This window comes from Bradyrhizobium sp., assembly GCF_004799405.1.
GTDB lineage: Bacteria > Pseudomonadota > Alphaproteobacteria > Rhizobiales > Xanthobacteraceae > Bradyrhizobium.
This window is the reverse complement of the sequence record NZ_SSMW01000033.1, coordinates 1-56,887: the sequence shown is the minus strand read 5'-3', so window position 1 is coordinate 56,887 and position 56,887 is coordinate 1. Positions and strand designations below refer to the sequence as shown.

The 56,887-nt window shown below is 63.8% G+C and carries 52 protein-coding genes (1 of these 52 cut by a window edge); 27 read left to right on the top strand and 25 right to left on the bottom strand.

Going from position 1 to position 56,887, the window contains the following annotated elements:
* Positions 1-737 carry the 5' portion of a small ribosomal subunit Rsm22 family protein gene (locus tag E7813_RS06105; RefSeq protein ID WP_291571881.1) on the bottom strand. 241 nt of this gene lie to the left of the window's left edge, so the window shows 737 of its 978 coding nt (coding positions 1-737); its start codon is at positions 735-737; its stop codon lies beyond the left edge, outside the window.
* Positions 738-1,496: 759 nt separating this feature from the next.
* Here E7813_RS06105 and E7813_RS06100 point away from each other — a divergent pair.
* From E7813_RS06100 to E7813_RS06090, 3 genes are all read left to right on the top strand, one after another.
* Positions 1,497-2,240: a hypothetical protein gene (locus tag E7813_RS06100; RefSeq protein WP_291571879.1), complete on the top strand. Its 744-nt coding sequence runs from the start codon at positions 1,497-1,499 to the stop codon at positions 2,238-2,240.
* A gap of 160 nt (positions 2,241-2,400) precedes the next feature.
* A complete protein-coding gene (locus E7813_RS06095) occupies positions 2,401-2,739 on the top strand; it encodes a hypothetical protein (protein WP_291571878.1) in 339 nt (112 codons plus the stop codon).
* A gap of 469 nt (positions 2,740-3,208) precedes the next feature.
* Complete coding sequence (locus E7813_RS06090) at positions 3,209-4,444, top strand: transposase (RefSeq protein ID WP_291571876.1); 1,236 nt, start codon at positions 3,209-3,211, stop codon at positions 4,442-4,444.
* A 43-nt stretch (positions 4,445-4,487) separates the two neighbouring features.
* Here E7813_RS06090 and smc read toward each other — a convergent pair whose 3' ends face one another.
* The 6 genes from smc to E7813_RS06060 form a co-directional block, all read right to left on the bottom strand.
* Positions 4,488-7,952, bottom strand: coding sequence for a chromosome segregation protein SMC (gene smc, locus E7813_RS06085; RefSeq protein WP_291571874.1), 3,465 nt, complete (start codon positions 7,950-7,952; stop codon positions 4,488-4,490).
* 214 nt (positions 7,953-8,166) lie between these two features.
* A complete protein-coding gene (locus E7813_RS06080; protein ID WP_291571872.1) occupies positions 8,167-8,820 on the bottom strand; it encodes a DsbA family protein in 654 nt (217 codons plus the stop codon).
* Positions 8,821-8,846: 26 nt separating this feature from the next.
* Positions 8,847-9,503, bottom strand: a complete 657-nt coding sequence (locus tag E7813_RS06075; protein WP_291571870.1) for a DsbA family protein — start codon at positions 9,501-9,503, stop codon at positions 8,847-8,849.
* Positions 9,504-9,618: 115 nt separating this feature from the next.
* A complete protein-coding gene (locus E7813_RS06070; protein ID WP_291571868.1) occupies positions 9,619-10,098 on the bottom strand; it encodes a DciA family protein in 480 nt (159 codons plus the stop codon).
* Between the two features lie 37 nt (positions 10,099-10,135).
* Positions 10,136-10,456 carry a HigA family addiction module antitoxin gene (locus E7813_RS06065; RefSeq protein WP_291571865.1) on the bottom strand — a complete coding sequence of 107 codons (321 nt, stop codon included), beginning with the start codon at positions 10,454-10,456 and terminating at the stop codon, positions 10,136-10,138.
* A complete protein-coding gene (locus E7813_RS06060; RefSeq protein ID WP_291571900.1) occupies positions 10,428-10,712 on the bottom strand; it encodes a type II toxin-antitoxin system RelE/ParE family toxin in 285 nt (94 codons plus the stop codon). The genes E7813_RS06065 and E7813_RS06060 overlap by 29 nt, the downstream gene beginning before the upstream one ends.
* Positions 10,713-10,795: 83 nt before the next feature.
* Between E7813_RS06060 and mutY the strand changes: the two genes are divergently transcribed.
* Entirely contained in the window at positions 10,796-11,911 is a 1,116-nt protein-coding gene (mutY, locus tag E7813_RS06055; protein ID WP_291571863.1) for an A/G-specific adenine glycosylase, read from the top strand.
* 2 nt (positions 11,912-11,913) lie between these two features.
* Here mutY and E7813_RS06050 read toward each other — a convergent pair whose 3' ends face one another.
* Positions 11,914-13,203, bottom strand: coding sequence for a flavin-dependent oxidoreductase (locus tag E7813_RS06050; RefSeq protein WP_291571861.1), 1,290 nt, complete (start codon positions 13,201-13,203; stop codon positions 11,914-11,916).
* A gap of 80 nt (positions 13,204-13,283) precedes the next feature.
* On the opposite strand from E7813_RS06050, the gene E7813_RS06045 reads away from it, so the two are divergent.
* Positions 13,284-13,703, top strand: coding sequence for a RidA family protein (locus E7813_RS06045; protein WP_291571860.1), 420 nt, complete (start codon positions 13,284-13,286; stop codon positions 13,701-13,703).
* A gap of 48 nt (positions 13,704-13,751) precedes the next feature.
* Here the strand turns inward: E7813_RS06045 and E7813_RS06040 are convergent, their stop codons facing one another.
* Together E7813_RS06040 and E7813_RS06035 are read right to left on the bottom strand one after the other, a co-directional pair.
* The gene (locus E7813_RS06040) at positions 13,752-14,438 is read right to left on the bottom strand and encodes a glutathione S-transferase N-terminal domain-containing protein (RefSeq protein WP_291571859.1); all 687 of its coding nucleotides are present in this window, start codon (positions 14,436-14,438) and stop codon (positions 13,752-13,754) included.
* A 253-nt stretch (positions 14,439-14,691) separates the two neighbouring features.
* Positions 14,692-15,825, bottom strand: a complete 1,134-nt coding sequence (locus E7813_RS06035; RefSeq protein WP_291571857.1) for a site-specific DNA-methyltransferase — start codon at positions 15,823-15,825, stop codon at positions 14,692-14,694.
* A gap of 248 nt (positions 15,826-16,073) precedes the next feature.
* On the opposite strand from E7813_RS06035, the gene E7813_RS06030 reads away from it, so the two are divergent.
* Together E7813_RS06030 and moaB are read left to right on the top strand one after the other, a co-directional pair.
* The gene (locus E7813_RS06030; RefSeq protein ID WP_291571855.1) at positions 16,074-17,006 is read left to right on the top strand and encodes a neutral zinc metallopeptidase; all 933 of its coding nucleotides are present in this window, start codon (positions 16,074-16,076) and stop codon (positions 17,004-17,006) included.
* Positions 17,007-17,177: 171 nt separating this feature from the next.
* A complete protein-coding gene (gene moaB, locus E7813_RS06025; RefSeq protein ID WP_291571853.1) occupies positions 17,178-17,741 on the top strand; it encodes a molybdenum cofactor biosynthesis protein B in 564 nt (187 codons plus the stop codon).
* Here moaB and E7813_RS06020 read toward each other — a convergent pair.
* On the bottom strand, positions 17,738-18,679 hold the full coding sequence (locus E7813_RS06020) for a helix-turn-helix domain-containing GNAT family N-acetyltransferase (RefSeq protein ID WP_291571851.1): 942 nt from the start codon (positions 18,677-18,679) through the stop codon (positions 17,738-17,740). The two genes, moaB and E7813_RS06020, sit on opposite strands and share 4 nt — an antisense overlap.
* Before the next feature lie 35 nt (positions 18,680-18,714).
* Positions 18,715-19,284: a glycosyltransferase gene (locus E7813_RS06015; RefSeq protein ID WP_291571849.1), complete on the bottom strand. Its 570-nt coding sequence runs from the start codon at positions 19,282-19,284 to the stop codon at positions 18,715-18,717.
* Between the two features lie 190 nt (positions 19,285-19,474).
* Between E7813_RS06015 and E7813_RS06010 the strand changes: the two genes are divergently transcribed.
* From E7813_RS06010 to E7813_RS06000, 3 genes are all read left to right on the top strand, one after another.
* On the top strand, positions 19,475-20,638 hold the full coding sequence (locus E7813_RS06010) for a PA0069 family radical SAM protein (RefSeq protein WP_291571846.1): 1,164 nt from the start codon (positions 19,475-19,477) through the stop codon (positions 20,636-20,638).
* Between the two features lie 184 nt (positions 20,639-20,822).
* Positions 20,823-21,569: a ribonuclease HII gene (locus E7813_RS06005; RefSeq protein ID WP_291571845.1), complete on the top strand. Its 747-nt coding sequence runs from the start codon at positions 20,823-20,825 to the stop codon at positions 21,567-21,569.
* An 81-nt stretch (positions 21,570-21,650) separates the two neighbouring features.
* Entirely contained in the window at positions 21,651-23,159 is a 1,509-nt protein-coding gene (locus E7813_RS06000; protein ID WP_291571843.1) for a glycosyltransferase family 39 protein, read from the top strand.
* A 245-nt stretch (positions 23,160-23,404) separates the two neighbouring features.
* On the opposite strand, the gene E7813_RS05995 is transcribed toward E7813_RS06000, so the two are convergent.
* Positions 23,405-24,217: a uracil-DNA glycosylase gene (locus tag E7813_RS05995; RefSeq protein WP_291571842.1), complete on the bottom strand. Its 813-nt coding sequence runs from the start codon at positions 24,215-24,217 to the stop codon at positions 23,405-23,407.
* A gap of 147 nt (positions 24,218-24,364) precedes the next feature.
* On the opposite strand from E7813_RS05995, the gene E7813_RS05990 reads away from it, so the two are divergent.
* The 3 genes from E7813_RS05990 (at position 24,365) to E7813_RS05980 (ending at position 28,971) form a co-directional block, all read left to right on the top strand.
* Positions 24,365-26,023, top strand: a complete 1,659-nt coding sequence (locus E7813_RS05990; RefSeq protein ID WP_291571840.1) for an electron transfer flavoprotein-ubiquinone oxidoreductase — start codon at positions 24,365-24,367, stop codon at positions 26,021-26,023.
* 261 nt (positions 26,024-26,284) lie between these two features.
* The gene (locus E7813_RS05985; RefSeq protein ID WP_291571839.1) at positions 26,285-28,066 is read left to right on the top strand and encodes a tetratricopeptide repeat protein; all 1,782 of its coding nucleotides are present in this window, start codon (positions 26,285-26,287) and stop codon (positions 28,064-28,066) included.
* 20 nt (positions 28,067-28,086) lie between these two features.
* Positions 28,087-28,971 carry a 4-(cytidine 5'-diphospho)-2-C-methyl-D-erythritol kinase gene (locus tag E7813_RS05980; protein ID WP_291571898.1) on the top strand — a complete coding sequence of 295 codons (885 nt, stop codon included), beginning with the start codon at positions 28,087-28,089 and terminating at the stop codon, positions 28,969-28,971.
* On the opposite strand, the gene E7813_RS05975 is transcribed toward E7813_RS05980, so the two are convergent.
* A complete protein-coding gene (locus E7813_RS05975; protein WP_291571837.1) occupies positions 28,968-29,600 on the bottom strand; it encodes a LysE family translocator in 633 nt (210 codons plus the stop codon). The two genes, E7813_RS05980 and E7813_RS05975, sit on opposite strands and share 4 nt — an antisense overlap.
* A gap of 2 nt (positions 29,601-29,602) precedes the next feature.
* Positions 29,603-30,613: a polyprenyl synthetase family protein gene (locus tag E7813_RS05970; protein ID WP_291571835.1), complete on the bottom strand. Its 1,011-nt coding sequence runs from the start codon at positions 30,611-30,613 to the stop codon at positions 29,603-29,605.
* A 138-nt stretch (positions 30,614-30,751) separates the two neighbouring features.
* Here E7813_RS05970 and E7813_RS05965 point away from each other — a divergent pair, with 138 nt between their 5' ends.
* The 7 genes from E7813_RS05965 (at position 30,752) to E7813_RS05935 (ending at position 37,100) form a co-directional block, all read left to right on the top strand.
* Positions 30,752-30,979, top strand: coding sequence for a DUF2007 domain-containing protein (locus E7813_RS05965; protein ID WP_291571833.1), 228 nt, complete (start codon positions 30,752-30,754; stop codon positions 30,977-30,979).
* Entirely contained in the window at positions 30,972-31,739 is a 768-nt protein-coding gene (locus E7813_RS05960) for a methyltransferase (RefSeq protein WP_291571831.1), read from the top strand. The genes E7813_RS05965 and E7813_RS05960 overlap by 8 nt, the downstream gene beginning before the upstream one ends.
* A gap of 248 nt (positions 31,740-31,987) precedes the next feature.
* Positions 31,988-32,896: a S49 family peptidase gene (locus E7813_RS05955; RefSeq protein WP_291571829.1), complete on the top strand. Its 909-nt coding sequence runs from the start codon at positions 31,988-31,990 to the stop codon at positions 32,894-32,896.
* Between the two features lie 104 nt (positions 32,897-33,000).
* On the top strand, positions 33,001-33,192 hold the full coding sequence (locus E7813_RS05950; protein WP_291571896.1) for a hypothetical protein: 192 nt from the start codon (positions 33,001-33,003) through the stop codon (positions 33,190-33,192).
* An 81-nt stretch (positions 33,193-33,273) separates the two neighbouring features.
* Positions 33,274-34,239 carry a glycine--tRNA ligase subunit alpha gene (locus tag E7813_RS05945; RefSeq protein WP_291571827.1) on the top strand — a complete coding sequence of 322 codons (966 nt, stop codon included), beginning with the start codon at positions 33,274-33,276 and terminating at the stop codon, positions 34,237-34,239.
* A complete protein-coding gene (gene glyS / locus E7813_RS05940) occupies positions 34,239-36,503 on the top strand; it encodes a glycine--tRNA ligase subunit beta (protein ID WP_291571825.1) in 2,265 nt (754 codons plus the stop codon). The genes E7813_RS05945 and glyS overlap by 1 nt, the downstream gene beginning before the upstream one ends.
* Before the next feature lie 3 nt (positions 36,504-36,506).
* On the top strand, positions 36,507-37,100 hold the full coding sequence (locus E7813_RS05935; protein WP_291571823.1) for a class I SAM-dependent methyltransferase: 594 nt from the start codon (positions 36,507-36,509) through the stop codon (positions 37,098-37,100).
* Positions 37,101-37,221: 121 nt separating this feature from the next.
* On the opposite strand, the gene E7813_RS05930 is transcribed toward E7813_RS05935, so the two are convergent.
* The gene (locus E7813_RS05930; protein WP_291571822.1) at positions 37,222-37,587 is read right to left on the bottom strand and encodes a DUF1236 domain-containing protein; all 366 of its coding nucleotides are present in this window, start codon (positions 37,585-37,587) and stop codon (positions 37,222-37,224) included.
* Between the two features lie 238 nt (positions 37,588-37,825).
* On the opposite strand from E7813_RS05930, the gene E7813_RS05925 reads away from it, so the two are divergent.
* The 3 genes from E7813_RS05925 to E7813_RS05915 all read left to right on the top strand — a co-directional run bounded on the left by E7813_RS05925 (position 37,826) and on the right by E7813_RS05915 (position 42,683).
* Complete coding sequence (locus tag E7813_RS05925; RefSeq protein ID WP_291571820.1) at positions 37,826-37,987, top strand: DUF3096 domain-containing protein; 162 nt, start codon at positions 37,826-37,828, stop codon at positions 37,985-37,987.
* A 90-nt stretch (positions 37,988-38,077) separates the two neighbouring features.
* Entirely contained in the window at positions 38,078-40,939 is a 2,862-nt protein-coding gene (ppdK, locus tag E7813_RS05920) for a pyruvate, phosphate dikinase (RefSeq protein ID WP_291571818.1), read from the top strand.
* A gap of 277 nt (positions 40,940-41,216) precedes the next feature.
* Entirely contained in the window at positions 41,217-42,683 is a 1,467-nt protein-coding gene (locus E7813_RS05915; protein ID WP_291571816.1) for a cell wall hydrolase, read from the top strand.
* 99 nt (positions 42,684-42,782) lie between these two features.
* Here the strand turns inward: E7813_RS05915 and nadC are convergent, their stop codons facing one another.
* From nadC to nadA, 3 genes are read right to left on the bottom strand one after another with little or no spacing between them, the layout of a single operon-like run.
* The gene (gene nadC, locus E7813_RS05910) at positions 42,783-43,670 is read right to left on the bottom strand and encodes a carboxylating nicotinate-nucleotide diphosphorylase (protein ID WP_291571814.1); all 888 of its coding nucleotides are present in this window, start codon (positions 43,668-43,670) and stop codon (positions 42,783-42,785) included.
* 5 nt (positions 43,671-43,675) lie between these two features.
* Positions 43,676-45,283, bottom strand: a complete 1,608-nt coding sequence (locus tag E7813_RS05905) for an L-aspartate oxidase (protein WP_291571812.1) — start codon at positions 45,281-45,283, stop codon at positions 43,676-43,678.
* Positions 45,284-45,340: 57 nt separating this feature from the next.
* Positions 45,341-46,453: a quinolinate synthase NadA gene (gene nadA / locus E7813_RS05900; protein ID WP_291571810.1), complete on the bottom strand. Its 1,113-nt coding sequence runs from the start codon at positions 46,451-46,453 to the stop codon at positions 45,341-45,343.
* Between the two features lie 413 nt (positions 46,454-46,866).
* On the opposite strand from nadA, the gene E7813_RS05895 reads away from it, so the two are divergent.
* The 3 genes from E7813_RS05895 to E7813_RS05885 all read left to right on the top strand — a co-directional run bounded on the left by E7813_RS05895 (position 46,867) and on the right by E7813_RS05885 (position 49,832).
* Complete coding sequence (locus E7813_RS05895; protein WP_291571808.1) at positions 46,867-48,111, top strand: MFS transporter; 1,245 nt, start codon at positions 46,867-46,869, stop codon at positions 48,109-48,111.
* A gap of 45 nt (positions 48,112-48,156) precedes the next feature.
* Positions 48,157-49,143, top strand: coding sequence for an MDR family oxidoreductase (locus tag E7813_RS05890; protein WP_291571806.1), 987 nt, complete (start codon positions 48,157-48,159; stop codon positions 49,141-49,143).
* A gap of 113 nt (positions 49,144-49,256) precedes the next feature.
* Positions 49,257-49,832 carry a hypothetical protein gene (locus E7813_RS05885; RefSeq protein WP_291571804.1) on the top strand — a complete coding sequence of 192 codons (576 nt, stop codon included), beginning with the start codon at positions 49,257-49,259 and terminating at the stop codon, positions 49,830-49,832.
* An 8-nt stretch (positions 49,833-49,840) separates the two neighbouring features.
* On the opposite strand, the gene E7813_RS05880 is transcribed toward E7813_RS05885, so the two are convergent.
* From E7813_RS05880 to E7813_RS05855, 6 genes are all read right to left on the bottom strand, one after another.
* On the bottom strand, positions 49,841-52,501 hold the full coding sequence (locus E7813_RS05880; RefSeq protein ID WP_291571802.1) for a DUF2339 domain-containing protein: 2,661 nt from the start codon (positions 52,499-52,501) through the stop codon (positions 49,841-49,843).
* 14 nt (positions 52,502-52,515) lie between these two features.
* Positions 52,516-53,493, bottom strand: a complete 978-nt coding sequence (locus E7813_RS05875) for an NAD regulator (RefSeq protein ID WP_291571800.1) — start codon at positions 53,491-53,493, stop codon at positions 52,516-52,518.
* 19 nt (positions 53,494-53,512) lie between these two features.
* The gene (locus E7813_RS05870) at positions 53,513-54,019 is read right to left on the bottom strand and encodes a protein tyrosine phosphatase (protein WP_291571798.1); all 507 of its coding nucleotides are present in this window, start codon (positions 54,017-54,019) and stop codon (positions 53,513-53,515) included.
* A gap of 69 nt (positions 54,020-54,088) precedes the next feature.
* The gene (locus E7813_RS05865; RefSeq protein ID WP_291571797.1) at positions 54,089-54,706 is read right to left on the bottom strand and encodes an HD family hydrolase; all 618 of its coding nucleotides are present in this window, start codon (positions 54,704-54,706) and stop codon (positions 54,089-54,091) included.
* The gene (locus tag E7813_RS05860; protein WP_291571795.1) at positions 54,703-55,329 is read right to left on the bottom strand and encodes a DNA-3-methyladenine glycosylase I; all 627 of its coding nucleotides are present in this window, start codon (positions 55,327-55,329) and stop codon (positions 54,703-54,705) included. The genes E7813_RS05865 and E7813_RS05860 overlap by 4 nt, the downstream gene beginning before the upstream one ends.
* Positions 55,326-56,207, bottom strand: coding sequence for a folate-binding protein (locus E7813_RS05855; RefSeq protein WP_291571793.1), 882 nt, complete (start codon positions 56,205-56,207; stop codon positions 55,326-55,328). Before E7813_RS05855 ends, E7813_RS05860 begins: the two co-directional genes overlap by 4 nt.
* A gap of 119 nt (positions 56,208-56,326) precedes the next feature.
* Between E7813_RS05855 and E7813_RS05850 the strand changes: the two genes are divergently transcribed.
* Positions 56,327-56,887 (top strand): amidohydrolase family protein (locus E7813_RS05850; protein WP_291571791.1); only part of this gene is annotated, 561 nt, incomplete at its 3' end.

Genomic DNA, 56,887 nt, shown 5'->3' with positions numbered 1-56,887 from the left:
ATCTGCCGGTGCGCTTGCGAGCGGGGCAGCCGTTGGGTGAAATGACACCAGTCGGGCGGCGTAAGCGGACATCTGCCGTCGTGCGGGCAGGGCGCTGCGATATGCGCGCCCGCCGCGATCAATTGTGCCCGCGCCGCGATGATCCGCGCGTAGCCTGAGGGCGTACCGGGTTCGGCGATCAGGAGCGTGTCGCGGGTTTTTGCCCACAGCAGCCCGGCGAGCACGCTCCGTTCGGCGTCATCGATCTCGCCGATCATGTAGCTTGCGACCACAAGGTCGGCCGCCGCGGCGTCGGCCAGCGCGGCGCGGGCGTCGCGAAGCGAATACTGGACACCGGCGAGGCGCGGGCTGTCGCGAAACAAATCCAGCGCCAGCGTGCGCAAGGCGCTGTTGGCATCCAGCAAGGTGAATTCCGCGAGCGATGGAAACGCTTCGGCCGCGGCCCAGGCCGCTGTTCCCGGCCCGGCGCCGACATCGAGCAGGCTGGCCGGCGCGAAGCCAGGAGTAATTTCGCGCAGCGCATTGAGGCTCGCGGTCACCGCGGCATAGGTCGCGGGCATCCGCGCCAGCGCGTAGGCCAGCGCGTCGGGTGAGGTGCGGATGGCACGCGAATTGCCGCCTTCGCGGTAGGTCTGCGAGATCAGCGCCGAGCGTTCGGCGGCATCATGGCGCGACAGGCCGTGCAACCGGGCCTCGAGAGCTGCTTTCAACGCGGCGGGAAGGTCGGGAGCGGTCATTTTCTTCTTCACCCTCCCCTGGAGGGGGAGGGTCGCCTGCGTGAGCAGGCGGGGTGGGGTGATCTCTCAACTCGGCATCGTGCGAAACGAGAGACTGTCACCCCACCCCGCCGCTCCTTGCAGTCGCGTCGACCCTCCCCCTCCAGGGGCTTTGCACAATAACCGCGCCCTGCACAAATAATCAGGCGGCTGCACAAAAACTCTAGTTCTGATTATCGGCAGACCTATCTGCCACGTCGATTGATCGGAATCTTTTTTGGGTACTTACCCGGGAAAAGGGTTTCGAGCGGATCGAGCTTCAGGTTTTTCCTAAAGGCGCGCTCTCTTGCTGTGTCTCTCGCCAATTGCTCCTGCTCGGCTGCTATACGCGCCGGCGACGGCGGATCACGCCTAGAGCGCTTCGCATCATAGGTCGCCTTTGTGAATTGCGGCTCACCCTGCGATTTTCGACCCACGGCCAAATCCCCGTCCCTGTTAACCAATCATTAACCTATGAATTCCGCTAATAGGGGAACCTGCTTTGTTTTGTGCTTTGGAAACTGCATTGTTAGTGCCAAACATCGCAGAAGGTTAATCGAGGCCGTTTTTTGGACTCGCGCGGGACTCGCGATTGACTGTGGTTCCGCTTTATGCTTAACTGGACGCAATAAAGAACCGGCGGCCCCCTTATCAAAGTTGCCGCCGGCTCCGAAAATGGTTCCATAATATCAGGGCCGTCTAAGCGCTATGGGCGCGCCCTGAACCTCGAAAGGCTTGAGAATGATAGACAATTTCGAAGGAATCGTCAAGCGGCAACTTGATTATTGGAAGTACCAGGTCGAAACTTACGGCCCCGATCATCCCCGCCATCGACATCAGAAATACGCCAAATATCAGCATTTGATTCGCGAGTTTAGCGAGTTGGCGGACTTTCTAGCCGGCCTCCGCGAGGCTCATGGTGGCGCCGCAGCGACTCCCGCGCCTTCCGAGTTCCAGACCCAAGTAGCCGCACCCCGAAGGCCGCCCGCCGTTGTAGAGCCTCCCGCGCGGCGCCCGCCGCCGGATATGGGTAATGACCTGCCCGATGACCTCGCCGGCCTGCCGCCGGAACTCCTGAAAGAACTGAGCGAAAATATCAAAGGGGAAACCGATCCCCTCATTAAGATCATTAACGCTCGCGGCGGTACTGCCACCCTCGATGAAATTCTGATCGATCTGTACCGGAAATATAACGAGATCGGTAAGCGCAATATCATCAGCAACAGATTGTATCGCCTAGCCAAGAGAGGCCATGTTTCAGCACTTTCTGGCAAGAAGGGCCTCTACACGACGGCCCAAGTCGTGGACCCCGCTCAAATAACCAACGAAACTTCACCTGAGGAAAACGACAAAGGCTCAAACGCGGAAACGTCTGAGCCTTCATCAGGTAAGTCGGAGACGACGCCGTCGTCATCCAAGTCGTCCGTAGTACGTCGGGAGTTATTCGCCAGCACAGCGATCCCGCCGTATCGCAACCCCCGTTGAAAGGAGGGTCACATGTAGCCCGCAGTTCACAGAACTGAGGACTGACAAGGAACGTATGTGTTCCTGTCAGTCCAATAACACAATCATCTGAATCCGTCTAGGCGCTATGACCTGCACGCTGAGCGTTGCCGGCACGCGCCTTCTATTGAAAGCAACTAAAATGACTGACACCATCGATTGGACTGGAAAATCTGGAGCTACGTATCGGTATTGGTTCTCCGATATCAGAGCGCCATTTAAGGACGAAGGCGGCAACTACATGTTCGTTCGCGAGGTCTCGCGCGGACAGTGGTCGCCGATCTACATCGGGCAGGCGGATAGTTTAAAAGCCCGCGTTCCCCAACACGACCGGTGGGCCGACGCTGTACGCGCCGGCGCCACTCACGCCATGTCCCATACTAATCCGGCTGGCGAACAGGAGCGGCTCGATGAAGAACGCGATCTGATCGCGTACTGGAATCCGCCGTTGAATACGCATCATCGCACGGATGTAAAGTAACGTAGGGAATCCGCGGATCACAATTGGTATCGGCGGTGGCGGGCGAGACTTGCGCGCCCGCCACCCTCGCCAAGAGCATGTTTTGGGTGAACTGCGCGAGATACTTGCGCTCTCGAAATGCCGACAACTGCAAGACGTTGTACATGCGTATACCTCCTTGAGAGAACGATCACGATTTAGGTTTGTTCCGGGCGCGCGGCGCGCGCTTTGAACCGGCCGCTGCTTCCGACTGTCGCGGCCTGTCCCAATACGGGCTTTTGCAGGAAGGGCAGACACGGGGCGGCTGATCCTTGTCGCGCGGGAGCCATTCGTGCTCGCACCGTTCGCAACGGTAACCCCAAATCTGGACCAGTTTTGCCATTCTGATTTGTATATCCCTTTTGGGAATATACGTCAAATAATAGCAAAATAGGTGTTGCTCTATGTACTGATTAGGTATATACCTAAAGGGTACATAGGGAGTTGGGTCATGCTCGATATTTTCGGCCAGCCGCGCCAGCAAAAGGGGCTAGAAATTGCTGCTACGTCTAAGATCGAGCGGAAAGGTCGGGCATGGCTTGTGCCCTCACAATCCGGCAATGGCCGTTACACGGTCGTCCCCGATCCTGCCGCGCCCCATTGCACCTGCCCCGACCATCAGGACGGCGGCCATAAGTGCAAGCATCTGTTTGCCGTCGAATACGTGTTGCGCCGCGAGGAATATTCAGACGGCACCGTGACGGTCACCCAAGCGGTTCGGAAAACCTACGTGCAGGATTGGAGGGCTTACAACGCCGCGCAGACGAACGAGAAGGACAAATTTCAAGAACTACTCCGCGACCTCTGCATCGGCATCAGCGAGCCCGCACAACCAAAGTGCGGACGTCCGCGTTTGCCAATTCAGGACGCATTGTTCGCTGCGATCTTCAAGGTCTATTCAACCGTATCGGCTCGCCGCTTCATGTCCGATCTGCGTGACGCTCAAGCAAAGGGCTATCTCAAAAAGACGCCGCACTTCAATTCGATCTTCAACTATCTGGAAAACCCTGCGCTCACGCCCATTCTGTGCGCGCTAATTACCGAAAGCAGCCTGCCTTTGAAGGCTATCGAGGTGGATTTTGCCGCCGATAGCTCTGGCTTCACCACGTCCCGCTTTCATCGCTGGTACGATCATAAATACGGAATGCGCCAGCAGCATGAATGGGTCAAAGTCCATTTAATGTGCGGCGTTTCTACTCACATCGTGACCGCCGTTGAAATTCGAGACAAAGACGCCAGCGACACTAAATTGCTCCCCGCACTCGTTGACGCGACCGCCGCGAATTTCAAGCTACGCGAAGTGTCGGCAGACAAAGGCTATGGCAGCCTGAGCAACTATGATGCCATTGCCCGTCATGGTGCGGTGCCTTACATCGCGTTCAAGAGTATCCACACGGGACGCGGCGGCGGCCTGTGGCAGAAAATGTTTCATCTCTATAGCTTCCACCGCGACGAATTTGCCGCGCACTACCACAAGCGCAGCAACGTCGAGTCCGTCTTTTCGATGATCAAGGCCAAGTTCCGCGATCACGTCCGCAGCAAGACGGACGTGGCGATGGTGAACGAGGTTCTGTGCAAAATCCTCTGCCACAACATCTGCTGCCTGATCCAAGAGTCGCACGAACTGGGGATCGATACGGCTTTTTGGGCAGAAAGTTCACCTGCACAAGAACCCGTGCTAAGCTAGGGGTTCTTGTGCAAAGCCCCCTCCAGGGGAGGGTAAGAGAAAATCAAGCCACGTTCTGGTCGAGAATCTTCACGGCGTCTTCGAGATCGACCGAAACCAGTTGCGATACGCCGCGTTCGGCCATGGTGACGCCGAACAGCCGGTTCATCCGCGCCATGGTGATCGGATTGTGGGTGATGATGATGAAGCGGGTATCGGTCGAAGCCGTCATCTCGTGCAGCAGGTTGCAGAACCGCTCGACGTTATGATCGTCGAGCGGCGCGTCGACTTCGTCCAGCACGCAGATCGGCGACGGGTTGGTGAGGAACACCGCGAAGATCAGCGCCAGCGCGGTCAGCGCCTGCTCGCCGCCTGACAACAGCGACAGCGTCTGCGGCTTCTTGCCGGGCGGCTTGGCGATGATTTCAAGCCCGGCCTCCAGCGGATCGTCGCTTTCGATCAGGTGAAGGGCGGCCTCGCCACCGCCGAACAATTCGGTGAACAGCCGCTTGAAATGGCCGTTGACGATCTCGAACGAAGTCAACAGCCGCTCGCGCGCCTCGCGGTTGAGGCTCTGGATGCCCTGGCGCAGCCGCTTGATGGCTTCCACCAGATCGTCGCGCTCGGTGGTGAGCGAGGTATGCTGGGCCTCGACGTCGCGCAATTCTTCCTCGGCGCGCAAATTGACGGCGCCAAGCCGCTCGCGGTCGCGGCGCAGCTTTTCGAGGTTTTCCTCGATCTCGTTGAGCGGCGGCAATTCCGCGCCCGGCTTGATCTCGGCGAGACCGGCGACGCCCTGCGGCTCGACTTCGAGCATGTCGCGGATTTCGCGCTCGATGTCGGCGAGGCGGCGTTTGGCGCCGTCCATGCGCTCTTCGGCGCGCGCGCAGGCCTCGCGCGCGCTCGACAAGGCCTCGAGCGAAATCTTGGCGGCGCGGTCGGTCTCGGCCATGACGTTCTCGGCCGATGCCAGCGTGTCGGCGGCAACCTGGCGGGCGCGTTCGGCGGACTCGATTTCACCGATCAGCGCGCGGCGCTTTTCCGCGAACAATGCCGGCGCATTGTCGAGTTCGGCGCGTTCGTCCTTGACCTCGGTCACGCGCGCTTCGATGGTGGCGATCTGCGAGGCGGCGCCCTGCTGGCGGTTTTGCCATTCGCTGCGCTCGGCTAGAATCGCCTGCAACCGGCGGTCGGCGAGTTCGGCTTCGCGCGCCAGTGCCTGCGCCTCGGCCCGCACCTGTGCGGCGAGGCTGCGGTGGCCGTCGATGTCGGTGCGAACCGCGGCAAGCTTCGTTTCAGTCTCAAGGCTCGGCGGCAATTCGCCGAGCGCCGAGGTAGCGCTCTGATGCGCGCCGTGGGCCTCCTGGCGGTCGGCGGCCAGGCGGGTGTGAGCTTCGGTCAGCGCCGATTTCCGCGCGGCATGGCGATTGATCTCGCGCTCGGTATTGGCATGGCGTTCGCGCGCGGCGTCGGCCTCGCGCTGCGCGGCACGCCAGGCGTCGCGCCCGGAGGTCTCGGCGGCGGACGCGGCCTTCAGTTCGGTCTCGGCGGTTTCCAGGGCCTGGCGCTTGTTGCCCGCTTCGATGCGGGCCTGCTCGAGTTCGTTCTCGATGTCCACCAGACGCGCGCGCTCGGCCAGGCGTCGCGCCGCGCCCGTGGGAGCATGGGCTGCGGCGACGAAACCGTCCCAGCGCCAGACGTCGCCTTCCAGCGACACCAGCCGCTGGCCGGTCTTCAACTGCGATACCAGCGCCGTGCCGCGATCCTTGGCAACGACGCCGATCTGGGCAAGGCGCCGCGCCAGTTCGGTTGGCGCCTCGACATGCGCCGCAAGCCGCTCTACGCCTTCGGGCAAAGCGGGATCGCCCTCGGTCACGCCGGCGTCGGTCCAGCGCATCGGTGCCGACGGGTCGACCGGCGCATCGAGATCGTCGCCCAGGGCGGCGCCCAGCGCTTTCTCGTATCCCTTGGCGACAGTGACGCCGTCGATGATCGGCGGCCACAGGTTCTTGCTCTCGCCGTTGACGAGCTTCGCAATGGTGCGCGCCTCGGTTTCCAGCCGCTGCACGCGCTTGTCGGCTTCGTTGAGCGGCGCGCGGGCGGCTTCCAGCGTCTGCCGGGCGGCGACGTGGGCGGCTTCGGCGCCCTGCGCTGCGGCTTCGCAACGCGCGAGACCTTGTTGCGCGGCCTCCATCATGCCGGCCAGCGAGGCGAGGTCGCCGAGCCCGCTGGTTTCCTGCGCCAGCTGTTGTTCTTCATTCCCGACATTGACGATGTCTTGATTGAGCCGCGCCAGCCGGTCGCGATGGGTGCGCACGTTGGCTTCAAGCTGGTGCCGCTTGGCGGTGAGGTCGGCGAGCTCGGTGGTCAGTTCCGCGAACAGGCGTTCGGCGGCGGCCAGCGTCGTTTCAGCTTCGGACACGCGCTCATCGACACCGCTGCGTTTTTCGACGCGCGATTTGATCTCTTCCTTCAACTCGCTGTCTTCGGCATCGAGCCGCTGCAGCGCCACTTCCGCATCGGAAGCCTGCTGCTGCTCGCGGGCGACGTCGGCCGAAAATTGCATCAACCGGCGGTCGAGTTCGGCGGCGCGCTCGCGGGCGCGCTCTTCCTCACGGTCGAGCGCGTCGCGCGCATTGGTCAGCCGCTGCAGCCCGGCCGCGGCGCGGACTTCGGCCTCGCGCAACGCCGGCAGTTCGGCAGCCCGCACCGCCTGGATACGGGCCGCCTCGGCCTGCTCGCGGGTGCGTTCGGCCATGTCGCGGACACTGAGGTCGTGGGTATGCCCGGCTTCCGCCACGCCGGAATTGGCCTCCAGCCAGCGCAAATGGAACAGCATGGCCTCGGCCTTGCGTACCTTGGCCGCGACTTCACGGTAGCGGATCGCCTGCCGCGCCTGCTTCTTCAAGCCGTCGATCTGTCCGGCCAGTTGCCCGATCACATCCTCGACACGGGTCAGGTTGGTTTCGGCGGCTTTGAGGCGCAATTCGGCTTCGTGGCGGCGGGCGTGAAGGCCCGCCACCCCCGCGGCATCCTCCAGCACGCGGCGGCGCTGCTCGGGTTTGGCCTGAATGATCTCGCCGATCTTGCCCTGATGGACCAGCGCCGGCGACCGCGCGCCGGTGGCGGCGTCCGCGAACAGAATCTGCACGTCGCGGGCCCGCACATCGCGGCCGTTGATGCGATAGACCGAGCCCGCCTCGCGCTCGATCCGGCGCGAGATTTCCAGCGTCTCCCGGTCGTTCATGGCCGAAGGCGCGGTGCGATCGGAATTGTCGATCGTCATCACCACCTCGGCGTGGTTGCGCGACGGGCGGTTGCCGGAGCCCGCGAAGATCACCGCGTCCATGTCGGCGGCGCGCAGCGATTTGTGCGAGGTTTCGCCCATCGCCCAGCGCAATGCCTCGACCAGATTCGATTTGCCGCAGCCGTTCGGCCCGACCACGCCGGTCAGTCCGGGCTCGATCACGAAGTCGGTGGGTTCAACGAACGACTTGAAACCGTGAAGACGAAGGCGGGTCAGTTTCATGGGCACGAGTCTCTGTTGGCAGGGCGCGAATCTCCCTGCCGGGACAATACCATAGAAGGCAATGTCGGTGTGTGGGCGAGTCGCTTTTTGCGGCTCTTATGGGCTGACAATGGCGAGGCCGAGGCCGGAGGGCAACCGCCGCCCGGGGTTTTTCCCAAGGCTTTTGCTGGGGTTATTGGATGTCGGGGTATTTGGCCCCTGTGCGGTGAAAAAATCAGCTCTTGGTCAGCGATTTGATCTTCTGGTCGAAGGCATCGAACTCCGGGGCGCCCTTGAACATCTCGCCGTTGATGAAAAAGGTCGGCGTGCCGCCAACCGCCAGTTTCTCATTGGCGTATTGCAGACCGGCATTGATCTTCTGCTTGGTCGACGGATCGCCGTCGACGCAGGCCTTGATCGCCTGCTCGCTGGATCCGGCCTGTTTGCCGATCCGATTGATGGTCGCGACCGGAGCTTCCACCAGATCCTTCTGGCCCTTGAACAACAGATCGACCAGCGCGAAATATTTCGGCGCGTCATCCTTGGCGACGCATCGCGCCATCGCGGAGGCGGCCAGCGCGATCTCGTCCAGCGGAAATTCGCGAAATACGTAACGCACCTTGCCGGTGTCGATATATTCCGACTTGATCTTCGGAAACACGTCGCTGTTGAAGTGCGCGCAATGCGGACAGGTCATCGATGCATATTCGATGATCGTCACCGGCGCGTCCGTAGGACCGAGCGCGATGTCCGGCATTCCTGCTTGCCTGGCAACGTCGGCCGCGCTTTGCGCCCTCGCGTCCGCGATCAGGCGCAGCGGCGAGAGGCCGGCCAGCGTGACAAGCCCGGTCAGCAACAGGGCGGCGGTGAAGGCGCGGCGCGTGATCATCGATTTGAGTTCCTGGCGGGGATCGGTCAGCTCTTCAACTGCGCCTTGATCCGCTTGTCGAATTCCTCGAACGAGGTTTCGCCCCGGACCATCTCGCCGTTGATGAAAAAGGTCGGCGTCGAATTGACCTTCAGCACCTCGGCGGCGAACCGCTGATCGGCGGAAACCTTGTCGAGCAACGCCTGATCCGTCAGACAGGTCTCGACCGATTGCTGGCTGAGGCCGGCCTGCTTGCCGATCCGCGTCAGGGTTTCGGTGGTGTTCTTCATCACCCAGTCGCCTTGCTGCTTGAACAGCATGTCGACGACCGCAAAATATTTCCCGGCATCGTCCTTGGCGATGCAGCGCGCCAGTATCGATCCGGCCGCGGCCTTGACGTCGAGCGGAAACTCGCGGAACACGTAACGCACCTTGCCGGTGTCGATATATTCCGACTTGAGCTTCGGAAACACGGTTGCATTGAAGGCCGCGCAATGCGGACAGGTCATCGAGGCGAATTCGGTGATGGTGACGCTCGCATCCTTGGGACCGAGCGCCATGTCCGGCAGCGATACCGGCTTGGCGACGTCGGCAGCACTTTGCGCTATCGCCTCGGTGATCAGGCGCAGCGGCGAAAATCCGACGAGAGCGGCAAGCCCGGTCAGCGACAGGGCGGCAGTGAAGGCGCGGCGCGTGATGATCAAGGTGTGCTCCTGGATTGGCGCGTTCACGCCCAAAGAACCGAAGTAGGGGTGTTCGCTAGCTTGAAACCACAATTGTGGCAATGGCGGGCCCGGGCTCCCGGACGTGACGGCAGGCTCAATTTCGCTTGATCGATGCCCCGAGCCGCGCCAGCGCGGCCCGCAGTTCCTCGTCCTCGACCGAGGAGAGGGTTTCGGCGACTTTCGCCACCGACGCCGCATCCGGTGCGCGGGAGGCTTTGGGCCGATCCCGGCGCGACAGCGGCGCCTGCCGCAGCGCCAGCCGCCCGACCGCGCTCCAGCCGAAAAAGCGATTCACCCGTTCCAGGATGACGTCGGATTCGTGCTGGATCTCCAGCGCCATCGGACCCTCCACCCGCAGCACCAGCGTGGCCGGTTCCTGCGGCTGTCCCTCCACCGGCCGCGGCCACTGGATCTTCAGCGGCTCGGAATGTTCAGCTACTTTTGTTCCGGCGATTTCCGCCCAGCGCGTCACCAATTCGCGCGCGGCGAATCCCTGTTTGGCATAGGCGTCGGAAAACACGTCGCTGAGCAGGACGGAAAGCGGCTTGGCGCTGATGGGCCCGGGCTTGGACATGGTTCCTTATATCAATGCAGTTCGGCGAGCAGTGAGATCACGCCGCGCGTGGGCGAATGGTTTTCAGGTCACGGTCGATTTCGCGCCGCCGCTGCATCAGATCGTAATCCGTCTGCAGGCCGAGAAAGAACCCTTCCGACAGGCCGAAATAACGCGCGAGCCGAAGATCAGTGTCGGCCGTGACATCTCGCTTGCCCAGTACAATCTCGTTGACGCGGCGCGGCGCGACATGGACTGCGCGGGCCAGCGCGTTCTGGCTGAGCCCCATCGGTTTGAGGAACTCTTCAAGCAGGATTTCGCCGGGATGCGGATTCAGAAGCACCCCGCTCCTAGTCGTGATAGTCGACGATTTCGACATGCATCGGTCCTCCATCATCCCATACAAAACAAATGCGCCATTGGTCGTTGATTCGGATCGAGTGTTGCCCTTGCCGATCGGCCCTCAACGCCTCAAGCCGATTGCCGGGTGGCACGCGAAGATCGCCGAGTACCCGGGCTTGATTCAAAAGTCGGAGCTTTCTTAAAGCGACGTTTTGGATGTCTGCCGGCAATTTACGGCTCCGGCGTCCGGACCAAATCAATTCCGTCTCGGAATCAGCAAAGCCCTGAATCATGGTCAACTATAACGCGGCGCGTTATAGCGCGCAACCCGGTGGCTGTCTCTGGTCACGTTGAATTTCGCATTTTAAGATGCGGTGTGTCCTCATCATCAGCCATCGGCAGACGAAAGCGACCTGAAATTGCAAGCGCCCGCCCGGCGCTGCTGCTCGCCTGGTACGACCGGCATCGCCGCAAGTTGCCGTGGCGGCCGCTGTCGGGTGAGCGCGCCGATCCCTACCGGGTCTGGCTGTCGGAAATCATGCTGCAGCAGACCGGCGTCAAGACGGTGGGGCCGTATTTCGAGAAATTCGTTGCGCGATGGCCTGATGTCGACGCGCTCGGCCGCGCCTCGCTCGACGACGTGCTGCGGATGTGGGCCGGGCTCGGCTATTACTCGCGGGCGCGCAACCTGCACGCCTGCGCGGTCGCGGTGCGGCGCGACCATGGCGGTGCGTTTCCGGACACCGAGCAAGGCCTGCGCACGCTGCCGGGAATTGGGCGTTACACCGCGGCCGCGATCGCCGCGATAGCATTCGGCCGCCGCACCATGCCGGTAGACGGCAATATCGAGCGGGTGGTATCGCGGCTGTTCGCCGTCGAGGAGCCGCTGCCGCAGGCCAAGCCGCTGATACAACAGTTCGCGTCGACGCTGCTCGGCGCCTCACGCGCGGGCGACGTGGAGTCACGCGCCGGCGATAGCGCGCAGGCGTTGATGGATCTCGGCTCCTCGATCTGCACGCCCAAAAAGCCGGCTTGCGTGCTGTGTCCGCTGAACGAGGATTGTCTGGCCCGCGCGCGTGGCGATCAGGAGACGTTTCCGCGCAAGCTGGCGAAGAAAACCGGAGCGCTGCGTCGAGGCGCTGCGTTCGTCGTGACCCGCGGCGAGGAACTTTTGGTCCGCACCCGGTCAGAAAAAGGCCTGCTCGGCGGCATGACCGAAGTGCCGGGGTCGGATTGGCGCACAGCACTGCACGACAAGGCCGCGCTGAAGCAGGCGCCCGCGCTAAAAGGCGTTACGCGCTGGCATCGCAAGACGGGCGTCGTCACCCATGTCTTCACCCATTTTCCGCTCGAACTCGTAGTTTATACCGCCAGCATCGCCGCGCGCACCCGCGCGCCGGAGGGCATGCGCTGGGTGCCGATTGCGACGCTCGGCGGTGAAGCGCTGCCGAACCTGATGCGCAAGGTGATCGCGCATGGACTAGGGAAATAAAGTCAGCCCGCGCTGGAAAGCCGGCCCGGAGCCGGGACTTTCACGATCGGCGGCTTGGCGTTGAGGCCTTCGACCTGAAAGCCGGCGACGCGCTTGTAGTTGGTGGTGATGTCTTGCATTTCGGCGAGCGACAGCACGTCGGTGACGACATTGAATCCCTCCGGCGCGCGTTCCTCAACCAGTTGCATCACTTGTTCCGGTCCGTTGCGGCGGTTGAGCATTACAAGATCGGTGGTGGCGGGGCGACGCTCCGCCTCATAGGCGACCAGCGCCTCGTGGGTCGGACCGCGCGCCAGGATCTCGCGGGTGATGACGCGGGCGTCGAGGATCGCCTGCGACGCGCCGTTGGAGCCGATCGGATACATCGGATGCGCGGCGTCGCCCATCAGCGTGGTCAGCCCGAAGGTCCATTGCGGAATCGGATCGCGATCGACCAGCGGATATTCGTAGGCCCGCGGGCAGTTGCGGATCAGGCCGGGCACGTCGAGCCAGTCGAACTTCCAGTCCGCGAACCACGGCAGGAATTCTTCCGTGAGGGCGGTGCGGTTGTAATCCTCCCGCCGCCTCTGGTAGGTCGGCGGCATATGCCGCTCGGCGACCCAGTTGATCTGGAACTTGCCGTCCGCATCGGCCGCGTTGGAAATCGGATAGCAGACGAATTTCAAGATCTCGTGGCCGGCCATGATCATGGTGCGGCCGGACAGGAACGCGTCCGACAGGGTGATGCCGCGCCACAGGATGCGGCCGTTCCAGATCGGTGGGCCTTCCTGCGGATAGAGTTTCTCGCGGACCGCGGAGTGGATGCCGTCGGCCGCGATCAGCAGCGCGCCGTCATGGCTGCCGGCCGGTTTGCCGGTGGCCCGGTCGATGAAATCGGCGCGGACGCCGCCTGAAGTTTCCGACCAGCCGCTGAGATGATGACTGGTGAGAATATTCTCCGCTCCCAGCCGCTCGGTCGCGGCGTCGAGCAGGATCTGCTGCAGCGTGCCGCGATGGATCGAGAACTGCGGCCATTTGTAGCCGGCCTCGGTGCCGCGCGGCTCGCTCCAGATCGGCTTGCCGTGCTTGGAAAAATACGCAAGTTCCCTGGTCCGCACGCCCGCGGCTTCGAGCCGGTCGAGCAGGCCGAGTTCGATCAATTCGCGCACGGCGTGCGGCAGAACGTTGATGCCGACGCCGAGCGGCTTCAACTCCGGCACGCTCTCGAACACTCTGGCGGCGACGCCGATCTGATGCAAGCTGAGCGCCAGCGTCAGCCCGCCAATGCCGCCGCCGGCGATGAGAACCGTCATGATGTTACCCCCGGAATTCGCCGAGGGTCATGACATGGCGAGGAATTCCCGGCAAGCTCAGGACCGAACGGAGAAGCATTATGTCGAAGCCATCGAGAGAATCCATCAGCCCCAAAACCCTGATTGCTCCGGGCCCGGCCGGCTATTCGCACATCGCCAAGGTCAATAGCGGAACGATCGTCTATCTTTCCGGCCAGGTCCCGAGCGATGCGTCCGGCAAACTGATCGGCGAGGGCGATTTCGAGGCGCAGGTCGAACAGGTCTTCGCCAATCTCAAACTTGCGGTCGAAGCCGCCGGCGGCACCATGGCGGATATCGTCAAGCTGAACTATTACGTCGTCCCCGAGCTGGATCAGGCCAGCGTGCCGAAGCTGCGGCCGATTCGCGATCGCTATATCAATGTCGAGAAGCCGCCGGCGAGTACGTTTGTTGTGGTCAGCCGCCTGATGCGGCCGGGCTGGCTGATCGAGATCGAGGCCGTCGCGGCGATTGACGGCTGAAACGAAAACGGCGCCCGCGAGGGGCGCCGTTTTGCCATTCCGGCCTGGTCAGGCCGCCTTGGTCTTGAGATGGCGGAACATGATGTTGCGCGCCTCGTCGTCCATTTCGGCCTTGAACACGAACTTGTCTTTCAGCGCGACCGCGCGTGCCGCGGCCGGCCTTTCCGAGATTTCATCGACCAGCCGTTTCACATTGGTGAATTTTGCGAACGCTTCTTCGCCGAGCACGAACGGCGCCAGCCGCGCCCAGCCCCACAACGCCATGTCGACGATGGTGTAGGTGTCGCCGACCATATAACGGCGGTTGGCGAGATGATCGTTGAGAATGGTGTAGTGACGCTCGGCTTCGAACTGGTAGCGGTTGCGCGCATATTCCAGCTCCTTCGGCGCGAAGTGCTTGAAATGCACCGCCTGGCCTGAATAGGGGCCAACGCCGCTGGCGATGAACATCAGCCAGGACAACAGCTGGGCGCGGTTGGCCGGCGTATTCGGCGGCAGGAACTTGCCGGTCTTCTCGGCGAGGTAGAGCAGGATCGCGTTGCTGTCGAACACGAACACGCCGTTATCGTCGATCGCCGGCACCTTGCCGTTCGGGTTCACTTTAAGGAATTCCGGCTTGAACTGATCGCCTTTGCGGGTGTCGACCGGCACCAGCTCATAAGCCAGCCCGGACTCTTCCAGGAAAAGCGCGACCTTGTTGGGGTTCGGCGCGCCGTTGAAATAAAATTTGAGCATCAAATTCTCCCTTGCTGTTTTGTTGCCGAGAAAAATCGGGACGCGGCGACAATGCCGCGGACGGCATTCCTATGCGCAAATTTCTGGGGGATACGCAACCGACGAATTCGTGAGGCTGCGTCATTCCGGGGCGCGACGAAGTCGAGAGCCCGGAATCCATAACCCCGATCGAATATGGTTTCCCCGATGTGCAATTGCACATCTGAGGCCTGCGCTACGCGCATCTCGGAATGACGGGCAAAATGTGTTGTATTCAGCCCGCCGCCATCTCGGAGCGGATTTCGGCGCGCAGCTCGTCGATCAGCCGCAGGCCCTTCTTGGTCTCGATGTGCCAGAAGGTCCAGCCGTTGCAGGCGCCGGAGCCCTGCGCCACCGCGCCGATGCGGTGGATCGAGCCGACCTTGTCGCCGAGCATGATGGCGCCGTCGGCGCGAACCAGCGCGCCGTGGCGCTTCTTGGAATCGACCAGTTTCGTGCCGGGCGAAATCATGCCGCGCTCGATCAATTCGGAAAACGCCACTCGCGGCGCGTCGCGTGCGGTCATGAACGGCGCCAATGTCGCCTCCGGCAGCGGCTCGATGGCGGCGATGCGGGCTTGCGCGGCCGTCGCATAGGTCTGGTCGCGCTCGAAGCCGATATAGCGACGGCCGAGCCGCTTGGCGACGGCGCCGGTGGTGCCGGTGCCGTTGAACGGATCGATCACGAGATCGCCGGGCTTCGACGACGACAGCAGCACCCGCGCCAGCAGGCCTTCGGGTTTCTGGGTCGGATGGACCTTCTTGCCGTCGGCGCCCTTGAGGCGTTCGTCGCCGGTGCAGAGCGGAATCAGCCAGTCCGAGCGCGCCTGCACGTCCTCATTGGCGGCCTTCAGCGCTTCGTAGTTGAAGGTGTAACCCTTGGCTTTCTCGTCGCGCGCCGCCCAGATCATGGTCTCGTGGGCGTTAGTGAAGCGGCGGCCGCGGAAATTCGGCATCGGATTGGTCTTGCGCCACACGATGTCGTTGAGAACCCAGAAGCCGAGGTCCTGCATGATCGAGCCGACGCGGAAAATGTTGTGGTAGGAGCCGATCACCCACAGCGTTGCCGACGGTTTCATGACGCGGCGGCAGGCCAGGAGCCAGGCGCGGGTGAAATCGTCGTAGGCGGTGAAGGATGAAAACTTGTCCCAGTCGTTGTTGACGGCGTCGACGTGGGATTCGTCGGGACGCTTGAGGTCGCCCTTGAGCTGCAGGTTGTAGGGCGGATCTGCAAACACCAGATCGACCGAACCGGCCGGCAATTTCGACATCTCGGCGACGCAGTCGCCGACCACGATACGCGTACTCGGATGGGACTCAAATTGAGTGCGGGGCGCCTTTGCAGACGCCCCGCGACGCGACACAACCATGACTCAAATACTCTGACTCAGGCGACGCAGTCGGCGACGCGGGACCAAACAACCGACTGGCGATACATTGACGAGGCAAAGTAAAAATCGACTTAACCGGGCAATTCTTTCACGCTAGGCAATTTTTGCCGGGCGGGTTATTGATTAATGGAATGAGAATTTTAGCTTGTCGCCGAGACCGGGCGCCGGCAGCGTCCGTCGCGGTGGGTTTGCAGGCCGCGGCAGGTCGAAAATGAGGAAAAAGCGCCATGCGTTACGATGACTTCCGCCGCAGCGACGATATCGACGACCGTCGCGATGACGGTGGCGGCGGCGGCGGCGGGGGCGGCATCGGCCTTCCGATCGGCGGCGGTGGCGGGCTCGGCATCGGCACCATCATCGTGCTTGGCCTCGTCGGTTACGCGCTCGGCATCGATCCGCGCGTCCTGATCGGCGGCGCGGAAATTCTCACCGGTGGCCGTCAGGCGCCGACCTATCAATCCGATCGCACGTCAACGCCGGCCAAGTCGGGCGTGCCAACCGACGAGATGGGCAACATGATCGCGGGCATTCTCGGCGAGATCGACGATCGCTGGAGCGAAATCTTCCAGGCCAGCGGACAGCCCTACAAGGGACCGCGCATCGTGCTGTTCCGCAACGTCACCAATGGCGGGCGCTGCGGCATGGCGCAGTCGGCGATGGGACCGTTCTACTGCCCGCCGGACCGGCAGATTTTCCTCGACACCGGATTTTTCCGCGAGATCGAGACCCGGTTCCACGGGTGTTCGGGCAACGCCTGCAAGTTCACCGCGGCCTATATCATCGCCCATGAAGCCGGCCATCACATCCAGAACTTGCTCGGTATTCTCCCGAAGGTGACGGCGAAGCAGCAGGAGGTCAGCAAGGTCGATGCCAATGCCTTGCAGGTGAGGGTCGAGTTGCAGGCGGATTGCCTGTCCGGCGTCTGGGTCAACCGCGAGGAGAAGAAGCGCCCGGGCTTCCTTGAAGCGGGCGACATCGATGCTGCGCTGACCACGGCCTCCGCGATCGGCGACGATACCCTGCAGCGGCAAGCGACGGGGCGGGTGGTGCCGGACTCTTTCACCCACGGCTCCGCCGCGCAACGCAAGCAATGGTTCATGACCGGCTACCAGCAGGGCACGGTGCAGGCCTGCAATACCTTCGCCGGCGGAGCGCCGTGACGATCTGTCGTCATCCCCGCGCGAGCACGACTGCGCTCGTCGCTGGAGGTGCGAGCCTCTTCGGCGAGCCTCGAAGGATGACAAGCAAGGTGCCTGCGGTCCATCCTTCGAGGCGCGCAAGTGCGCGCACCTCCGGGTGACGTAGTGAACGCGGCGAAGAGGTTCAAATTGATGTCCGCAATCGACGAGTCCCGAACATTCGTGCCGCTCAACATCGCGGTGCTGACGATTTCCGATACCCGCTCGCTGGCGGACGACAAGTCGGGAACGACCTTGGCGGACCGGCTCACCGCCGCCGGTCACAAGCTCGCGGCGCGCGAGATCGTGCTCGACGATGTCGAGGCGATCCGCGCCGTCGTTAAAAGATGGATCGCCGATCCGGGCGTCGATGCCATCATCACGTCAGGCGGCACCGGCTTCACGGGGCGCGACGTGACGCCGGAGGCGGTCGAGCCGTTGTTCGAAAAGCGGATGGATGGCTTCTCCATCGCATTCCATATGCTCAGCCACGCCAAGATCGGAACCTCGACGATCCAGAGCCGCGCCACTGCCGGCGTCGCCGGCGCCACCTTTATCTTCTGCCTGCCGGGCTCGCCGGGCGCCTGCCGTGACGGCTGGGATGGCATTCTTGCCGCCCAGCTCGATTACCGGACGCGGCCGTGCAATTTCGTCGAGATCATGCCGCGGCTCGACGAGCATTTGCGGCGCCCGAAGGCCAAGGGAACATCTGCCTAAAGCTTCAGCTCCCAGGTCTCGCCAACGAGGTCGACGCCGAAGCTGTGATGCTTCTCTTCCTTGACCCGGGAGAATCCGGCGCGCTGGTAGATACCGCGCGCGGCGACGAGGATGCTCTGGGTCCACAGCGTCATCGAGGTGTAGCCGGCTTCGCGCGCGAAACGGATGCACTGCTCGGTCAGTGCGCGTCCCACTCCGAGCCCGCGCGCTTTTTTCTCCACCAGCAGCAACCGTAATTTCGCGACGTTGTCGGACGCCTTGACCAGGAAGATCGAACCCACCGGCTCGCCGCCGATCTCGGCGATCCAACAATGCTCGCGCGCGGGATCGTACGATTTGATGAACTGTGCGGCGATCTCGGCGGCGAGCGCCTCGAAGCTGATGTCCCAGCCATATTCCTGCGCATACACCGCGCCGTGCCGCGAAACGATCCAGCCGATGTCCCCGGGGCGATGGCTTCGCAACAGGAAGCCGGCGGGCTGCCGCGCCGGAGGCTCCAGCGTATGCTCGATGGTGGTCATGGCGTTGACGACGGCTGCGCGCTCCGCAGCCTCCAGCCCGCCCAGCAACGCGGCAACCGCGCTGCGCGACCGGCCATCGAGGTCAGCAAAGGCGGCGCGGCCTTTCGCGGTCAATGCAAGCTCGGTGACGCGGCGGTCGGTCTTCGACGGCTTTCGGGCGACGATCTGGCGCTGCTGCATCGCCTGCAAGGTCCGGCTGAGGAACCCGGCATCGAGACCGAGCGCGCGGACGAGGTCGGTCGCGGTGCAGTTCTTTCGATTGGCGATTTCGTAGATGATCCGCGCTTGCTGCAGCGTCCATGGGCTGTCCAGCAGCCTGGGCTCGATGATGCCCAGTTTGCGGGTATAGAAACGGCTGAAGCCGCGAACCGCGGCGACCTGGCTTTCCAGTTTGGAATCCGGAGTCTTTGATTTCATCAAGGGATTATTTGACAAAATCAAGTATTTTGCAACTAGGCCACCACGATCCGGCTCCGCAGCAGCGTGCGGGACGAGCGGCCGAGCTGCCGCAGCAGCCGGGCTTCCGAGCGGGGCGCGTCCGGCGCGTAGCCGCCGAGCCGGTCGTAATGATCCCGTGCGATCACCAGGCCCTGGTCCGCCGACGGCCCGGCAATCATCCGTGCGACAAATTTGAAACCGTCGCCCAGCCGGGTTTCGGCATAGGGCGAGCGGGCGTAGCGGAAGATGCCGGCGCGAGGTTTGCCGCTGCTTGAGACCCGTTCGATGAATTGCGCGGTCTCCTCGATCCAGCCGGAATCCAGCACCGCGCCGGCATGCAGGAACATCAGCCAGGGCGAGCGGGCCTGCCGGGCGCCGGCCGCCAGTGCCGCCGCATGCGATCCCCTGAACGGCAGGAAACGGCAACCGGCGACGTCGGCGACCCGCTCGATCACGCCGGTGCCGGCACGGTCGACCAGCAGCACCTCGCGCACCACGCCGGCGGCGGCGCCGGGCACCAGTGCCGCCAGCGTCGCGACGGTCGGCTGTTCGACGCCCTCGGTGGGGATAATGACGCTCAGCATCGGCGCTCTTCGGTGTCCCAGGCGGAAAAACGCCGCACTGTTATCACCTTGTCACACTCAAAGCAGCCTTCCGGCTGCAGCTTTTTTGCGGCAACCGACCGGCCGCCCGCCATCCCCGATAGGAGAATTTCTACTGGGATAGGCCCGCCCATGTTCTTGATTTGTTCTCATAGCGTGTTATGTTCTGGCCATGAGTCGAGCATCCTCTCATGCCCTCAAGCACCCGCCGGTCACGGCGCCCTCCGAACCGGCGGGTGCGCTTTCTCCTTTCCCGGAACTGGCGATTGCGATCGAGCGCGACCGCCGGCGCGGCCGCGGCGCGCAATCCAACGCCAGCGGCCGGTTTGAGGCCGAAGCGCGGGTCGCGTTCGACGACGGTTGGCAGAGCCTGGATGAATTGCCCCCCTTCAAGACCGTTGTCGCGGTGGATACCGCGCGCAAGGTCATCACCCGCAACGATTCTCCGGATATCGGCTTCGACCGTTCGATCAACCCGTACCGGGGCTGCGAGCATGGCTGCGTCTACTGCTTTGCGCGGCCGACCCATGCTTTTCTCGGCCTGTCGCCGGGGCTCGACTTCGAATCAAAACTGTTCGCCAAGCCGGATGCGCCGCAATTGCTGGAAAAGGAGCTGGCGGCGCAGGATTACGAACCGCGCATGATCGCGATCGGCACCAACACCGATCCCTATCAGCCGATCGAGCGCGAGCGGAAGATCATGCGCGGCATTCTCGAAGTGCTGGAACGGGCCGGCCATCCCGTCGGCATCGTCACCAAGTCGGCGCTGGTAACCCGCGACATCGACATTCTGTCCCGGATGGCGAAACGCAACCTCGCCAAGGTGGCGCTGTCGGTGACGACGCTCGATCCGAAACTGGCGCGAACCATGGAGCCGCGGGCCTCGACGCCATCGAGGCGGCTGGAAGCGTTGCGGCAATTGTCGCAAGCCGGCATTCCGACCACGGTGATGGTGGCGCCGGTGATCCCGGCGCTGAACGATTCCGAGATCGAGCGCATTCTCGATGCCGCGGCGCATGCCGGCGTCAAGGAAGCAAGCTACGTGCTGCTGCGGCTGCCACTCGAAGTGCGCGACCTGTTCCGCGAGTGGCTGATGGCGAATTATCCCGATCGCTACCGGCACGTCTTCACCCTGATCCGCGACATGCGCGGCGGCCGCGATTACGATTCGCAGTGGGGCACGCGGATGAAGGGCACCGGGCCGATGGCCTGGATGATCGGACGCCGGTTCGAGATCGCCTGCGAGAAACTCGGGCTCAACAAGCGGCGCTCGAAATTGACCACCGATCATTTCGCGCGGCCGAGACGCAGCGGACAGCAGCTGAGTTTGTTTTAGAAACCTGCCCGGCAATAGTTGATGGGTGGCCGCCACAAAACTGTCATCGCCCGGCATAGCCGTCCGAAGGACGGCATCGCTTCCGCTCGCCTATGACCGGGCGACAGTAACCAGGGTCTGAATATCGGGCATCGCTTCGAGTTCCCGGTTGCGCCGGGGGTCTTGCTTAATCACCATCCCCGGCATGATTCGCGACAAATCCGGGAAAGACACCACAGCGCTGCCCAAGGGCGTGATCGCGGTCGCGCCGCCGAGTTTTCGCCGCGAGCGTGCCTTGATCAAGCGCGGGGTCTGGCCGGTGGCCGGCTGCGACGAGGCCGGTCGCGGTCCGCTGGCGGGTCCGGTGGTGGCGGCGGCCGTGGTGCTGGATCCCAGGCGAATTCCGAAGGGCATCGACGATTCCAAGCGGCTGACGCCGGAGCGCCGCGAAGAGCTGTTCGAGGAAATTTGCGCAACCGCCTCGTTTGCGGTCGCCTTTGCCTCGCCGGCGCGGATCGACCGCGACAATATCCTGCGGGCCTCGTTATGGGCGCTGGCGCGCGCGGTGCGGGCGCTGCCGGAACCGCCCAAGCATGTGTTCGTCGACGGCCGCGACCGCCTCGATATACCGTGCGACTGCGACGCGGTGATTGGCGGCGACGGGCTGGTTCTGTCGATCGCGGCGGCCTCGATCATCGCCAAGGTCTCGCGCGACCGCCTGATGTGCAAACTGGCGCAGGATTGTCCGGGTTACGGTTTCGAGTCCCACAAGGGCTATAGCGTGCCCGAGCATCTCGAGGCGCTGAACCGGCTGGGCCCGACGGTGCATCACCGGCGCTTTTTCGCCCCCGTGTTGGCGGCCCGGGAAAAACAACTGGCCATCGAGTTCGGGGACGAAGCCGTCCGGATCGAAGTCAGCGAGACATCACAGGTTCCTGCCGCGGCCGTTTGACGTAGCGGCCCGAGCGGCCCGTTGCCTTGGCCGCGCTTGGGCTCTATCACGTCCGGGAGCGATTTTCCTGCCGGGCGGTATATGCGTTTCACATCCCTGATTATCGAACTGATCCGCGCCCGGCCGCGGCTGGTGGTCTGGATCGTGGTGCTGTTCCAGGCGGCGCTGTGGTTGATCCTGCCGATGCTGCTGTATCGGAGCCCGCCGGACGATCTGGCGACGGTGCTGGCCTATGGCCGGGAATACCAGGTGGGAACCGATCTCGGCCCGCCACTGGCGTTCTGGCTTGCCGACATCGCGTTTCGCGCCGCCGGCAATCATTTGTTCGGTGTCTATCTTTTGACCCAGCTTTGCGCGGTCGCGACGTTCTGGACGCTGTACCTCTTGGCGCGCAGCGTGGTCGGCGGACAACAGGCGGTGCTCGCGGTCCTGCTGACGCTGACGGTCGCGGCATTCGCCGCGCCGGGTGTCGAGTTCGGCCCGCTGGTGCTGGCGCGCCCGCTGTGGGCGCTGTTGCTGATGCATACATGGCAGTTGATCGGCCAGGACCGGCGCAATGCGTGGTTCGCCTGGTCCATCGAAGCCGGACTTTTGCTGCTGACGACCTCCGCCGCCATCGGCCTGTTGCTGCTGGTGGCCGCCTTTGCGCTCGCAACGCCGCGCGGGCGGCGGATGCTGATGTCGTTCGATCCGCTGTTCGCGCTGCTGGTGATTGTCGTGCTGGCGCTGCCCTATCTGGTCTGGTTTGCGCGCGCCGATACAGTGGCGCTGCCGCACTGGCCGGCGATAGCGGAGTTGAGCGCAAGGGCGCTGCACGGGGCTGCGCTGCTCGGCGGCTTGCTGGCGGCGATGTCCGGCGTCGTGCTGCTGGTGGCGTTGAACTCGGGCCGGTTCGATCGCAATGCGGAGGAGGCGCCGATCATCTACCGGCCGCCGGTCGATCCGCTGGCGCGCGATTTTGTTTATTTCTTCGCCATCGCGCCGGCGCTTGCGGGAAGCCTGATTGCCGGCCTGTTCGATCTTGGAGGCGTCGTGGGCGGGGCGGGCATCGCGCTGATGATGACGGGGCTGGCCGCGGTCGTCGCGACCGGAGATCTGGTCCGTCTGCGGCGTCAGCGGTTGTTGCGCTCGATCTGGGCGGCTGCGGTCGTCGCGCCCGCGTTCGTGGTGATTGCGATGACGCTTTTTCTTCCCTGGGCCAGCAGCGCCGAGGTGGCGACGTCGCTGCCGGCGAAAGACATCGCGCGATTTTTCGGCGACAGTTTCGAGCGGCGCACCAGTCAGCGGCTGCGGGCGGTGACGGGCGACGCGCAACTTGCAAGCCTGATCACGCTGAATTCCGGGCGTCCGCATCTGTTTCTCGACGCGACGCCGGAGCGGACGCCGTGGCTGACGCTTGCGAAATTCAACGAGACCGGCGGGGTCGTGGTTTGGCGCGCTTCGACTACCGAAAGCACGCCGCCTGTCGATATCGCGCAACGGTTTCCCGGCCTGGTGCCGGAAGTCCCGCAGGTGTTCGAGCGGCTGGTGAACGGCCGGCAACCGCTGCTGCGGATCGGCTGGGCCATCGTGCGCCCGAAGACGCCGTAAGAATTTTGCGGAAATTGCGCGCCATCAAACTGGCTTACTTCTCCCCCTGTGGGAGAGGCATAGGCCGCCTGCGGCGGCCGTACTTGAACAAGAACGCCGAAGCAAAGCTTCGGCTATGTCGCATCGCTAGATGCGATCCGGGTGAGGGGTTAAGGCCTATCGATAGACCGTAACCCCTCACCCCAACCCTCTCCCACAAGGGGAGAGGGAGCTCACCTCCGTTGCCGCAACACCGAGCCAATGCTTCAGCGACTTGAAGCGCTCTCAAGCGCCTTCGCAATCGAGCGCAAATCCTGCCACGCCATGCGCTTGTAGGACGGCGAGCGCAACAGATAGGCTGGATGGAACGTGGCCAGCGCGCGGATGGTGCGGGTGCCGGTGTCGTAGTCGAACCAGCGCCCACGGGTTTTCATGATGCCCTCGCGGGTCGACAACAGGGTTTGCGTCGAGGGATTGCCGAGCGTGACCAAAACGTCGGGATTCACCAGTTCGATTTGCCGCTGGATGAACGGCAGGCAGATTTGCGTCTCCTGCGGCGTCGGCGTGCGATTGCCGGGCGGCCGCCATGGAATGACGTTGGCGATATAGGCGTTGCCGCGGTTCAGCCCGATCGCCGCGATCATCCGGTCCAGCAACTTGCCCGAACGTCCGACGAACGGCAGGCCCTCGATGTCTTCCTCGCGGCCGGGGGCCTCGCCGACGAACATGATGCGCGCCTGCGGGTTGCCGTCGGCGAACACCAGGCGCGTGGCGGTGAACTTCAGCGCGCAGCCGTCGAATTTTTCCAGCAGCGCCCGCAACGCCTCGAGCGAGGGCGCGGTTCGCGCCGCTTCCCGCGCCGCCATGATCGCCACCTCCGGTGGAGGTGCCGCCTCGCCGCGCGGAGCCGGGATCGCCGCAGGCATGGTCTTGACCGGTTCGGGCAGCATGGTTGCCGCAGGTATGAGGCCGGGATCGGATAGCCGGTTGGCCGGCTCATCCGTCAGCGCGCAATCGACCCCGGCCTCCAGATAAAAGGCCAGCAATTGCCGGGCGGTGGGGGCGCTGTCAGGCGTCATGACGGGATGTCGGAGGCATCCGGTCAATCTAGGATGGATCGCGCCGCAGCGAAACGCCTCGATGGATATTTCAGCAGTTGTTCTTCCCCGAAAAATCGGAAACAAACGGTTCCAAGGAAACGTTCTCAACCGGGCTGAGATCAGATCATGAGCACCGAAGAACTGCCGCCACGCGAATCCATGGAATTTGACGTCGTCATTGTCGGCGCCGGACCTTCGGGTCTCGCCGCTGCGATCCGGCTGAAGCAACTCAATGCCGACCTTGGCGTGGTGGTGGTCGAAAAGGGATCCGAGGTCGGCGCGCATATTCTGTCCGGGGCGGTGATCGATCCGGTGTCGCTCGACAGGTTGATTCCGGATTGGCGCGACGACGCCGACTGTCCGCTGAAGACGCAAGTCAGGGACGACCGGTTCTACTGGATGACGAAAGGCGCCGCGATCCGGCTGCCGAATTTCATGATGCCGCCGCTGATGAACAATCATCATTGCTATATCGGCTCGCTCGGCAGCGTATGCCGCTGGCTGGGGCGAAAGGCCGAAGCGCTCGGCGTCGAGATTTATCCGGGCTTTGCCGCCGCCGAAGTGCTCTACGACGACAAGGGTGCCGTGCGCGGCATTGCGACCGGCGACATGGGCATTGCCAAGGACGGCACGCACAAGGCGTCATACACCCGCGGCATGGAATTGCTCGGCAAGTACACGCTGTTCGCCGAGGGCGCGCGCGGCAGTCTGACCAAGCAGCTGATCGCGAAATTCTCCCTCGATGCCGAAAGCGAGCCCGGCAAATTCGGCATCGGCCTCAAGGAAGTCTGGCAGATCGATCCGGCAAAACACCAGAAGGGCCTGATCCAGCATTCGTTCGGCTGGCCGCTCAACAATTCGACCGGCGGTGGCTCGTTCCTCTATCACTACGACGACAATCTGGCAGCGGTCGGCTTCGTCGTGCATCTCAACTACGACGATCCGTATTTGTCGCCGTTCGACGAGTTCCAGCGCTTCAAGACCCATCCGGCGATCAGTCCGCTGTTCGAAGGCGGCAAGCGCCTCGCTTACGGTGCGCGCGCCATCACCGAGGGCGGCTATCAATCGGTTCCGCGCCTGAGCTTTGCGGGCGGCGCGCTGATCGGATGCGCGGCGGGTTTCGTCAATGTGCCGCGCATCAAGGGCGTGCATAACGCGATCGGCAGCGGCATGCTCGCCGCCGAGCACGTCACCGCCGCGCTCGGCGCCGGCCGCGCCAACGATGAACTGGCCGACTACGAGAATGCCTGGCGGGATTCGCCGGTCGGCAAGGACCTGTACCGGGTCCGCAACGTCAAGCCGCTGTGGTCGAAGTTCGGCACCATTGTCGGCGTGGCGCTCGGCGGCATCGACATGTGGTGCAATACGCTCGGGTTTTCGCTGTTCGGAACCCGGTCGCATGCCAAGCCCGACCGCAAGACGCTCGATCCGGCGAAAACGCATGTGCCGATCGCCGCGCCAAAGCCCGACGGCAAGCTCACCTTCGACAGACTGTCGTCGGTATTTCTTTCCAATACCAATCACGAAGAAGACCAGCCGGTGCACCTCAAGGTCGCCGACATGAACCTGCAGAAGACGTCCGAGCACGACGTCTATGCCGGGCCGTCCAACCGCTATTGCCCGGCCGGGGTCTATGAATGGGTCGAGGAGGCGAGCGGCCCGCGCTTCCAGATCAACGCCCAGAATTGCGTCCATTGCAAAACCTGCGACGTCAAGGATCCCAACGGCAACATCACCTGGGTTCCCCCGGAGGGCGGTGGCGGCCCCAATTATGAGGCGATGTGACCACGATTGCGTGAGCCGGTACGGGTAGCTGCCGGGTGCGGCCACGATACGGCCACACTGCAAGCGTTTTGAGGCCGTGCCGGCGAAATCGGCGGCCATCCGGGTCTTCATGCCGACCAATTCGCCGCCCCGTATCCTTGCGGTTGAACGCTAAACGCGGCATTGTCACAGCACTTGATGCCGCCGGTCGGGTCCGCGTTCGAGACGATCCGTAATTCCTGCCGTAATTCCCGCTGCAAATCCTGGAGCTAGGCGAACCCGATGTTTTCCATTCGATTCAATCGCTCGGCGGTTGCCGCTTTCGCCGTTGCCGCGCTGGCCTTGCCCGGCTCGGTTTGGGCGCAGACGCCCGATCATCCGACCGACAATTCGGCGCAATTTCCCACCAGCCACGATTTGAAATCGCTGACGGTGACGGGCAGTTATCTGGCCGCCCGCCATGCCAGCGTGGAGCGGGACGCCAGTGCGGCGGCCGCCTTCTATCTCTCGGCGCTTCGCACCGATGCGAAGAACAGCGAATTGCTCGATCGTGCGTTCATTTCCTCGCTTGCCGACGGCGATATCGACGAGGCCGTGAAGCTCGCCGAACGGATTCTGACGGTGGACAAGTCCAATCGCGTCGCCCGGCTCGTCGTCGGCGTGCGCGATCTGAAGCTGAAGAAGTATGCGGCCGCGCAGCTCAACATCAACCAGTCGATTCGCGGCGCGCCCACCGATCTGATCGCGGCATTGTTGTCGGGCTGGGCCAGTTACGGCGCCGGCGACACCAAGACCGCCATCGCCAATATCGACAAGCTGACCGGGCCCGAATGGTATCCGATCTTCAAGGACCTGCATTCCGGCATGATGCTCGAGCTGGCGGGCAGGGAAAAGGAAGCCGGCGTTCGTCTCGAGCGGGTCTACAAGCTCGATGATACCATGCTGCGCGTGGTCGAGGCCTATGCGCACTGGCAGTCGCGCAACAAGAGTGAGGCGGCGGCGACCGCGACGTACGAGGCGTTCGACAAGAAGCTGGCGCGCCATCCGCTGGTGCAGGAAGGCCTGCGCGACACCAAAGCCGGCAAGAAGCTGCCGCCGCTGGTCGATTCGCCGCAGGCAGGTGCCGCCGAAGTGCTTTACGGCATCGGCGCCATGCTGACGCGCGGCGGCAGCTCGGATCTGGCGCTGGTCTATCTGCAACTTGCGCTGTACCTCGCCCCCAATCATCCGCTGGCGCTATTGTCGCTGGCCGATCTCTATGAGTCGGTGAAGAAGCCGGCGATGGCGATCAAGGTTTACGAACGTGTGCCGGCAAGTTCGCCGCTCAAGCGCAACGCCCAGATCCACCTTGCGATCGATCTCGACGCCGCCGACCGCAGCGACGAGGCGATCAAGATATTGAAGGCCCTGACGGCGGAAGACCCCAAGGACCTCGAAGCCATCCTGGCGCTCGGCAATATCGAGCGCGGCCGCAAGAAATTCGCCGACTGCGCCGTGACCTACTCGCAAGGCATCGACGCGCTGCCTGACGTCAACGACAAGAGCAGCACCGTTTACTTCTATAACCGCGGCATCTGCGAGGAGCGTTCCAAGCAGTGGGGCAAGGCCGAGGCTGACATGCGCAAGGCGCTGGAACTGCAGCCCGAGCAGCCCAATGTGCTGAACTATCTCGGCTATTCGTGGATCGATCAGGGCGTCAACCTCGACGAAGGCATGTCGATGATCAAGCGCGCCGTCGACCAGCGCCCCGACGACGGCTATATCGTCGACTCGCTCGGCTGGGCCTATTTCAGGATCGGCAATTACGACGAGGCGGTGAAAAACCTCGAACGCGCCATCGATCTCAAGCCGGAAGATCCCACCATCAACGACCATCTCGGTGACGCCTACTGGCGCGTCGGCCGAACGCTGGAAGCCAAATTCCAGTGGGCCCACGCCCGCGACCTCAAGCCTGAGCCGGAAGACCTGCCGAAGATCGAGGCCAAGATCGAGAACGGGCTGCCCGACGATACGTCCTCGGCGGCCTCCGCCGACAAGAAAAAAGAAGACGGCAAGGGCGGCTGATCGAAGGGCTGGTGGCCGCCATGCCGGCGCTGATCGAGGACGGACGCGCCAAGGTCAACCTGACCCTTCGGGTGGTCGGCCGCCGCGTCGATGGTTATCACGACCTCGAAAGCGTGGTCGCGTTTGCCGATTGCGCCGACCGCCTCACCCTCGTGCCCGGGTCGAAGCTCACGCTTGAAACCACCGGACCGCTGGCCAAGGACTGCGGCGAGGCCGCCGACAACCTCGTGCTGGTCGCAGCGCAATTGCTCGGCGAGCGCGTGCCGGACCTGAAGATCGGCAGTTTCACGCTGGACAAGGTGCTGCCAGTCGCAGCCGGCATTGGCGGCGGTTCGGCCGATGCCGCCGCGGCGCTGCGGCTGCTGGCGGGGTTGAACGGCCTTGCGCTCGATGACGCGAGGTTGCTCGATGTCGCGCTGCTGACGGGCGCCGACGTGCCGGTTTGCCTCGCCTCGCGCGCCTGCGACATGTCGGGCGTCGGCGAAACCCTGCTGCCGCTTTCGATCCCCAAGATGCCGTGCGTGCTGGTCAATCCGCGGGTCGGCGTGGCGACCAAGGCGGTGTTCGAAGGGCTGGGTTTGCGCAGCGGCGAATTGCTGGTCGGCGCCAGCGACGTGATCCAGGCCACCGCGTGGCCGGAACCGGGGGCGTCGCTCGAGGACTGGGTTGAGGCACTCGCTTTGGCCTCCAACGACCTCGAGGCGCCGGCGATGCGCATTCAGCCGGTGATCTCGGAAGTGCTCGCAGCGCTCAACGCCACCAACGGGGCCTGGCTGGCGCGGATGTCGGGATCGGGGTCGACCTGCTTTGCGATCTATGAGAACACCGCCGAAGCGCAACGCGCGGCGCAGAAAATCCAGCTCGATCACCCGCTATGGTGGGTGCATGCGGGGGTGTTAAGTTAGCTCGTGGCAGGCCGCCGCGCCAGCGCGAGCGAAATTCCAAGACCTGCGATGAAGATCCCGGAGCCTTGCCGCAGGCGTTGGATGAGGCGCGGTTTGCGCAGGAGATTTGCGCGCGCGGTGAAGGCCATCGCGACGACGACAATGTCGGCTAAAGTGTTGAGCGCCACCGAGATCAGGCCCAATGCCATGAACTGCAGCACAGGATATCCGGCTGCCGGTTCCAGGAACTGCGGAATGAACGCCAGAAAGAAAGCCGCGGTCTTGGGGTTCAGCGCCTCGACGACAATGCCGTCCCGAAATGCTCGCCCCGCTTCGGTTTGAGTGATCTGCTTTGGCGGCGCGTTGCCAGCCTCGCGGAAGGTCCTGATGCCCAGCCAGATCAGATAGAGAGCGCCGACCAGCTTCAGCCCGGCAAAGAGCTGCGCGCTGGCGAGAATGACCGCGGAGACGCCAAGGCCGCCGGCGACGACATGCACAAGGCCGCCCAACGCTGCGCCGAAGGTGGAGGAGATACCAGCCTGCCGGCCACCCGACAGCGTTCGCGCTGCCACATAGAAAATGCCGGGGCCGGGGATGGCGGCAAGGATGAATGCGGCCAGCAGAAACACCGAAAGATTCGCGCTGCCCATCGCTAATGCGACCTCGCCAGGCAGAACGCCACCACCTGCTCGAGCGCGGATTTCATCGGCGAGGCCGGAAACAGCGCCAGCGCGTCGACCGCCATCGCGCCGTAATGCTGGGCGCGGTTGATGGTGTCCTCGAGCGCGCGGTGCTTGGTCATCAGGCCGACGGCGTGATCGAGGTCGCCGTCGCCGATCTCGCCGCGCTCCAGCGCCTTGACCCAGAACGCGCGCTCGCCGTCATTGCCGCGGCGGAACGCCAGCACCACCGGCAGCGTGATCTTGCCCTCGCGGAAATCGTCGCCGATGTTCTTGCCGAGCTTGGCGGCCTTGCCGCCGTAGTCCAGCACGTCGTCCACCAGTTGAAACGCGATGCCGAGATTCATCCCGACCGACCGGCACGCGGTCTGCTCGGCCTTCGGGCGGTTGGCGATGACCGGGCCGACCTCGCAGGCCGCGGCGAACAGTTCGGCGGTCTTGCCCCTGATGACCGCGAGATATTCGTCCTCGGTGGTGGCGGTGTTCTTCGCCGCCGCCAGTTGCATCACTTCGCCCTCGGCAATCGTCGCGGCGGCAGACGACAGGATGTCGAGCGCGCGCAGCGAGCCGACCTCGACCATCATGCGAAAGGCCTGGCCGAGCAGGAAGTCGCCGACCAGAACGCTGGCCTCGTTGCCCCACAACATCCGCGCCGACAGTTTGCCGCGCCGCAATTCGCTTTCGTCGACCACGTCGTCATGCAGCAAGGTCGCGGTATGCATGAACTCGACGGAGGCCGCGAGCTTGATATGGCCGTCGCCGGAATAGCCGGCGAGGCCCGCCATCGCCAGCGTCAGCATCGGCCGCAGCCGCTTTCCCCCTGAGGAAATCAGGTGGTTGGCGACCTCGGGGATCATGGTGACTTCGGAACCGGTCCGCGACAGGATGGTGGCGTTGACACGCGCCATGTCGGCGGCGACAAGCCCGACCAGCTGATCTATCGAAGCGTTTGAGGGGCTCTCAAAGGGTACAATAACCGCCACGCCAGTCTCCACATTTGCCCAATTGAGCCTGTCCTTGCGGTATAACAATAGAAAGTGCCGGCTAGCGCGGCAAGGGCACCAAGCGGTTGACTCTGGCCGCGCAGCCGCCATCTCGGACCGATAAAGGAGCGCCGGAAGTTGCGGGAACTGGTTCGAACCAACGATATCGTGCTGGTTTCAGCGGTCGGCGCGCTGCTCGACGGCGCCAATATCCATCATCTGGTGCTGGACCAGAACATGAGCATCATCGAAGGCTCTCTTGGCGTCTTGCCGCGCCGGATTCTGGTCCATGAGGATGACAACCGCGCCGCGCGCCAGCTTCTTGCCGATGCCGGTCTCGCCCACGAACTGCGGGCCGATGACTGATCCGGTCCGCGAATTCACCGAGGACGCGTTTCTCGGCGGCCAACTGCGCCTGCGCCAACCGAGGTCGGGTCATCGCGCCGGACATGACGCCATGCTGCTGGCCGCGGCGACCGCGGCGCGTCGGGGCGATCGCGTGGTCGATTTCGGCGCCGGCGTCGGTGCGGCGGGCCTTGCGGTGGCCAGGCGCGTGGCCGGAATCGATCTCGTGCTGGTCGAGATCGATGCGATGCTGGCAGGCCTCGCGCGCGGCAATGCCGCTTTGAATGAGATCGCAGCCGAGGTCATCGCGCTGGATATCGCCTCGGGCGCCGATGCCTTCGCCGCGGCCGGCCTCGGTGCCGACAGCGTCGACGCCGTCTTGATGAATCCGCCGTTCAACGATTCCGCGCGGCATCGCGCTTCGCCGGACAGGGCACGCGAGGTCGCCCACGTCGCGACGGAAGCGACACTTGAGGGCTGGGTTCACGCGGCGCGCCGAATCCTCAAATCAGGCGGCGCGCTGACATTGATCTGGCGCGCTGACGGACTGGCCGAAGTGCTGGCGGTGCTCGATCGCGGGTTCGGCAGCCTTGTCGTTCTTCCGGTTCACAGTGACGCGAAGAAGCCCGCAATCCGCGTGCTGGTTCGCGCCATCAAGGGTGGAAAGGCGCCGACGCAGGTTCTCGCCGCGCTGATGCTCAATGATGAGTCAGCGCTGCCCAATAAACAGACGCAGGAGATTCTGGCCGGGAAGGGGGTATTGCCGCTGGCGCTGTTGTGAAAGCGGCTCGATCAATCGGTGATCGGGGCTGGCCGGCTATTGCGGACGCGTTTTCGAAGGCTGTTTGGGTACTGACGTGAAGTGAATTGCCGTCAGGAGGCTACCGATCAGCATCACCAGCAGATAGATCTTCATGTCTTTCTCCGCTGCACCGTTGCAACCCGGTGCCCATCCACCGTAATGCAAGCGGCGTTCCACCGGTTCAATGACAGCAGCGTGATAATAAATGGTTAATTTGAGGTAACAGCATGACGGAACAGACCGATGATCGCGGCAGCCGTCCCGGCTTGATCGACCGGCTGAGAGAACTGCTTCCGGCGCGCCTGAGGCGCAACAACGCCGTCGTGCCGGTGGTGCGATTATCCGGCGTGATCGGGGCGGTAACGCCGCTGCGGCCGGGCATGTCGCTGGCCAGCGTCGCCAAAACATTGGAGCGCGCCTTCTCGACCAGGAACGCCAAGGCGGTGGCGCTGGTGATCAATTCGCCAGGCGGCTCGCCGGTGCAGTCGCGCCAGATCTATTTGCGGATCCGGCAACTCGCCGCGGAAAAGAAACTGCCGGTGCTGGTGTTCGTCGAGGACGTCGCGGCATCCGGTGGTTACATGCTGGCCTGCGCGGGTGACGAGATTTTCTGCGATCCATCCTCGATCCTGGGCTCGATCGGCGTGGTCGGCGGCTCCTTCGGGTTTCAGGAGTTGATCAAAAAGATTGGCGTCGAGCGGCGGCTGTACACGGCGGGCGCCCACAAGGCGATGCTGGATCCGTTCCTGCCGGAAGACCCCGACGATGTAGCGCGCCTCAAGGCGATTCAGCGCGAGATCCACGCCATCTTCATCGCGCTGGTGAAACAGAGCCGGGGCGACAGGCTCAGGGGCGCCGACGACGTGCTGTTCACCGGCGAATACTGGGCCGGGGAAACCTCGGTGTCGTTTGGCTTGGCGGATGCGATCGGCGATCTGCGTTCGACCTTGCGCGCGCGCTATGGCGAGAAAGTTCAGACGCCGCTGATCGCGCCCGCGATGGGGATGCTGTCGGGGCTGATTGGCCGCAGATCGGCGGGTACGGCGGCCCTGTCGCTGGACGGGTTGCCGGCGCTGCCGGATGAGCTGATTTCGGCGCTGGAAACCAGGGCAATCTGGGCCAAATTCGGGTTCTAGGGCGGATGACCCGCGCCATTTAGTCCCTGACAAGGCGATTGCAGGCAGCATCGGCTTGCGTACAATGCCGGCCAGGGGCGTGACGAATGAACAAGGATCGACCGATGCCGGCGCTGATCGCATTCGCGGGCGCCCTGGGTGCGCTGGCCGTGGTCCGCTGGGCTTACCGCACAGCCCTGAGGGTCAACCAGGAACTGGAAGAGGCGCGCCTCGCAAGGGTCTCGGAAGCCGCCCGTTCGCACGACATTCCGACCTTGCGGCGGGACCCCAACACCGGCGCCTACCGCCCGGGTTGATCTTCATCGCCTTGATTCTCGGTCCCCCCGCCGATACGGTCCCGCGCGCTTGACGAACCCCTCGCGAATCCGAATTGGACGATGGACTCATTGCCCCCGCACATGCGCCCGGAACGCTCGTTCCAGGGACTGATCCTGGCGCTGCAGCGTTACTGGGCCGATTACGGCTGCGTCATCCTGCAGCCCTATGACATGGAAGTCGGCGCCGGCACCTTTCATCCGGCGACCACGCTGCGCGCGCTCGGGCCAAGACCGTGGAAAGCCGCCTATGTGCAGCCGTCGCGTCGGCCAAAGGACGGCCGCTACGGTGAGAACCCGAACCGGCTGCAGCACTACTATCAGTTCCAGGTGATCATCAAGCCGTCGCCGCCCGACCTGCAGGAACTCTATCTGAAATCGCTCACCGCCATCGGCATCGATTCACATCTGCACGACATCCGGTTCGTCGAGGACGACTGGGAGAGCCCGACGCTCGGCGCCTGGGGGCTGGGCTGGGAATGCTGGTGCGACGGCATGGAAGTGTCGCAGTTCACTTATTTCCAGCAGGTCGCGGGCGTCGAATGCGCGCCGGTCGCCGGCGAACTCACCTACGGGCTGGAGCGGCTCGCCGTCTATCTGCAAGGCGTCGACCGCATCATGGACCTCAACTTCAACGGCCGCGACGGCGCCGACAGAGTGAGCTATCGCGACGTGTTCCTGCAGGCCGAGCAGGAATACTCCCGGCACAATTTCGAATATGCCGACACCGCGATGCTGTTCGAGCAGTTTCGGATGGCCGAGGAAGCCTGCCGGAAATATCTCGAAGCCGGATGGAACAACGGCGGCAACCGCAAGGAGCACCTGATGGCGCTGCCGGCCTACGACCAGTGCATCAAGGCCAGCCACGTCTTCAACCTGCTCGACGCCCGCGGCGTGATCTCGGTGACCGAGCGGCAAAGCTACATCATGCGGGTGCGCGAACTCGCCAAGGCCTGCGGCGAAGCCTGGGTACACACAGAAGCAGGCGGGGCGGCAACTTTATCCTTCCCCCAAGGGGAGGGTAAGTAATGCCCGACCTTCTGCTCGAACTGTTTTCGGAAGAAATCCCCGCCCGGATGCAGGCGAAGGCGGCGGAGGATCTGCGCCGCATGGTGACCGACAGGCTTGTCGCCGAAGGGCTGGTCTACGAAGGCGCCAGGGCGTTCGCGACGCCGCGGCGGCTGGCGCTGACGGTGCACGGCATTCCCGCGCGGCAATCCGACCTCAAGGAAGAGCGCAAGGGCCCGCGCGTCGGCGGGCCGGAAGCGGCGATCGCCGGGTTCCTGAAGGCGACGGGCCTCGCCTCGCTCGATCAGGCCAAAATCCAGCGCGACCCGAAGAAGGGCGATTTCTACATCGCGCTGATCGAAAAGCCCGGCCGCGCCACGCTCGACGTGCTGGCCGACATGCTGCCGGTGATCATCCGGACCTTTCCGTGGCCGAAGTCGATGCGCTGGGGCGAACGCTCGGGCAGGCCCGGCGCGCTGCAATGGGTGCGGCCGCTGCATGCCATCGTCGCGACCTTCGGCATGGAGACCGAAGAGCCCGAGGTGGTGAAATTCGCGATCGACGGCATCGAGGCCGGCCAGACCACCTACGGCCATCGCTTCATGGCGCCGGCGCCGATCGGCGTGCGCCGCTTCGCGGATTACGAAGCCAAGCTGCAGGCGGCCAAGGTGGTGCTCGACGCACAGGCCCGCAAGAACATTATCCTGGCCGATGCCAAGCAGCTTGCGTTCGCGCAAGGCTTTGAGCTGATCGAGGACCAGGCGTTGCTTGACGAGGTCGCGGGCCTGGTCGAATGGCCGGTGGTGTTCATGGGATCGTTCGAGAAGGAATTCCTGTCGATTCCGTCCGAGGTGATCCGCGCCACCATCAGGACCAACCTGAAATGCTTTGTAGTCAGGCAGCCAGCCTCACCTCTCCCCGCCGGGGAGAGGTCGGCGGCGCGCGTCAGCGCGACGGCGGGTGAGGGGGCGCTCGCCAACAAATTCGTCCTCACCGCCAACATCGAAGCTTCCGACGGCGGCAAGACCATCGTTGCCGGCAACGAGCGCGTGATCCGCGCGCGGCTGTCTGACGCCAAGTTTTTCTACGAGAGCGATCTGAAGACCAAGCTGGAAGACCGGCTGCCGAAATTCGACGGAATCGTGTTTCACGAGAAGCTCGGGACGCAGGGCGAGCGGATCGAGCGCATCGAGCGGCTTGCCGCCGAGATCGCGCCGCTGGTCGGCGCCGATGTCGAAAAGACCAGGCGCGCCGCGCGTCTGGCGAAGGCGGATTTGCTGACTGAAGTGGTCGGCGAGTTTCCTGAGCTGCAGGGCCTGATGGGAAAATACTACGCGCTGGCGCAGGGCGAGGATGCTTCCGTCGCCGCGGCGAGCGAGGAGCATTACAAGCCGCAGGGACCGAACGATCGCGTGCCGACCGATCCGGTGAGCGTGGCGGTGGCTTTGGCGGACAAGATCGACACGCTGGTTGGATTTTGGGCGATCGACGAGAAGCCGACAGGGAGCAAGGACCCCTATGCGTTGCGGCGAGCGGCGTTGGGGGTGATCAGGTTGATCGTTGAAAACCGGTTGCGAATACATTGGTCGCGCCTTCTGCGCGATGAAGCAATTCGTATTCAGCAGCAACAATGGGAAGACTCGTCGTTATTGGACGAACTACTCGACCTGCCTGCCACAGGTGTAGATGTGGAATCGATAAGGAATGCTCTTTCAAATGCAGCTGCCGAAAGTGGCTTAAGGATTGGCTTGAGAGTTTCGAGCGATCTTCTTTCTTTCTTCGCCGATCGCCTCAAGGTCCAACTCCGCGAACAGGGCGCGCGGCATGACCTCGTTGACGCCGTGTTCGCGCTCGAAGGCCAGGACGATCTCCTGATGGTGGTCCGCCGCGTCGAGGCGCTGGGCGAATTTCTCGATACCGATGACGGCAAGAACCTGCTCGCGGGCACCAAGCGCGCGAACAACATCCTCGCCATCGAAGAGAAGCGCGACAAGCGGACTTTTGACGGTGCACCGATCCCGGCGCTCTATAGCCTTGCGGAAGAGAAGGCGCTCGCGGACGCGATCGACCTGGCGAGGGTGGAGGCCAGCGTCGCCGTGATGAACGAAGACTTCGCCGTCGCGATGAGCGCGATAGCGAAGCTGCGCCCGGCGGTCGATGCGTTCTTCGACAAGGTCAAGGTCAATGACGACGAACCAAAGGTCCGGGAAAACAGACTGAAGCTCTTGAACGAAATCCGCAGCGTTACGCGTGCGGTGGCGGATTTTTCCAAAATACAGGACTGATCGATGGATCGCTCCACGCTCGCTGCCTACGATTCGGACGCAGCGGCGTTTGCCAAGGACTGGCACGAGCAGCGCGCGCCGGTCGATTTGCAGGACATCGTCAAGCGCTTCTTCATCAAGGGCGGCGCGACCGCCGACATCGGCTGCGGGTCGGGACGCGAAGTGGCCTGGCTCGATGCCAACGGCTATCCGGCATCGGGCTTCGATGCGTCGGAGGGCCTGCTCGGGGAAGCGCGCAGGCGATACCCGAATCTAGCCTTTGCGCGTGCTGAGTTGCCCGAACTGCGCGGGATTGCCGCCGACAGCTTTGACAACGTGCTCTGCGAGACCGTGATCATGCATCTCGACCGCGCGCTGATCGCCCCCTCGGTGCGCCGCATGCTCGACATCGTCAGGCCGGGCGGCATTTTCTACCTGAGCTGGCGCGTCACCGACGGCGCCGACCACCGCGACCAATACGGCCGTCTCTATGCCGCGTTCGATATATTGCTGGTGCTGGCGGAATTGTCCGACGTCACGCTGCTGCTGAGCGAAGAAGTCGTCAGTGCATCGTCGGGCAAGAAGATCCACCGTCTGGTGGCGCGGAAGGCCCGATAAGCATCCGCGTCAGCCTGCTTGGGAAAAGAAAAGCCCCGCCCGGTGGGGGGACCGGACGAGGCTTTCATGTCCGGGCCCAAAACAGCATCCCGGACATAGTCGTGAGCCGTTATTCGATCACTTATTGAATCACCTGCACGATACGGCGTGAGTGCGGGTCGATCAGAACGGTCTGGCCGTTCACCACGGTGTAGCGATAGGGCGTGATGCCGAATGTCTGCGGCACATCGTAGTAGGTCACGCCGGCCTCCGGCAGCACGCCGCCGACCACCACGCGATCCGGAATGGTGTATTCCGGCACATGTTCGCGGATGATGTATTCACGGAATGCCGGCCGCTGATCGGGGGCGATGCCATCGACATCGTCATTGACGATCACGCCGCCGCCGCGGACCACGCCGACGGTATCGCTCTGCGCTTGCGCCGCGATTGGCGCGGAGATCGCAGCAGCGGTGATGGCGGCAATGGTCAATATCCTGTTTCGCATGGTCAACTCCTTAGGCGATGATGCGCACCGCCCCAGCACCGGCACGCACCCCCCGCCAATTCGTTGCGCGCCGCATCGTTCCCGAAAAAAGCGGTTTCATCCGCTGCAATTTTCGGCATTTTTTGGCAGGCGCCGGAACCCGTTGAACCGACAAGCGTCTCCTATCGTGGAACTGTCCTGCAGGATAAAATCCCCGCCTCGATTCGACATATCCACATCGCACAGCGGAGAAAGTTCAATGCCCCTTAACCTCAATCCGACCCACTTCGAGCCCATCGTGGCCCTGATCGCAGGCATCATCATCCTGATCATGCCGCGCTTCCTCAATCTCGTTGTGGCGATCTACCTAATTGTCATCGGTCTGTCGGGGCTTGGCCTGTTCAAGATGTTGCACACCTAGCGTTGAACCGGCCTTCGCGGCTTGCGCCTGGTGGCCTAAACGTGGTGTAAGGCGCGCATCTTCCTTCCTCCTTGCGGATTGTTTGCAGTCATGGCCAAAGCCGTAGCTAGACCTAAAAAAATCGCAGCGAAATCAAAGCCGTCGATGGCGGCCCGGGCCAAGGCCGCGCCGCCGGCCGGCGCCCGCAAGGCGCTGAAGAAAAGTCCGGCCAAACCGGCGCCGAAGCCAGCCGTCAAAGGCGGTGCGAGCAAGTCCGCTACCGATGCGGTGAAATCCGGCAAATGGGTGTTCACATTCGGTGACGGCAAGGCCGAAGGCAAAGCGGGTTTGCGCGATTTGCTCGGCGGCAAGGGCGCCAACCTCGCCGAAATGGCCAATCTCGGCCTGCCGGTGCCGCCGGGCTTCACCCTTCCGACCTCGGTTTGCACTTATTTTTACGCGCACGACAAATCCTATCCCAAGGAGTTGAAGGCGCAGGTCGAAAAGGCGCTCGACCATGTCGGCCAACTGACCGGCAAGGCGTTCGGCCATCCCAAGAACCCGCTGCTGGTTTCGGTGCGCTCGGGCGGCCGCGCCTCGATGCCGGGCATGATGGATACCGTGCTCAACCTCGGCCTCAACGACCAGACGGTGGAAGCGCTGGCCGAACTGTCCGGCGACCGCCGCTTCGCCTATGACAGCTACCGCCGCTTCATCACCATGTATTCGGACGTGGTGCTCGGTTTCGAGCATCATCATTTCGAGGATATCCTCGATACCTTCAAGGATAGCCAGGGCTACACGCTCGACACCGACCTCTCCGGCGACGACTGGGTCGACGTAGTCGGCCGCTACAAAGACGCGGTGGCGCGCGAAATCGGTGCCGATTTCCCGCAGGATCCGCATGCGCAATTGTGGGGCGCGATCGGGGCGGTGTTTTCCTCCTGGATGAATGCCCGCGCGGTGACCTACCGCCGGCTGCATGATATTCCCGAATCCTGGGGCACCGCTGTCAACGTGCAGGCGATGGTGTTCGGCAACATGGGCGAGACCTCGGCGACCGGCGTTGCGTTCACGCGCAATCCTTCGACCGGCGAGAGCAAGCTGTACGGCGAATTCCTGATCAACGCGCAGGGCGAAGACGTGGTGGCCGGAATCCGCACGCCGCAGGACATCACCGAAGACGCACGCAAGGAATCCGGTTCCGACAAGGCGTCGATGGAAACCGCGATGCCCGAGGCGTTCAAGGAACTGACGCGGATCTATACGCAGCTCGAAAAACACTACCGCGACATGCAGGACATGGAATTCACGGTCGAGCAGGGCAAATTGTGGATGCTGCAGACCCGCGGCGGCAAGCGCACCGCGAAAGCAGCTTTGCGCATCGCCGTCGAACTCGCCAATGAAGGCGTGATCTCCAGGAAGGACGCGGTGTCGCGGATCGACCCGGCCTCGCTCGATCAATTGCTGCATCCGACCATCGATCCCTCCGCGACGCGCGATGTCATCGCCACCGGGCTGCCGGCCTCGCCGGGTGCGGCCGCCGGCGAAATCGTGTTCTCGTCCGATGAAGCGGCGAAGCTGCAGGCCGACGGACGCAAAGTGATCCTGGTGCGGATCGAGACCAGCCCCGAGGACATTCACGGCATGCATGCGGCCGAAGGCATCCTGACCACGCGCGGCGGCATGACTTCGCACGCCGCGGTGGTCGCGCGCGGCATGGGCAAGCCCTGCGTTTCCGGCTGCGGCACCATCCGCGTCGACTACGGCCGCGGCACCATGAGCATCGGCCCGCGCACCTTCAAGACCGGCGACGTGATCACCATCGACGGTTCGCTGGGCCAGGTGCTGGCCGGGCGGATGCCGATGATCGAGCCGAAACTGTCGGACGAATTCGGCACGCTGATGGGCTGGGCCGATTCGGTCCGCAAGCTCGGCGTTCGCGTCAACGCCGATACGCCGGAGGACGCGCGCACCGCCATCAAGTTCGGCGGCGAGGGCATCGGGCTTTGCCGCACCGAGCACATGTTCTTCGAGGAGACGCGAATCCGCACCGTGCGCGAGATGATCCTGGCCGAGGACGAACAGGCCCGCCGCGCCGCGCTGTCGAAGCTGTTGCCGATGCAGCGGGCGGATTTCGTCGAACTGTTCGAGATCATGAAAGGCTTGCCGGTGACGATCCGGCTGCTCGATCCGCCGCTGCATGAATTCCTGCCGCACACCCAGGCCGAGATCGAGGAAGTGGCGCGGGCGATGAATACCGATCCGCGGCGTCTGGCCGATCGCGCCCGCGATCTGGCGGAATTCAATCCGATGCTCGGTTTCCGCGGCTGCCGCCTCGCCATCGCCTATCCTGAAATCGCCGAGATGCAGTCGCGGGCGATATTCGAGGCCGCGGTCGAGGCCGGAAAACGCACCGGCAAGGCTGTCGGGCTGGAAGTGATGGTGCCGCTGATCGCGACCAGAAAGGAGTTCGATCTGGTCAAGGCCCGGATCGACGCCACCGCGCAGTCGGTGATGAAGGAAACCGGCGTCAAGCTCGCCTATCAGGTCGGCACCATGATCGAATTGCCGCGCGCGTGCCTGATGGCCGGCGATATCGCCGAGACCGCGGAGTTCTTTTCGTTCGGCACCAATGACCTCACGCAAACCACCTACGGCATCAGCCGCGACGACGCCGCGGGATTTCTGGGCACCTACATCGCCAAGGGAATCCTGGAGATCGATCCGTTCATCTCGGTCGATCGCGACGGCGTCGGCGAACTCGTGAAGATCGGCGTGGCGCGCGGGCGCAAGACCCGCTCGGATCTAAAAGTCGGCATTTGCGGCGAGCATGGCGGCGATCCCGCCTCGGTCGCGTTCTGTCACGAAATCGGGCTGGATTATGTCTCCTGCTCGCCCTACCGCGTGCCGATCGCGCGGCTGGCCGCCGCGCAGGCCGCACTCGGCAAGACCGTCGCCAGCCAGGCATGAGTTCGTCATTCCGGATCGATGCTTCGCTCCGGAATGGCGCAACCGATTGTTATTCATCATCTTTGTTGACGCGACATTTACCAATTTGTTCGGGCGGCTGTTTACCAATGTTTTCGATGTGACCGGCGCTAACCTCGCGATTTCTTGCGTGTGGCGCGCCGGCAACGGCAGTTAACTCCCCCGCAACCTAAATTCGATACGACCAAAAAAGGTCAAATTGCACGGATGTACTGCATTCGACCGCGTCAGTGTTGTGTAGCGTTGCGTGAGCGTATCGATGTCAGAGTTGCATCACCGGCCGGAGCGCGCGCGGTTAGCGTTCTTCGGTCTTGGTCTCTGCGTCCTCGCATTGACCCCGACGGAAGTCGGATATCAGGATATCGCATCGCTGCTGGCCCGCCAGCCCGGCGTCGCCGAACGGTGGCAGACGCGGGTGTTTTCCTCGGCCAGGAACATCCAGGTCGCCACCTACAGCTTCGCGCTGCCGATCGGAACCTCGTCGCCTTCGTCGCCGCAGACCACGGCCTATCGGCTGGCCAGCCTCGACAACCAGGGCATCGACATCACGGGATCGGTGACGCGCAACCCGATTACACTGCCGCCGCCGCGCTATCAGGCGTCGGATTTTCCCAGGGTCGATCGCACGCTGAAGGGCGACCGGCTGGTCAAGCTTCCGGCCGAGCCGGCGGCGCCTGCTGATACGACGCCGAAGACCGAGGATCCATCGACATCGAACGCGTCGGTGAAGGGCGCGAAAACCGCCGAGATCGCTCCTGCCAGCGAGCACACGCCGCTCGATCCGGAACTGGCGGAAGCGATGAACGCGCCACCGCTTCCGCAATACGACGTGTCGATGTCGCTGGAAGCCCAGCCGCTCGACGACCTGAAAACCGACCCCGGTGCTGTCGCGAGCGCGATCGAGTCCGCGCCGTCGCACGACGTATTTTCGGTGAAGACCGCCAGCCTGTTTTTCGGAAGCTCGTCGCTCGGCGGCTCACTGGAGACCATGGAACGCTGGCAGCCGGGCGAGGAGCCCTTGATCGTGATGCCGGATTCCGCTCCCGATCCCGACATGAAAGTGATGGCATCGCTGCCGACGGCTGCCGATGAGCCGTCCAGGCCTGTCGAGAGCGGTGAGAGCATCGCCCCCAAGGGCGAGGTCAATTCCGACAACCAGCACGCCAAGACGCCGGCCGAGCGTCTCGGCCTGTTCGACGAGAAGGCGCGCGCCAAGTCGGAGAAGTGTCTGGCCGAAGCGGTGTATTTCGAAGCGCGCGGCGAAGCCGTGCGCGGCCAGATCGCGGTGGCGCAGGTGGTGATGAACCGCACCTTCTCGGGCTTCTATCCGAACACCGTGTGCGGCGTGGTCTATCAGAACAAGCACCACCACATGGCGTGCCAGTTCACCTTTGCCTGCGACAACAACCCGGACGTGATCAAAGAACCCGACATGTGGGATCGCGCCAGGAAGATCGCCAAAGCCATGCTCGACGGCCAGATATGGCTGCCGGAAGTCGGCAAATCGACCCACTACCACGCTTATTACGTGCGCCCGTCCTGGGTCAGCGAAATGAAGAAGATGTACCAGTTCGGAGTGCACACTTTCTACCGGCCAAAAGCCTGGGGCGACGGCAGCGATGCGCCGAGCTGGGGCACGCCGGCGCAGACCGCGGCGCTTTCTTCGGAACTCGTCCACGAGGCGAAGAGCGAAGCCGAATTGAGTCCGAATTCGATACGGCGTTAGAGCGTTTTCGAGCGAAGTGGATACCGGTTCGCGTAAAGAAAACGCGTCAAAAACTAGAATCTAGAGCCCCGTTCCGATTCCATCGGAACGGAAACGGCTCTAGGCGTCGATATCGAGTGCTACGTCGAAATTCGGCGCCGAATGCGTCAGCGCGCCGGACGAGGCGTAGTCCACGCCGGTTGCGGCGATCTTCGCGATCGAGCCTTGGGTGACGCCGCCGGAAGCTTCCAGCACCACCCGCCCGGCGGCGAGCTTCACCGCCTCGGCCAGCGTCGCAACATCCATGTTGTCGAGCAGCACCACGTCGGCGAGACCGGTGTCGAGCACCTCGCGCAACTGCGCCAGCGTGTCGACCTCGATCTCGATCTTGACCAAATGCCCGGCATGGGCCCGCGCGCGCTCCAGCACCGGCCGCACGCCGCCGGCGACCGCGATGTGGTTGTCCTTGATCAGGATCGCATCGTCGAGCCCGAAGCGGTGGTTGAAGCCGCCGCCGCAGCGCACGGCATATTTCTCCAGCGCGCGCAGGCCCGGCGTGGTCTTGCGGGTGCAGCAGATGCGCAACTTGGTGCCGGTGGTATGGCGGACATAATCGGCCGTCAGCGTGGCGACGCCGGACAGCCGGCCGACGAAATTCAGCGCCGTGCGCTCGCCGGCCAGCACGGCGCGGGCCGGGCCTGAAATCGTCAACACATGCACGCCGGCGGCGACGGCGCCGCCATCGCGAGAATGCGCCTCGATGCTGATGTCCTGGGAAAGTCTCTGAAACGTCGCAACCGCCAGCGGCAATCCGGCGATCACGCCGGCCTGCCGCGCGATCAGGACGGCATGGGCGTGGGTTTCTTCCGGGATGGTGGCAATCGAGGTGACGTCGCCGGCCCGGCCGAGGTCTTCCTCCAGCGCGCGATGCACCGCCTCGTCGATGACAAGCGGCGACAGGAACGCTTCGGGAGCGAGCAGCGAGGCCGGGGTTGTCACGATGGGCATTCGGATCAGGCGATCATTGGCTGCGCCGTTCGCGCCGTCGCGCGCCCGGAGAGCGACGTTGCGATGTCGTGCGCCGCCGCCAGCGTCGTCATGGTGCGATGCGCCAGCGCCGGCTTCTCGGCCGGATAGTCGGAACGATAATGCGCGCCACGGCTTTCGCTACGCGCCCACGCCGATGCCGCGACCAACAGCGCCGTGGTCGCCATGTTGCGCAATGCGATGTTGCCGGTATCGCGTTCGATCGCGGCGAACGACCGTACCGCTTCCGCCAGCCCGTCGCCGTCGCGGATCACGCCGACCTGCGAGCTCATCATGTTGCGAAGGTTTGCTTCCGACAATGCGGGCATCGCGCAGTTTCGCGGTATGACCGGCGCTGCCGGCGCGCGGGCAGGGGCGGCGATCGGGCTACCGGCGATATCCTCGGCGATGCGCGCGGCATAGACCACGGCCTCAAGCAGCGAGTTCGACGCCAGCCGGTTGGCGCCGTGCGCGCCGGTGCAAGATACTTCGCCGCCGGCCCACAATCCCTTCAGCGAGGTGCGGCCACGGGCATCCACCGCTATTCCGCCCATGTGATAATGCGCGGCGGGTGCGATCGGGATCGGCTGTGTGGCCGGATCGATGCCGGCGGCTATGCAGCTTGCATAGACGGTCGGAAATTTGTCGGCGAAATGCGTGCCGAGCGCCTCGCGTGCGTCGAGGAATGCGCCGCGGCCTGCGGCGATCTCGGCGAAGACGCCGCGCGCCACGATATCCCGCGGCGCCAGTTCCGCCAGCGGATGCAGCGCCAGCATGAAACGCTCGCCCCGGTCGTTGATCAGGGTGGCACCCTCGCCGCGCAACGCTTCGGTCGCCAGCGGCGCCGGATCGCGGTCGACCATTATCGCGGTGGGGTGGAACTGGACGAATTCCGGATCGGCGATGACAGCGCCGGCGCGCGCGGCGATGGCGAGCCCAAGCCCGGAGGCCTCGATCGGGTTTGTCGTCACCGCATAGAGATGCCCGATGCCGCCGGTGGCCAGCACCGCCGCGCGCGAGGCGATGGTCAGGGGCGTTGCGGTGGCGTCGCCAACCTTGCGCAATTGCAGCCCGGTGACTGCGCCATCTTCGGTCAAGAGCGCTTCGGCGACGTAGCCTTCCATCACCCGGATCGAGGGCGTTGAGCGCACGGCTTCGATCAGCGCGGAGATGATCGCCTTGCCGGCCATGTCGCCGCGCACGTGCACGATGCGCCGGGCAGAATGCGCGGCTTCCCGGGAGACCGCGAGCTTGCCCTCGAGGTCGCGATCGAAGGGAACGCCGTAATGAAGCAGGTCGTGGATGCGCGCGCCGGCTTCGCGCGCCAGTCCCAGCGCGATCGTTTCATCGACCAGGCCGGCGCCGACCGCGACCGTGTCGGCCGCATGTGCCTCAGCGCTGTCGCCTTCGGCAACAGCCGCCGCCATGCCGCCCTGCGCCCACGCCGTCGAGGCGCCCTGGCCCAAAGGTGCCGCGGAAATCACCGTGACAGGACGCGGCGCCAGCTTCAGGGCGCAGAACAATCCGGCAAGGCCTCCGCCGACGATGACGACATCGTCGGTCTTGCGGGTGAGATCGTGAACCTGGTTCAACATGGCTGCTTCCGCTACTTGTCGTCCCCGCTTTCGCGGGGACGACAGCGTTTGTCGAGTTCAGTTCTTCAGGTTGATCATCCGCTCCACCGAACGCCGCGCCTTTTCGGCGATCATGGGATCGACGGTGACTTCCTCGCGCAGGTAGATCAGGCTGTCCAGAATCTTGGGCAGCGTGATCCGCTTCATGTGCGGGCACAGATTGCACGGCCGCACCATTTCGACGTCGGGCAATTCGGCCTGCACGTTGTCGGCCATCGAGCATTCGGTGATCATCACCACACGCTTGGGGTGCTTGTTGCGGACCCAGTTGATCATGTGCGCGGTCGAGCCGGTGAAATCAGCCTCGGCCAGCACGTCGGGCGGGCACTCCGGGTGCGCGATGATCTGCACCGACGGATCGGCGTCGCGATAGGCGCGCAGTTCGTCGCCGGTGAAGCGCTCATGCACCTCGCAAGCGCCTTTCCAGGCGATGATCTTCACGTCGGTCTGCGAAGCGACATATTTCGCCAGATACTGGTCGGGCAGGAAGATCACCGTCGGCGCATTGAGGCTCTCCACCACCTGCACCGCGTTGGACGAGGTGCAGCAGATATCGACCTCCGCCTTTACGTCGGCCGAGGTGTTGACATAGGCAACCACCGGCACGCCGGGGAAGCGTTCGCGCAACAGCCGCACGTCCGCGCCCGTGATGCTCGACGCCAGTGAACAGCCGGCGCGCGAATCCGGGATCAGAACCGTTTTGTGCGGATTGAGGATCTTCGAGGTCTCCGCCATGAAGTGCACGCCGCACTGGACGATGATGTCGGATTTGACCTTGGTGGCCTCGATCGCGAGCTGCAGCGAATCGCCGCCGATGTCGGCGACGCAATGGAAGATCTCCGGCGTCTGATAATTATGAGCCAGGATCACCGCGTCGCGGGTCTTCTTCAGTTCGTTGATCGCCTTGATGTAGGGCGCCATGAACGGCCACTCGACCGGCGAGATCACATTCTTGACGCGCTCATAGAGATGCGCGGTGGCGCGCTCGACCTCGGGCGTCCACTCCAGCGACGGCATCGGCAGCGCCCGCGCGCGTTCGACGGCGCTCACGCGGTTGCGCGTTTGAGCGGCGGGATGGCCGTGAACGGGGTTTCCGAAATCGTCGGGACCATAGATTCCAGCGATCGGCATGATAGCCTCCCCTTGGATAACCTGATATACTCAATATGAGCATATGTAGGGTTTGAGAAATCCGGCCTCAAACGGGCCGGCGTTTCAAGAGCCGCGTACCAGTGTTCCGAACAATCCGCAGCATCGCAGGGAATTCGGTGCTCATTGAGGAAATAGACTTATCCTCATAACGAGCAAATCGAATATAGCACGCCCCCTAGGCCTCCGCCAGAGGTTCGAACGGTTAAATCTTCAGGGCTGCCCGCTGCCGTCCGCAACGCTGCATTGCGGCGGGAAGTTTTGCCGAGATGCCGGTTGGGGTTTTTATGCTGATGCATTAACTAACTGCGGCAAGCGTTGATGGGCCGGCGGTCTCGCTGCCTCGCTTGCCGGGTTCTCTTTTAAGGTCCGCCCCAACGTGTCGAGGAATTGGCATGGCCGCGACTGAAGGCGATCTGCGTCCGGCCCCCGCAACCTGGCGGACGCCGCTGGTGATTGTGGTGTGCGGTTGCCTGATCGGCATGCTGACATTCGGGCCGCGCTCGACCCTCGGGTTCTTCATGCAGCCGATGAGCCGCGAGTTCGGATGGGGCCGCGACGTATTCGGCCTCGCGCTCGCGGTCCAGAATCTGCTGTGGGGAATCGGCCAGCCGGTCTCTGGCGCCATCGCCGACCGGTTCGGCACCTTGCGCGTGATCTCCGTTGGCGCGCTGCTGTACGCCGTAGGCCTCATCATCATGCGCTACGCAGCGACGCCGTTGTCGCTCGACCTCAGCGCCGGCGTTTTGATCGGCTTCGGCCTGGCTGGCTGCTCGTTCAACCTGGTGCTATCGGCGTTCGGCAAGCTTCTGCCGCCGGAATGGCGCGGCCTCGCTTTGGGTGCAGGCACCGCGGCAGGATCGTTCGGGCAATTCGTATTCGCCCCGTTCGGCGTCGCCCTGCTCGACAATTTCGGCTGGCCGGCAGCCTTGACGGTATTTGCCTGTCTGATGCTGCTGGTGGTGCCGCTGTCGCTGGCGCTGGCGACGCCCGCATCGACGTCCAGTCCCGTTCCGGTCAGCGAACAGCAGACATTCAAGCATGCGCTGGCCGAAGCCTTCGGGCATCGCTCCTATGTACTGCTGGTGCTCGGCTTCTTCACCTGCGGGTTTCAGCTCGCCTTCATCACCGTGCATCTTCCGGCCTACCTGGTCGATCGCGGCATGGCGGTTCAGACCGGCGGCTGGGTGATCGCCACCATCGGCCTGTTCAACATCATCGGCTCGCTCAGCGTCGGGTGGCTGCAGAGCAGGCTTCCGAAGCGCTACATCCTGTCGGCCATCTACTTCGTGCGCGCGATCTCGATCGTGGCGTTCATCTCGTTTCCGATCACCACGTTCTCGGCGATCGCGTTCGGCGTCATCACCGGCCTGACCTGGCTGTCTACGGTGCCACCGACCTCGAGCCTGGTGGCCCTGATGTTCGGCACGCGCTGGCTGGCGACGCTGTACGGATTCGCATTCTTCAGCCATCAGGTCGGCGGCTTTCTCGGTGTACTGCTCGGCGGCATCGTGTTCGAGAAATTCGGCTCCTACACGCCGATCTGGTGGCTGTCGGTCACGTTCGGCGTGCTGTCGGCGCTGATCAACCTGCCGATCGTCGAGGCACCGGTGACACGCCCGGTTGCGCAAGCCGCCTGATCCGGTAAACATCCGAAAGTTCGAAAAAGTTTCGGGGAGTTGGCGGTGGGAACATTCAAGGCGATCAGGATCGACAAGGCGGAAAAAGGCACCACCGTCGCACTCACGCAATTTGACGAAGCCGAATTGATGGACGGCGACGTTACCGTTCGGGTCGAATGGTCGACGCTGAATTACAAGGACGGCCTCGCCGTCACCGGCAAGGCGCCGGTGGTGCGGCGCTTTCCGATGATCGCCGGGATCGACCTTGCCGGCACCGTCGAGCAGTCGTCGCATCCGCAGTGGAAGGCCGGCGACAAGGTCGTCTGCAACGGCTGGGGCATGGGCGAGACCCATCTTGGCGCCTACGCCGAGAAGGCCCGCGTCAAGGGCGATTGGCTGGTGCGCCTGCCCGAGGGCATGTCGGCGCGCGAAGCGATGGCGATCGGTACCGCCGGCTACACCGCGATGCTCGCGGTGCTCGCGTTGGAAAAGCATGGTCTTGCGCCCGACCAGGGTCCGATCGTGGTCACCGGCGCCGCCGGTGGCGTCGGCTCGGTCGCAACCGCCGTGCTGTCGAAGCTCGGCTATCACGTCATCGCATCGACCGGCCGCATGGCCGAGGCCGGCTACCTGAAAGACCTCGGGGCGGCCGAGGTGATCGACCGCAATGAACTGTCCGGACCGGCCAAGCCGCTGGCCAGGGAGCGCTGGGCGGGCGGTATCGACAGCGTCGGCTCGACCACGCTAGCCAACCTGCTCTCGATGACGAAATATGGGGGCGCGGTCGCCGCCTGCGGCCTCGCGGCCGGCATGGACCTGCCGTCATCGGTGGCACCGTTTATTTTACGCGGCGTGTGCCTTCTCGGCATCGATTCCGTGATGTGTCCCATTGAACTGCGAAAAACCGCCTGGAACCGGCTCGCGCGCGATCTGGATCGGAGGAAACTTACTGAAATCACTCATGAAATTGGCTTGGACGAGGTTATCGGCGCCGGCAGTAAAATCCTCGCCGGCCAGGTTCGCGGCCGAATCGTGGTAAAAATTCTGTAACGGCGTTCAGACTTTACCAACCAAGCTGCTCCAATGTTGCCACGGTTGGTATGGTAAGCAGCGGGTAAAGACGTTAGGCGACTAACCCGCGCTCAGTAAGTCGGAGTTACAGCATGCTTTCGCGTTTGGTGTTGGGGGCCGTTACGGCCGGTGCGGTGATAGCGCCAGCCCTGGCCGGGCAGATGAACGCGGACGAGGCCCGCCGGTTCGTGGCCGGCAAGGTGTTCGCGTTCACCTGCTTCGATGGCACCCGCGGCGCGGGCCGGGTGCTCGAGGACATGGGTGCAGCCGGTGCGGTGCAATTCAGCGGCGCGGGCCCGGTGCGCCATTTGCGATTGCCCGGCAACACGCTTCAGATCCGTGGCCAGGCCGTCTGCGCGTCGATCAGAGGCATTCCGTTCGAGCCGTGTTTCAATCTCGACAAAAGAGACGAGCATAGTTTCCGGGGATCGGTGTCGGGAATGGGTTTCGCCTACTGCGATTTCCATCATCAGGGCGCCGCGCAGATGATGATGGTGCGCGCGATTGCGCGGCCGCGTTCGCTGCATCCGCGGGAAGCCGATGCGACGCGTACCGAGGTATCGTCGCACGTCGAGACGCCCAGGGTCGAGAGCGCCAAGATCGAGGCAGTCAAATCCGAGCCTGCGAAACCGGAGAACGCGCCGGAACTGCGCCGCTCAACCGAGTGAGTTCACGATCAGCCGGTCGGCGCGACTGGCACGGCCTGTCTGCGGAACAGGATCCTCTGGTATAGCCAGCCGATCGCCACCAGCACCAGGCCGAGGCACATGAACGACAGTGCGCGGTAAACTCCCGTCAGCGTCGACATGTCGATCAGGAACGCTTTGAGGATTGTCAGCGCGATCACCACGGCCGATGCCAGCCGCGCCCGCTGCGAATTGAAGACGATGCCGATCCCGAGCAGCGCCACTCCGAAGGTCAGCCACGCGATCGAATAGGTGTATTGCTCGGCGCCGCCGGTAACTCCCGCGGTCAGGATCGGGCCGTGATAGAGCCTGCGGATTTCAAGCGTCAGATAGCTCAACGCCAGCACCAGCGCCGCGCCCGCGACGGTATTGCCGTAGCTTGCGGGCCGCCGGCCCGACACTGCATAGGACAATAGCAGCGCCAGCACCGCCGGCATCGCATAGCCGAGCAGGATGACGTTGATGAATTCGCCGCCGACCCTGATCGGCCAGAACGCCGGATTGTCGAGCGTCAAAAGCCCGAACACCGTGGCCGCGCCGGCAAATATCGCCAGCAGCACCGCGCCGACATTGTGAACGATGCTGTCGGTACGGATCCTCAATCGCTCCAGTCCGATCGCCATGGCCAGCGCCGTGCAGACCTGCAGCGCCGTTTCGGTGAGGCCGGCCATGTTGCGGTAGACGTCGCCGCCGTTGACGGCATGGCGGATTTCCATGAACGCCAGCAGCACCGTAAACAGGATTGCCGCCGATTCCACCGCGCGCAACGGCGCGTCGTCGCCGCGGCGGCGCAGCAAGATGCCGCCGCCCCAGAATGATAGCGCCGGAATGCCGTAGCCCCACAATAGCCAGTTGAAAATCGGCGTGCTGCCGACGGCATCGCCGACGATGCGCGGCTCATATCCGATTCTCAGCACCACGATCCCGGCCAGTATCGCGGCCAGCGAGCGCAGGAACGGAATTGGCCGCTGCATCGCAATCCACGCCGTGCCCATCGACATCAGCGCCAGCGCGACGGTGAGCCAGCCTTTTTCGAGCGCAAAGGTCAGCGCCAGCGCCAGCGCGCCGAGCGCTCCGGTCGCAAACAGTGCGATCGAGATCGGTAGTCCTGGCCGGTTGTCGCGTTTGGTGAGAATTTCGGTGGCGGCCCCGAACGCCGCCGCCAGCACCACCGCCACGATCGCAAACGGAATCGAGCGATCGAGATGGGCGATGCGGGCATAGAGCGCGATTAACAGCGCCAGCGGCGTGAATACGGCGGCGGCCGACCACACCACCGGCACCATGGCGCTGGCCGAGCGTCCCTGCGCGAGGAATCCCGCGACACCGAAAGCGGCTGCGAAAATCGCCGCGGTGACGAGATGCATCGCAACCGAACTGTCGGTGGCGGCGGGGCCGATGCCGGGAAGCGGTCCGCCCGGCAGCACCAGCATGTCCGGATTGCCGCGAACCGCCCATTCCAGAAACACAGTGGCTGCGAATACCGCAGCCGCGGCGACCGCGCCGGTAGCGGCCGGTGCGCGCCAAGCGATGAGCAGGGTGACGGCCACCAGCGCCGCGAACACGATGACGGCGGTATCGGCATGGGAACTGTTGAGCACGATCATGGTTGCGCCGAACAAATAGGCCGTCAGCGATCCGGATGAGATCGGCTCGATCCGGCCGTCGTCCACGGCCGGGCCGAACATGAATCCGCAAACCACCAGCAGGCTTGCGAGAATGAATCCGGCGATCACATGGAATGCGTGCGGTCCGATCATCGACGGGCCGCATTGCAGGCACGGAACGGTCCAGAGCAACGCGAACACGATGGTGGTGACCGCAAGCCAGCGCCACAGCCTGATCCGCGCCAGTCCGAACGATGCCGCAGTGACGATCGCCAGGTAAATGTACAGCGCCCAGTAGTCCGGCCTGTCGGAGGAGACTAGGATTGGCGTGAGGAAGGCGGCGGCGACGCCAAGACCCGCCAGCGCCGGCCCGTGCAACAGCGCCGCCGCGAGCGTGCCCAGCGCTACCAGTCCCAGCAGGACAAACGCGGTCGCGGGCACAAGGAAACCATACAGCGCGTAGGCAGCATAGACGGTCGCAAAAGCGACCGACGTTCCGGCGGCGGTGAGAACGGCGGGGATGTTGGCGATCGGCAGTGCTGCGATTGCGGAGATGCTTTCCTTGCGGCGCATCCATTCACCTGCGGCGAGTAGCGCCAGCGCGAACGCGCCACCGAGCAAAGTACGCACGCCGGGTCCGAGCAGTCCGGCCTCGATCGAATAGCGGACCATGAAGAATCCGCCAAGCGCCAGCGTCAATCCACCGACCCAGACCACCCAGCGGGTGCCGATGCGCTCTTCCAGGCCGGGGTTGGATTGAGGAAGCGGCGGGGGCGCCGCCGCCGCGGCTTCGATCGGCCCCCTCGGGTCAACGTGCCGGCTCTCGGCGCCGGGTGCGGCGGCGGTTGCCGTTGGTTCGGTCGCGGCAACTGGCGATGAGGCCGTTCGGAAAGGTTCAACCTGTTGTGCCGGGCCGGGCCCCGGCTGAACTGCGGCTCCGGCAAGCGCATCGAGCCGCGTGCGCAATATGGCGGCTTCATTGAAGGCCTTGCGCGCGTAGATCAGCGCGCCGAGGGCAATCAGGAACGACAGAAATTCGAACATCAGACCTCCAGCCGTCAGCGCCGGCCGCGCACGCGCAGGCCCGGCGCGGGCCGCTCCTGCAGCACCTCGCGACGGAAACGATACAGCGCCGCTGGCCTTCCGCCGGTCTGGGTCGACATCACACCGGTCTGTTCGACCAGGGCGCCGGCTTCGACCAGCCGGCGGAAATTCTGTTTGTGCAGATGCCGCCCCGAGATCGCTTCCACGGTCCGTTGCAATTCAGTGAGTGTGAATTCGGGCGGTAAAAGTTCAAACACCACCGGGCGGTATTTCAGCTTGGCGCGCAGCCGGGCGATGGCGGTGGCCAGAATTCGCCGGTGGTCGATCCGCATCGGCACACCAAGGCTCGGGATCTTCCTGCGCGCCAAGGCCGCCGGACGCCCATCGCGCCGCGCTTCCTCGATCAATCCGGCTTCATAAAGCAGTTCGTACCGGTCGAGCACGCGCTCTTCGTCCCAATGCGCGCCCTCGGTGCCGAAATAAAGCCTGACGCGATCCTTGCGGCTGAGTGCCCGCGCAGTCTCGGGTGTCTCGGTCTGCGCGGCCCATGCCGTGAGTTCGGGATAGATGTCGCGTTCGATGATAGCAGGCCGCGCGGCGCGCCAGTCTTCCCACGGGAAAAAGCGATACCACGGCTCGAAGGCGGCGCCGGGCGCACGCGATGCATTATCGGCGGCACGGGTCAGCGCGAGATAGCCGATCGAGGCGACATGGGCGCCGGTGTCGCCCGCCTGCGTATGCCGGCCGCGATCGCCGAACGTATAGAGCTGTTCGACATAACCCAGCCGCAACCCCGCTTGCTCTTCCACCCAGGCGCGCAGGCCGATTTCGAAGGTGCGGTGCGAGACCGCTTCGAACGGCCCGAACGGAAGCCCGGCGAGCTTGTCGCCATCGCTGCCCGATGCGGTGAGGATCAGCGGCTCGTTGCCTTCGATCGCGACGATGGCCGCGGTCAGGCCGATTTCGATCGGCGTCAGAAGCTTTTCGCTCATCTGGCGGCGTTCATGGGCGTCAGTCGAGTTCGACGCGGAACGGCCGGCCTTCGACCATCATGCTGCCCGGGCCCATTTCATCGAGCGCGCGCAGCATCCGTCCTTCCCGTCCCAGCGCCTTGTCCGCCAGCGCGACGATCAGGCGGTTGGGCGACGCGATCGGGGAGGCTGTGCGGATCTGCCGCGCGATGAGCCGCTCGTCGCGGTTGGGATTGAGCATGCAGGCGGCGGCAAAGGCGCTCGCGGTGGAGCGGCTGATACCGGCATAACAGTGGACCACCAGCGGCGCGTGGCGATCCCAGCCGCGTACGAAGTCGAGCACCTGCTCGATATGGCTGTCGTTTGGTGCGAGGAATCCATCCATCTGTTCGGTGATGTCGTCCATCTGCACCTTCAGATGATTGGCCGGGAGAACCGACTCCGGACGCTGCACTTGGTTGACGTTGGCCATCACCGTCAGCACATGGCTGGCGCCGGTGGCCTTGACGGTATCGGGCAGGGCGGCGAGCGAGCAGACGTGAATCATGGCGGTCCTTTTTCGCGCCAATTATAAGCCTGCATGCGAGGTGGTGAAAGTGCGTTCAAGCCCTTCCGCTCAAGCGTGCAATGTCTTGAACCGCGCCAGGAACCGTTTCTCGGCCTTCGCCGCCGGCCAGGGCGTCAGGTAATCCTGCTGCGCCGCCGGCGGCAATCCCGGATCGCGACCGAATAGGCGTCTGGCTTCGGTCTCCGCAAACCCTGCAAGCCGTGTCGCCTCAAGATAGGCCGCGCCGCGATCGGCGGCCTTGATCTGCTGCGTGATCTTGTCTGGCAGCACCGGCGGCAGTCCGAAGCGGATGTGGATGGTCGACAGCAGCCGCTTTTCCACCCTCTTATAATCCCCGCCAAGCACCGCCTTGAACGGCGAGATCATGTCGCCCACGACATATTCCGGGGCATCGTGCAGCAGGGCGGCAAGCCGCAGGCTGACATCGACGCGCGGCATTTGCTCGCGCATCACGGCTTCGACCAGCAGCGTGTGCTGAGCCACCGAGAAAATATGCGCGCCGCTGGTTTGCCCGTTCCAGCGCGCCACCCGCGCCAGGCCATGGGCGATATCGGCGATTTCGACGTCCAGCGGCGAGGGGTCCAAGAGATCGAGCCGCCGCCCCGACAACATCCGTTGCCAAACCCGGGGAGATGTTTCGGCTGCGGATAATTTTCTGGCCGTCATTTGACCTTGAGGCGTGGCGCGCGCTGTTTTCCGGCGCAGCTTTGGTGGCAAAAGCACGTCACCAGGTGATCGTTGACCATCCCGGTGGCCTGCATGAAGGCGTAGACGATGGTCGGGCCGACGAACTTGAAACCGCGCGCGGCCAGTTCCTTGGACATCTTGATCGACACCGGCGTCGATGCCGGCACGCTGGCGGTGGTCTTGAAATGATTGAGCTTCGGCCTGCCGTCGACGAAATCCCAGAGGAAAGTCGAAAAGCCGGCGCCGTTTTCCATGATCTCGAGATAGGATTTCGCGCTTGCGACGGCGCCCTCGATCTTGGCACGGTTGCGGACGATGCCGGCGTCATTCATCAGCGCGTGAATTTTTCTGGCGTTGTAGCGCGCGATCTTTTCGGGGCGAAAGTCATCGAAGGCGCGGCGGAAGTTTTCGCGCTTGCGCAAAATCGTGATCCACGACAGCCCGGCCTGGAAACCGTCGAGCATCAGTTTTTCGTAAAGCGCGCGGTCGTCATATTCCGGCACGCCCCATTCGCTGTCGTGATAGGCGATGTAGAACGGGTCTTCGCCCGGCCACGGACACCGCGTCAGCCCATCGGCATGCAGGCGCGCCGATCTCGTCATGCCACGGTCTGCTTCGGCGTGATCAGCACGTCGTCCGGATCGGCAAGGCGGATAGCGATGCCGCCGGCCGTGAGCGGCGTCCCGGTGGCAAGCGCATCGGCAGCACGATCGACCCTGATCAGCGCAAGACCGGCGTGAGCTGCCGACGAGCCCATGGTGCCCAGCGGCTTGTCACCGGCAAGGATCGCAGCGCCCGCCTCCGGCGGCGCGCCCTCGATCACGACGCGCACGGTTCGGGTTCGCGCGGTGCCGCGATGCTGCATCCGCGACACGACTTCCTGTCCGACATAACAGCCCTTGTCGAAATCGACGCCGTGCAGGCGATCCATATTGGTTTCATGCGGAAACGCATCGCCATACATGAAGTCGAGACCGCCGCGCGGAACGCCCGACGCGATGCGATGGGCTTCATAAGCGCTGCTGTCGACCAATTCAGCGCCGATCAACCCGGCGGTTTTTTGCACCAGCGTCCCGGGGACCACTATCCGCCAGCCAAGTACGGCATTGCGCGGATCGGCGAACGCCAGATCGGGTGTCACGGCGAGATCGCCATCCCATGCCGCGAGCACGCCGAGACTGTCCGATAGATTTTCCACCGTGACCTTGGCGCGCAGCCGGTAGAAACCGAGCTTGTCGGCAAGGCCCTGCGCCAGTGCACGCGGGCAGTCGATCAGAAAGCCGCCGCCGTCGCCGGGAGGAACTTCGGTGATCAGGAAATCCGCGGTGATCTTGCCCTGCGGCGTCAGCAATGCCCCGAACCTGCCAAGGCCCGGGCGGAGCAACGTCACGTCCGTGGTGAGCAGGCCATTGAGAAAGTCGCGGGCGTCGGCGCCGCTGACCTTGACCACGCCCCGGTCGGGAAGAAATGCCGCTTTCATGGGAAGTTCTCTGGGGAAACGCCGCTGCCGGATATCACAGGGGAACGTAAGACGCTAAGGTAACGGTAACAAGGCCCGCGCGGCGTCCGGTTCCGCGGGATTGCGGGCGTCGAGGACCGATGAATCAGCGATTTGATACCATTCTAAAATCCGGCACCGTGGTCAATCAGGACGGTGAAGGCGTGCGCGACATCGCCGTCGCAGGCGGCCGCATTGCCGCGATCGGCGGGCTCGGACAGGCTTCGGCCGCCGAGGTGATCGATTGCAGGGGCTTGCATGTCCTGCCGGGCGTGATCGACACCCAGGTTCATTTTCGCGAGCCCGGCCTGACCCACAAGGAAGATCTCGAAACCGGCTCGCGCAGCGCGGTGATGGGGGGCGTCACGGCGGTGTTCGAGATGCCGAACACCGATCCGCTGACGGTTACCGAGCAGACCTTTGCCGACAAGATAAAGCGCGGCCGTCACCGCATGCACTGCGATTTCGCCTTCTTCATCGGCGGCACCCGCGAGAACGTGGCCGATTTGCCGGAGCTGGAGCGCGCGCCGGGCTGCGCCGGGGTCAAGGTGTTCATCGGTTCGTCGACCGGCGCGCTGTTGGTCGAGGATGACGAAAGCCTGCGGCGGATTTTCAAGGTCATCCGGCGCCGCGCCGCGTTTCATGCCGAGGATGAATACCGC

Bases quoted from the DNA above. Each gene is read 5' to 3' on its own strand.
- E7813_RS06100 (WP_291571879.1), top strand. From the start codon at position 1,497: ATGATAGACAATTTCGAAGGAATCGTCAAGCGGCAACTTGATTATTGG.
- E7813_RS06095 (WP_291571878.1), top strand. From the start codon at position 2,401: ATGACTGACACCATCGATTGGACTGGAAAATCTGGAGCTACGTATCGG.
- E7813_RS06090 (WP_291571876.1), top strand. From the start codon at position 3,209: ATGCTCGATATTTTCGGCCAGCCGCGCCAGCAAAAGGGGCTAGAAATT.
- smc (WP_291571874.1), bottom strand. From the start codon at position 7,952: ATGAAACTGACCCGCCTTCGTCTTCACGGTTTCAAGTCGTTCGTTGAA.
- E7813_RS06080 (WP_291571872.1), bottom strand. From the start codon at position 8,820: ATGATCACGCGCCGCGCCTTCACCGCCGCCCTGTTGCTGACCGGGCTT.
- E7813_RS06070 (WP_291571868.1), bottom strand. From the start codon at position 10,098: ATGTCCAAGCCCGGGCCCATCAGCGCCAAGCCGCTTTCCGTCCTGCTC.
- E7813_RS06065 (WP_291571865.1), bottom strand. From the start codon at position 10,456: ATGTCGAAATCGTCGACTATCACGACTAGGAGCGGGGTGCTTCTGAAT.
- E7813_RS06060 (WP_291571900.1), bottom strand. From the start codon at position 10,712: ATGATTCAGGGCTTTGCTGATTCCGAGACGGAATTGATTTGGTCCGGA.
- E7813_RS06050 (WP_291571861.1), bottom strand. From the start codon at position 13,203: ATGACGGTTCTCATCGCCGGCGGCGGCATTGGCGGGCTGACGCTGGCG.
- E7813_RS06045 (WP_291571860.1), top strand. From the start codon at position 13,284: ATGTCGAAGCCATCGAGAGAATCCATCAGCCCCAAAACCCTGATTGCT.
- E7813_RS06040 (WP_291571859.1), bottom strand. From the start codon at position 14,438: ATGCTCAAATTTTATTTCAACGGCGCGCCGAACCCCAACAAGGTCGCG.
- E7813_RS06035 (WP_291571857.1), bottom strand. From the start codon at position 15,825: ATGGTTGTGTCGCGTCGCGGGGCGTCTGCAAAGGCGCCCCGCACTCAA.
- E7813_RS06030 (WP_291571855.1), top strand. From the start codon at position 16,074: ATGCGTTACGATGACTTCCGCCGCAGCGACGATATCGACGACCGTCGC.
- moaB (WP_291571853.1), top strand. From the start codon at position 17,178: ATGTCCGCAATCGACGAGTCCCGAACATTCGTGCCGCTCAACATCGCG.
- E7813_RS06020 (WP_291571851.1), bottom strand. From the start codon at position 18,679: ATGAAATCAAAGACTCCGGATTCCAAACTGGAAAGCCAGGTCGCCGCG.
- E7813_RS06015 (WP_291571849.1), bottom strand. From the start codon at position 19,284: ATGCTGAGCGTCATTATCCCCACCGAGGGCGTCGAACAGCCGACCGTC.
- E7813_RS06010 (WP_291571846.1), top strand. From the start codon at position 19,475: ATGAGTCGAGCATCCTCTCATGCCCTCAAGCACCCGCCGGTCACGGCG.
- E7813_RS06005 (WP_291571845.1), top strand. From the start codon at position 20,823: ATGATTCGCGACAAATCCGGGAAAGACACCACAGCGCTGCCCAAGGGC.
- E7813_RS06000 (WP_291571843.1), top strand. From the start codon at position 21,651: ATGCGTTTCACATCCCTGATTATCGAACTGATCCGCGCCCGGCCGCGG.
- E7813_RS05995 (WP_291571842.1), bottom strand. From the start codon at position 24,217: ATGACGCCTGACAGCGCCCCCACCGCCCGGCAATTGCTGGCCTTTTAT.
- E7813_RS05990 (WP_291571840.1), top strand. From the start codon at position 24,365: ATGAGCACCGAAGAACTGCCGCCACGCGAATCCATGGAATTTGACGTC.
- E7813_RS05985 (WP_291571839.1), top strand. From the start codon at position 26,285: ATGTTTTCCATTCGATTCAATCGCTCGGCGGTTGCCGCTTTCGCCGTT.
- E7813_RS05980 (WP_291571898.1), top strand. From the start codon at position 28,087: ATGCCGGCGCTGATCGAGGACGGACGCGCCAAGGTCAACCTGACCCTT.
- E7813_RS05975 (WP_291571837.1), bottom strand. From the start codon at position 29,600: ATGGGCAGCGCGAATCTTTCGGTGTTTCTGCTGGCCGCATTCATCCTT.
- E7813_RS05960 (WP_291571831.1), top strand. From the start codon at position 30,972: ATGACTGATCCGGTCCGCGAATTCACCGAGGACGCGTTTCTCGGCGGC.
- E7813_RS05955 (WP_291571829.1), top strand. From the start codon at position 31,988: ATGACGGAACAGACCGATGATCGCGGCAGCCGTCCCGGCTTGATCGAC.
- E7813_RS05950 (WP_291571896.1), top strand. From the start codon at position 33,001: ATGCCGGCGCTGATCGCATTCGCGGGCGCCCTGGGTGCGCTGGCCGTG.
- E7813_RS05945 (WP_291571827.1), top strand. From the start codon at position 33,274: ATGGACTCATTGCCCCCGCACATGCGCCCGGAACGCTCGTTCCAGGGA.
- glyS (WP_291571825.1), top strand. From the start codon at position 34,239: ATGCCCGACCTTCTGCTCGAACTGTTTTCGGAAGAAATCCCCGCCCGG.
- E7813_RS05935 (WP_291571823.1), top strand. From the start codon at position 36,507: ATGGATCGCTCCACGCTCGCTGCCTACGATTCGGACGCAGCGGCGTTT.
- E7813_RS05930 (WP_291571822.1), bottom strand. From the start codon at position 37,587: ATGCGAAACAGGATATTGACCATTGCCGCCATCACCGCTGCTGCGATC.
- E7813_RS05925 (WP_291571820.1), top strand. From the start codon at position 37,826: ATGCCCCTTAACCTCAATCCGACCCACTTCGAGCCCATCGTGGCCCTG.
- ppdK (WP_291571818.1), top strand. From the start codon at position 38,078: ATGGCCAAAGCCGTAGCTAGACCTAAAAAAATCGCAGCGAAATCAAAG.
- E7813_RS05915 (WP_291571816.1), top strand. From the start codon at position 41,217: ATGTCAGAGTTGCATCACCGGCCGGAGCGCGCGCGGTTAGCGTTCTTC.
- nadC (WP_291571814.1), bottom strand. From the start codon at position 43,670: ATGCCCATCGTGACAACCCCGGCCTCGCTGCTCGCTCCCGAAGCGTTC.
- E7813_RS05905 (WP_291571812.1), bottom strand. From the start codon at position 45,283: ATGTTGAACCAGGTTCACGATCTCACCCGCAAGACCGACGATGTCGTC.
- nadA (WP_291571810.1), bottom strand. From the start codon at position 46,453: ATGCCGATCGCTGGAATCTATGGTCCCGACGATTTCGGAAACCCCGTT.
- E7813_RS05895 (WP_291571808.1), top strand. From the start codon at position 46,867: ATGGCCGCGACTGAAGGCGATCTGCGTCCGGCCCCCGCAACCTGGCGG.
- E7813_RS05885 (WP_291571804.1), top strand. From the start codon at position 49,257: ATGCTTTCGCGTTTGGTGTTGGGGGCCGTTACGGCCGGTGCGGTGATA.
- E7813_RS05880 (WP_291571802.1), bottom strand. From the start codon at position 52,501: ATGTTCGAATTTCTGTCGTTCCTGATTGCCCTCGGCGCGCTGATCTAC.
- E7813_RS05875 (WP_291571800.1), bottom strand. From the start codon at position 53,493: ATGAGCGAAAAGCTTCTGACGCCGATCGAAATCGGCCTGACCGCGGCC.
- E7813_RS05870 (WP_291571798.1), bottom strand. From the start codon at position 54,019: ATGATTCACGTCTGCTCGCTCGCCGCCCTGCCCGATACCGTCAAGGCC.
- E7813_RS05865 (WP_291571797.1), bottom strand. From the start codon at position 54,706: ATGACGGCCAGAAAATTATCCGCAGCCGAAACATCTCCCCGGGTTTGG.
- E7813_RS05860 (WP_291571795.1), bottom strand. From the start codon at position 55,329: ATGACGAGATCGGCGCGCCTGCATGCCGATGGGCTGACGCGGTGTCCG.
- E7813_RS05855 (WP_291571793.1), bottom strand. From the start codon at position 56,207: ATGAAAGCGGCATTTCTTCCCGACCGGGGCGTGGTCAAGGTCAGCGGC.